The sequence below is a fragment of the Streptococcus sp. 2022WUSS037 genome, assembly GCF_044427225.1.
GTDB lineage: Bacteria > Bacillota > Bacilli > Lactobacillales > Streptococcaceae > Streptococcus.
This window is the reverse complement of the sequence record NZ_JAOTGJ010000004.1, coordinates 1-57,671: the sequence shown is the minus strand read 5'-3', so window position 1 is coordinate 57,671 and position 57,671 is coordinate 1. Positions and strand designations below refer to the sequence as shown.

The 57,671-nt window shown below is 41.1% G+C and carries 50 protein-coding genes and 1 pseudogene (1 of these 51 running past the window's edge); 5 read left to right on the top strand and 46 right to left on the bottom strand.

The annotated features are described in order from the left end of the window. From ODU55_RS03115 to nth, 13 genes are all read right to left on the bottom strand, one after another. Nucleotides 1-3,232 carry the 5' portion of a ZmpA/ZmpB/ZmpC family metallo-endopeptidase gene (locus tag ODU55_RS03115; RefSeq protein WP_398581837.1) on the bottom strand. The gene continues 3,584 nt to the left of window position 1, outside the view, so 3,232 of the gene's 6,816 nt are visible here — the first part of the coding sequence; its start codon is at nt 3,230-3,232; its stop codon lies off the left edge, out of view. Between the two features lie 280 nt (nt 3,233-3,512). After that, entirely contained in the window at nt 3,513-5,468 is a 1,956-nt protein-coding gene (locus ODU55_RS03110) for a fructose-specific PTS transporter subunit EIIC (RefSeq protein ID WP_398581836.1), read from the bottom strand. After that, on the bottom strand, nt 5,465-6,376 hold the full coding sequence (gene pfkB, locus ODU55_RS03105) for a 1-phosphofructokinase (RefSeq protein WP_398581835.1): 912 nt from the start codon (nt 6,374-6,376) through the stop codon (nt 5,465-5,467). The genes ODU55_RS03110 and pfkB overlap by 4 nt, the downstream gene beginning before the upstream one ends. After that, complete coding sequence (locus ODU55_RS03100; protein ID WP_398581834.1) at nt 6,373-7,122, bottom strand: DeoR/GlpR family DNA-binding transcription regulator; 750 nt, start codon at nt 7,120-7,122, stop codon at nt 6,373-6,375. Before ODU55_RS03100 ends, pfkB begins: the two co-directional genes overlap by 4 nt. A 114-nt stretch (nt 7,123-7,236) precedes the next feature. Further along, nucleotides 7,237-8,304 (bottom strand): pyridoxal phosphate-dependent aminotransferase, encoded by a 1,068-nt coding sequence (locus ODU55_RS03095; RefSeq protein ID WP_398581833.1) that lies wholly within the window; start codon nt 8,302-8,304, stop codon nt 7,237-7,239. A 30-nt stretch (nt 8,305-8,334) separates the two neighbouring features. Then, complete coding sequence (trmD, locus tag ODU55_RS03090) at nt 8,335-9,060, bottom strand: tRNA (guanosine(37)-N1)-methyltransferase TrmD (RefSeq protein ID WP_398581832.1); 726 nt, start codon at nt 9,058-9,060, stop codon at nt 8,335-8,337. Continuing rightward, nucleotides 9,050-9,568: a ribosome maturation factor RimM gene (gene rimM, locus ODU55_RS03085; protein WP_024378675.1), complete on the bottom strand. Its 519-nt coding sequence runs from the start codon at nt 9,566-9,568 to the stop codon at nt 9,050-9,052. The genes trmD and rimM overlap by 11 nt, the downstream gene beginning before the upstream one ends. A gap of 109 nt (nt 9,569-9,677) precedes the next feature. Next, nucleotides 9,678-10,700 (bottom strand): DUF6287 domain-containing protein, encoded by a 1,023-nt coding sequence (locus ODU55_RS03080; protein ID WP_105107050.1) that lies wholly within the window; start codon nt 10,698-10,700, stop codon nt 9,678-9,680. A 190-nt stretch (nt 10,701-10,890) separates the two neighbouring features. Next, the gene (locus ODU55_RS03075; protein ID WP_398581831.1) at nt 10,891-11,157 is read right to left on the bottom strand and encodes a hypothetical protein; all 267 of its coding nucleotides are present in this window, start codon (nt 11,155-11,157) and stop codon (nt 10,891-10,893) included. A 702-nt stretch (nt 11,158-11,859) separates the two neighbouring features. Further along, on the bottom strand, nt 11,860-12,174 hold the full coding sequence (locus ODU55_RS03070) for a DUF5301 domain-containing protein (RefSeq protein ID WP_398581830.1): 315 nt from the start codon (nt 12,172-12,174) through the stop codon (nt 11,860-11,862). Between the two features lie 139 nt (nt 12,175-12,313). Further along, entirely contained in the window at nt 12,314-13,651 is a 1,338-nt protein-coding gene (locus tag ODU55_RS03065; RefSeq protein ID WP_398581829.1) for an MATE family efflux transporter, read from the bottom strand. A gap of 69 nt (nt 13,652-13,720) precedes the next feature. Next, nucleotides 13,721-14,704 carry a GMP reductase gene (gene guaC / locus ODU55_RS03060; RefSeq protein WP_398581828.1) on the bottom strand — a complete coding sequence of 328 codons (984 nt, stop codon included), beginning with the start codon at nt 14,702-14,704 and terminating at the stop codon, nt 13,721-13,723. Between the two features lie 284 nt (nt 14,705-14,988). Further along, on the bottom strand, nt 14,989-15,612 hold the full coding sequence (gene nth, locus ODU55_RS03055) for an endonuclease III (protein ID WP_398581827.1): 624 nt from the start codon (nt 15,610-15,612) through the stop codon (nt 14,989-14,991). Between the two features lie 97 nt (nt 15,613-15,709). On the opposite strand from nth, the gene ODU55_RS03050 reads away from it, so the two are divergent. Then, a complete protein-coding gene (locus ODU55_RS03050; protein ID WP_398581826.1) occupies nt 15,710-16,561 on the top strand; it encodes an NAD(P)H-hydrate dehydratase in 852 nt (283 codons plus the stop codon). A gap of 54 nt (nt 16,562-16,615) precedes the next feature. Here the strand turns inward: ODU55_RS03050 and ODU55_RS03045 are convergent, their stop codons facing one another. Then, nucleotides 16,616-21,373, bottom strand: coding sequence for a S8 family serine peptidase (locus ODU55_RS03045; protein WP_398581825.1), 4,758 nt, complete (start codon nt 21,371-21,373; stop codon nt 16,616-16,618). 685 nt (nt 21,374-22,058) lie between these two features. Between ODU55_RS03045 and ODU55_RS03040 the strand changes: the two are divergent. Further along, nucleotides 22,059-22,391: pseudogene (locus ODU55_RS03040) on the top strand (transposase); the annotation flags it as partial. A gap of 48 nt (nt 22,392-22,439) precedes the next feature. Here the strand turns inward: ODU55_RS03040 and ODU55_RS03035 are convergent. The 8 genes from ODU55_RS03035 to ODU55_RS03000 form a co-directional block, all read right to left on the bottom strand. Further along, on the bottom strand, nt 22,440-23,978 hold the full coding sequence (locus tag ODU55_RS03035; RefSeq protein ID WP_398581824.1) for a ClC family H(+)/Cl(-) exchange transporter: 1,539 nt from the start codon (nt 23,976-23,978) through the stop codon (nt 22,440-22,442). A gap of 113 nt (nt 23,979-24,091) precedes the next feature. After that, nucleotides 24,092-25,162, bottom strand: a complete 1,071-nt coding sequence (locus ODU55_RS03030) for an ABC transporter substrate-binding protein (RefSeq protein WP_398581823.1) — start codon at nt 25,160-25,162, stop codon at nt 24,092-24,094. After that, complete coding sequence (locus tag ODU55_RS03025) at nt 25,162-25,932, bottom strand: ABC transporter permease (RefSeq protein WP_398581822.1); 771 nt, start codon at nt 25,930-25,932, stop codon at nt 25,162-25,164. The genes ODU55_RS03030 and ODU55_RS03025 overlap by 1 nt, the downstream gene beginning before the upstream one ends. Then, on the bottom strand, nt 25,932-26,732 hold the full coding sequence (locus ODU55_RS03020; protein WP_105107123.1) for an ABC transporter permease: 801 nt from the start codon (nt 26,730-26,732) through the stop codon (nt 25,932-25,934). The genes ODU55_RS03025 and ODU55_RS03020 overlap by 1 nt, the downstream gene beginning before the upstream one ends. After that, nucleotides 26,716-27,870 (bottom strand): ABC transporter ATP-binding protein, encoded by a 1,155-nt coding sequence (locus tag ODU55_RS03015; protein WP_398581821.1) that lies wholly within the window; start codon nt 27,868-27,870, stop codon nt 26,716-26,718. Before ODU55_RS03015 ends, ODU55_RS03020 begins: the two co-directional genes overlap by 17 nt. Nucleotides 27,871-28,015: 145 nt before the next feature. After that, nucleotides 28,016-28,921 (bottom strand): UDP-N-acetylmuramate dehydrogenase, encoded by a 906-nt coding sequence (gene murB, locus ODU55_RS03010; RefSeq protein ID WP_398581820.1) that lies wholly within the window; start codon nt 28,919-28,921, stop codon nt 28,016-28,018. Between the two features lie 233 nt (nt 28,922-29,154). Then, complete coding sequence (thrB, locus tag ODU55_RS03005; protein ID WP_029187207.1) at nt 29,155-30,015, bottom strand: homoserine kinase; 861 nt, start codon at nt 30,013-30,015, stop codon at nt 29,155-29,157. Nucleotides 30,016-30,018: 3 nt separating this feature from the next. Then, the gene (locus ODU55_RS03000; protein WP_398581819.1) at nt 30,019-31,305 is read right to left on the bottom strand and encodes a homoserine dehydrogenase; all 1,287 of its coding nucleotides are present in this window, start codon (nt 31,303-31,305) and stop codon (nt 30,019-30,021) included. Between the two features lie 104 nt (nt 31,306-31,409). Here ODU55_RS03000 and ODU55_RS02995 point away from each other — a divergent pair, with 104 nt between their 5' ends. Beyond that, nucleotides 31,410-32,333, top strand: coding sequence for a polysaccharide deacetylase family protein (locus ODU55_RS02995; protein WP_024410099.1), 924 nt, complete (start codon nt 31,410-31,412; stop codon nt 32,331-32,333). Nucleotides 32,334-32,453: 120 nt separating this feature from the next. On the opposite strand, the gene ODU55_RS02990 is transcribed toward ODU55_RS02995, so the two are convergent. From ODU55_RS02990 to ODU55_RS02885, 22 genes are all read right to left on the bottom strand, one after another. Then, nucleotides 32,454-34,262 (bottom strand): ABC transporter ATP-binding protein, encoded by a 1,809-nt coding sequence (locus ODU55_RS02990; protein WP_398581818.1) that lies wholly within the window; start codon nt 34,260-34,262, stop codon nt 32,454-32,456. 8 nt (nt 34,263-34,270) lie between these two features. Further along, nucleotides 34,271-36,007 (bottom strand): ABC transporter ATP-binding protein, encoded by a 1,737-nt coding sequence (locus ODU55_RS02985; protein ID WP_398581817.1) that lies wholly within the window; start codon nt 36,005-36,007, stop codon nt 34,271-34,273. Nucleotides 36,008-36,288: 281 nt separating this feature from the next. Further along, on the bottom strand, nt 36,289-36,531 hold the full coding sequence (locus ODU55_RS02980; protein ID WP_002940680.1) for a KH domain-containing protein: 243 nt from the start codon (nt 36,529-36,531) through the stop codon (nt 36,289-36,291). Nucleotides 36,532-36,552: 21 nt separating this feature from the next. Further along, on the bottom strand, nt 36,553-36,825 hold the full coding sequence (rpsP, locus tag ODU55_RS02975) for a 30S ribosomal protein S16 (protein WP_029180157.1): 273 nt from the start codon (nt 36,823-36,825) through the stop codon (nt 36,553-36,555). Nucleotides 36,826-36,961: 136 nt separating this feature from the next. Next, nucleotides 36,962-37,270 carry a DUF4298 domain-containing protein gene (locus ODU55_RS02970; protein ID WP_398581816.1) on the bottom strand — a complete coding sequence of 103 codons (309 nt, stop codon included), beginning with the start codon at nt 37,268-37,270 and terminating at the stop codon, nt 36,962-36,964. Beyond that, nucleotides 37,270-37,917 (bottom strand): pyroglutamyl-peptidase I, encoded by a 648-nt coding sequence (gene pcp, locus ODU55_RS02965; RefSeq protein ID WP_398581815.1) that lies wholly within the window; start codon nt 37,915-37,917, stop codon nt 37,270-37,272. Before pcp ends, ODU55_RS02970 begins: the two co-directional genes overlap by 1 nt. After that, nucleotides 37,914-38,669, bottom strand: coding sequence for a class I SAM-dependent methyltransferase (locus tag ODU55_RS02960; protein WP_398581876.1), 756 nt, complete (start codon nt 38,667-38,669; stop codon nt 37,914-37,916). The genes pcp and ODU55_RS02960 overlap by 4 nt, the downstream gene beginning before the upstream one ends. A gap of 63 nt (nt 38,670-38,732) precedes the next feature. After that, on the bottom strand, nt 38,733-41,912 hold the full coding sequence (gene carB / locus ODU55_RS02955; RefSeq protein ID WP_398581814.1) for a carbamoyl-phosphate synthase large subunit: 3,180 nt from the start codon (nt 41,910-41,912) through the stop codon (nt 38,733-38,735). Nucleotides 41,913-42,304: 392 nt separating this feature from the next. Continuing rightward, complete coding sequence (locus ODU55_RS02950) at nt 42,305-43,384, bottom strand: carbamoyl phosphate synthase small subunit (RefSeq protein ID WP_398581813.1); 1,080 nt, start codon at nt 43,382-43,384, stop codon at nt 42,305-42,307. A gap of 524 nt (nt 43,385-43,908) precedes the next feature. Beyond that, entirely contained in the window at nt 43,909-44,832 is a 924-nt protein-coding gene (locus ODU55_RS02945) for an aspartate carbamoyltransferase catalytic subunit (protein ID WP_014637995.1), read from the bottom strand. A gap of 55 nt (nt 44,833-44,887) precedes the next feature. Continuing rightward, entirely contained in the window at nt 44,888-45,409 is a 522-nt protein-coding gene (pyrR, locus tag ODU55_RS02940) for a bifunctional pyr operon transcriptional regulator/uracil phosphoribosyltransferase PyrR (RefSeq protein ID WP_024376075.1), read from the bottom strand. 206 nt (nt 45,410-45,615) lie between these two features. Then, nucleotides 45,616-46,263, bottom strand: coding sequence for a Pr6Pr family membrane protein (locus ODU55_RS02935; RefSeq protein WP_398581812.1), 648 nt, complete (start codon nt 46,261-46,263; stop codon nt 45,616-45,618). Nucleotides 46,264-46,311: 48 nt separating this feature from the next. Continuing rightward, entirely contained in the window at nt 46,312-46,650 is a 339-nt protein-coding gene (locus ODU55_RS02930) for a zinc ribbon domain-containing protein YjdM (protein WP_012775074.1), read from the bottom strand. Nucleotides 46,651-46,730: 80 nt separating this feature from the next. Then, entirely contained in the window at nt 46,731-47,624 is an 894-nt protein-coding gene (locus ODU55_RS02925) for an RluA family pseudouridine synthase (RefSeq protein WP_398581811.1), read from the bottom strand. After that, nucleotides 47,608-48,072 (bottom strand): signal peptidase II, encoded by a 465-nt coding sequence (gene lspA, locus ODU55_RS02920; protein ID WP_029180166.1) that lies wholly within the window; start codon nt 48,070-48,072, stop codon nt 47,608-47,610. Before lspA ends, ODU55_RS02925 begins: the two co-directional genes overlap by 17 nt. Further along, a complete protein-coding gene (locus ODU55_RS02915) occupies nt 48,065-48,979 on the bottom strand; it encodes a LysR family transcriptional regulator (protein WP_398579345.1) in 915 nt (304 codons plus the stop codon). The genes lspA and ODU55_RS02915 overlap by 8 nt, the downstream gene beginning before the upstream one ends. A gap of 35 nt (nt 48,980-49,014) precedes the next feature. Then, a complete protein-coding gene (locus ODU55_RS02910; RefSeq protein WP_398581810.1) occupies nt 49,015-49,200 on the bottom strand; it encodes a GNAT family N-acetyltransferase in 186 nt (61 codons plus the stop codon). Nucleotides 49,201-49,498: 298 nt separating this feature from the next. Beyond that, on the bottom strand, nt 49,499-49,792 hold the full coding sequence (rpmA, locus tag ODU55_RS02905; protein ID WP_009909754.1) for a 50S ribosomal protein L27: 294 nt from the start codon (nt 49,790-49,792) through the stop codon (nt 49,499-49,501). Between the two features lie 45 nt (nt 49,793-49,837). Then, entirely contained in the window at nt 49,838-50,152 is a 315-nt protein-coding gene (gene rplU / locus ODU55_RS02900; RefSeq protein WP_002941330.1) for a 50S ribosomal protein L21, read from the bottom strand. A 335-nt stretch (nt 50,153-50,487) separates the two neighbouring features. Beyond that, nucleotides 50,488-51,819, bottom strand: coding sequence for a branched-chain amino acid transport system II carrier protein (gene brnQ / locus ODU55_RS02895; protein ID WP_044764626.1), 1,332 nt, complete (start codon nt 51,817-51,819; stop codon nt 50,488-50,490). A 118-nt stretch (nt 51,820-51,937) separates the two neighbouring features. Further along, a complete protein-coding gene (thiI, locus tag ODU55_RS02890) occupies nt 51,938-53,155 on the bottom strand; it encodes a tRNA uracil 4-sulfurtransferase ThiI (protein WP_398581809.1) in 1,218 nt (405 codons plus the stop codon). Between the two features lies 1 nt (nt 53,156). After that, nucleotides 53,157-54,299 (bottom strand): cysteine desulfurase family protein, encoded by a 1,143-nt coding sequence (locus tag ODU55_RS02885; protein WP_398581808.1) that lies wholly within the window; start codon nt 54,297-54,299, stop codon nt 53,157-53,159. 112 nt (nt 54,300-54,411) lie between these two features. On the opposite strand from ODU55_RS02885, the gene ODU55_RS02880 reads away from it, so the two are divergent. Continuing rightward, complete coding sequence (locus ODU55_RS02880; protein ID WP_398581807.1) at nt 54,412-54,825, top strand: DUF6556 family protein; 414 nt, start codon at nt 54,412-54,414, stop codon at nt 54,823-54,825. Between the two features lie 58 nt (nt 54,826-54,883). Continuing rightward, nucleotides 54,884-55,267 carry a hypothetical protein gene (locus ODU55_RS02875; protein WP_398581806.1) on the top strand — a complete coding sequence of 128 codons (384 nt, stop codon included), beginning with the start codon at nt 54,884-54,886 and terminating at the stop codon, nt 55,265-55,267. Between the two features lie 19 nt (nt 55,268-55,286). On the opposite strand, the gene ODU55_RS02870 is transcribed toward ODU55_RS02875, so the two are convergent. Both ODU55_RS02870 and ltrA read right to left on the bottom strand, forming a co-directional pair. Then, nucleotides 55,287-56,315 (bottom strand): threonine aldolase family protein, encoded by a 1,029-nt coding sequence (locus ODU55_RS02870; RefSeq protein WP_398581805.1) that lies wholly within the window; start codon nt 56,313-56,315, stop codon nt 55,287-55,289. A gap of 82 nt (nt 56,316-56,397) precedes the next feature. Continuing rightward, nucleotides 56,398-57,671, bottom strand: a 1,274-nt coding sequence (ltrA, locus tag ODU55_RS02865) for a group II intron reverse transcriptase/maturase (protein WP_398581804.1), incomplete at its 5' end; no start/stop codon positions are given.

Sequence of the window (57,671 nt, the reverse complement as noted above, 5' to 3'; positions counted from 1 at the left end):
GATTGTTCTGATTAAATTTCACTAATTTTGGATGAATAATGCTCACCTTAATGCCATTGATATCATTCTCAAAGTTGTCGACAGGGAGGTAAATATCTTTATTGTTTACAGTAGCAATTTTAACAAGATAATTTTCTGTAGTAGTTGGAAGATTGCTCAAGGCTGTAACTCTTGTTTTTTCTCCACTTTCATCCACCTGATATAGCTCAATACTCTTGTAGTCTCGTAATTCCAGTAATTTATTTTCTAGTTCAAATTTTTCTGTAGGAAGTTCTTCTTCCGCATCATTACTGCCTAAATTATAGGCAAATCGTGTTTTAACTTTATATTCTGTGTTCAGTAGTAAATCAGTAAATCGAACCTTAGCCAGCTCTTCTTTAGTTAGAATTTCTTTTTCCGTGACTAATTCATCTCCCTTGTGTAGAGATACTATGGCCTTGACAAATGCTGAATCATTATCTGTCAAAGTATAGCTTAGTTCTACAGTCTTATCATCCACATTCTCTTTCAGCATTGCTACATCTAACTCTGGTTTGATTTTAGCAGGTTCTTCTGGCTGTTGTGGTGAATCAGATGAAGAAGCACTTGGGACGGTAGAGTCTGCTGGTTGATTAGGATTAGCTCCTTCTGATGTCGGAGTGACCGGTGTTTCTGAGTCATTTGGAGTGTCGAAAGCTGGTTCGCCTGACGTACTTGATTCAGTTGTTGAATCGGATTGGTCAGAAACAGGACTTTCTTCTGTAGTCGGAGATTCAGGAATATTTGATCCCGTTGAAGATGAAGATTGGCTCGACTCAGACTCTTTTTCCGGTGTTGAAGAAGCTGGAACTTCTGACTCCGCTGGGATTTCAGGTTGCTCTGATACAACTTCTTTCTCTGGCTGTTGTGGTGAATCAGATGAAGAATAACTTGGGACGGTAGAGTCTGCTGGTTGATTAGGATTAACTCCTTCTGATGTCGGAGTGACCGGTGTTTCTGAGTCATTTGGAGTGTCGAAAGCTGGTTCGCCTGACGTACTTGATTCAGGCGTTGAATCGGATTGGTCAGAAACAGGACTTTCTTCTGTAGTTGGAGATTCAGGAACATTTGATTCCGTTGAAGATGAAGATTGACCCGACTCAGATTCTTTTTCTGGTGTTGAAGAAGCTGGTACTTCTGACTCCGCTGGGATTTCAGGTTGCTCTGATACAACTTCTTTCTCTGGCTGTTGTGGTGAATCAGATGAAGAATCACTTGGGACGGTAGAGCCTACTGGTTGATTAGGATTAGCTCCTTCTGATGTCGGAGTGACCGGTGTTTCTGAGTCATTTGGAGTGTCTGAAGCTGGTTCGTCTGATGTACTTGATTCGGGCGTTGAACCAGATTGATTAGAAACAGGACTTTCTACTGTAGTTGGAGCTTCAGGAAAATTTGATTCTGTTGAAGATGAAGATTGACTTGACTCAGATTCTTTTTCCGGTGTTGAAGAGGCTGGTACTTCTGACTCCGCTGGGATTTCAGGTTGCTCTGATACAACTTCTTTCTCTGGCTGTTGTGGTGAATCAGATGAAGAATCACTTGGGACGGTAGAGTTTGCTGGTTGATTAGGATTAGCTCCTTCTGATGCCGAAGTAACTGGTGTTTCTGAGTCATTTGGAGTGTCGGAAGCTGGTTCGCCTGACGTACTTGATTCAGGCGTTGAATCGGATTGGTCAGAAACAGGACTTTCTTCTGTAGTCGGAGCTTCAGGAACATTTGATTCTGTTGAAGATGAAGATTGGCTCGACTCAGCTTCTTTTTCTGGTGTTGAAGAGGCTGGTACTTCTGACTCCGCTGGGATTTCAGGTTGCTCTGATACAACTTCTTTCTCTGGCTGTTGTGGTGAATCAGATGAAGAATCACTTGGGACGGTAGAGTCTGCTGGTTGATTAGGATTAGCTCCTTCTGATGTCGGAGTGACTGGTGTTTCTGAGTCATTTGGAGTATCGGAAGCTGGTTCGCCTGACGTACTTGATTCGGTTGTTGGACCAGATTGGTCAGAAACAGGACTTTCTTCTGTAGTCGGAGATTCAGGAACATTTGATTCCGTTGAAGATGAAGATTGGCTCGACTCAGACTCTTTTTCCGGTGTTAAAGAAGCTGGTTCGTCTGATGTACTTGATTCGGGCATTGAACCAGATTGATTAGAAGCAGGACTTTCTTCTGTAGTCGGAGATTCAGGAATATTTGATTCCGTTGAAGATGAAGATTGACTCGACTCAGATTCTTTTTCCGGTGTTGAAGAAGCTGGAACTTCTGACTCCGCTGGGATTTCAGGTTGCTCTGATACAACTTCTTTCTCTGGCTGTTGTGGTAAATCAGATGAAGAAGCACTTGGGACGGTAGAGTCTGCTGGTTGATTAGGATTAGCTCCTTCTGATGCCGAAGTAACTGGTGTTTCTGAGTCATTTGGAGTGTCGGAAGCTGATTCGCCTGACGTACTTGATTCAGGCGTTGAACCAGATTGATTAGAAGCAGGACTTTCTTCTGTAATTGGAGATTCAAGATTCTCTTCAATGCTAGTCGAACCAGTTTTTTCCAATCGTTTAACGGCTTCATCAACCAAGGTATTTGGTAATGTTAATTCACTCGACGACTTCTGTTCATCGATAACTGCTTCGGTTACTGTGACTGTCTCAGAATTAACATCCCCCTCTAAAATAAAACCTACAAATTCATGCTGATCTATAGAAATCACAGCTTGTGGTAAAACTTCCCCTACGGCAAGGGTAAATTGCTTATCGAAACCAGAGAGGCTACCTGTAGAAATTGCTGCCACCGAAAAACTACCTGTAGCAGTTAAAATAATCAAACTCCTCACAAGTCGCTTTTTCCTATCTTTTGTAAAGGATATACCAATAATCAATAACCCTAAGCCAATAAAGCTACTTGCAAAAGGCAAGGTACTTCCTGTTTGAGGTAAATTGACCTTTGGACGATAGACCATATAGTAAGTATGGGTATTCCCTACCTGCCTTGCTGGAATGGTCGCCTGAATTCGTGCTTTCTCATCCGATGTTAATTCTGAATAAAGAACATATTTATAGGAAATCTGTTCTCTTGCTATATTGGTCTGGGCAAGTACAGGCAATTCTGCACTAAAAACCTCGTTGGGTATAGTATATAAGAGCCCAGTCATACCAATGATAACAGAGGCAACACCTAGATTAAATTTACGAATTGAAAACTTAGTTTGTTTTTCTTTCCAAAACATATAAAGCTCCTTCGTTTGTTTCTTCTTTGTTATAAGTATAGCATATTTTTCTAAAAACCCATCTTTTTGTTATAAAAACATTTCGATAGATATTATTATTTAGAGTTACCTAATTCCTGACAGATGTATTCCCCAGCGCACCCGTTCATCTACCTTGAAACAAGATAGTAACAGAGTTCTATCCTCGGCTTCATTTCCATTTCCTATGCTATTTTTGATTTTCATTGAGTATCATTTCCAAAGCTATCAAAAACCTTGCCCGGAGACAAGGTTTTCATACTTATTTTGATTTACGAAGTGCTCCGTAAAGGACACCTGATACAACCGCACCGATCAAAACATAGGCGAGGTAAAGCAATGGATTAGATGTCAAAGCGATAACGAAGATACCACCGTGAGGAGCCATCAATTGGATGCCTGACAAACCAACCAAGGCACCTGCAAGGGCAGAACCAGCGATAAAGCTTGGGATTGCACGAGCTGGGTCGGCAGCACCAAACGGAATCGCACCTTCAGTGATGAATGAAAGACCCATAACGATGTTTGTCAAACCTGAGTTACGCTCTTCTTGTGTGAATTTGTCTTTGAAAAGAAGGGTTGCAACGAATACTGCCAACGGTGGAACCATACCGCCTGCCATAACTGCTGCCATGGCAACAGAACCACCATCTGCAACAGTTGCTGCAAGTGTACCTGTACCGAAGACATAAGCTGCCTTGTTGACTGGACCACCCATATCGACTGCCATCATACCACCGAGGACAAGGCCGAGGAGAATAGCAGAGCTACCTTCAAGACCTGCAAGGAAGTTGTTCATACCTGTGTTGATTGCTGCCATTGGGATGTTAACGAAGAACATCAAGAAACCAGTGATTGCTGTTCCCAAAAGTGGCAAGAGCAAGATAGCATTCAAACCTTGAAGTGACTTTGGAAGGTTGCGCAAAGCGTTGCGAAGAACGAGCACTACACCACCAGCAAGGAAACCACCAACAAGGGCACCCAAGAAACCAGATGATACACCTGCAAGAGCAAGCGTTTCTTCACCACCAGCTGCGTAAGGAATTTTACCGAACGCAAGACCGCTACTAGCGATTGCACCAGCTACGAAACCTGCAACCAAACCTGGTTTTTCAGCGATTGAGTAAGCAATGTAACCTGCAAGAAGTGGCAACATGAAGCCGAAGGCTGCTCCACCTATCTTCATGAATATAGCTGCGATTTCATGGTATGAACCAAGACTACCAAGGCTGTCTTGCGGCACACCTAGAGCTCCATCAAAGAGGAAGGCAAGGGCAATCAAGATACCGCCACCGATAACGAATGGCAACATTTGAGAAACACCACTCATCAAGTGTTTATAGAAAGCTTTACCGAGGCTTAGTTTTTCTGAAGATTCCACAGTAGCTGCTCCTTCTGTCGCTGTGTATGCAGAGGCTTTTCCGTCCAAGATGATGTTAATCAATTCTTCTGGTTGTTTGATACCAGCTGCAACTGGACGAGATACCAATGGTTTACCATTGAAACGAGGCATATCAACAGCCTTATCTGCTGCAATGATAACACCTGCCGCATTCTTGATGTCTTCAGCAGTTAGTTTGTTTCCAACACCTGAAGCACCGTTGGTTTCAACCTTGATGTCAACACCCATCTCAGCTGCTTGTTTCTTAAGAGCTTCTTCTGCCATGTAAGTGTGGGCAATACCTGTTGTACATGCTGTAACAGCAACGATAAATGGACGGTCACCACTTGGTGATGCAACCACTTCTTCAACTGCCTTATCTGCGGCTTCAGCTGTATCGAAGACTGCAATCACTTCGTCAGGATTTGTTGCCGCACGAAGTCTATCAGCAAATCCAGCTTTCATCAAGTATTTAGACAATTCCGCAAGGGCAGCCAAGTGTGTATCGTTAGCACCTTCTGGAGCTGCAATCATGAAGAACAAGTCTGTTGGTTGACCGTCAAGACTTGCGTAGTCAACACCCTTGTTTGATTTTGCAAAGAGAACAGTCGCTTCTTTGACAGCAGCATTCTTAGCATGTGGCATTGCGATACCGTCACCAAGACCTGTTGTCGTTTGTGCTTCACGGTTCATAATACCTGTTTTGAATACATCAAAATCAGTCACATACCCCTTGTCAACCAAGCTAGTAATCATTTCATCGATAACAGCTTCCTTGCTTGTCGCTTGCAAATCAAGCAACATGACATCTTTTCTCAAAACGTCTTGAATTTTCATAGTGTTTCTACCTCAACTTTTTCATAAGTTTCCTTAATAAATTCGATACTTGCCAAATCATCTGAAAAGGCTGTTGCCGTACCGCAAGCAACTCCCCATTTTAGGGCTTCAATAGGGTCTTGTGAGCGAACGTATTCGCCAGTAAATCCTGCCACCATGGAATCTCCAGCTCCGACAGAATTTTTCACCGTCCCCTTGATTGGTTTAGCAAAGTAAGTAGCTGTTGGAGTGACCAACAAGGCTCCGTCACCTGCCATAGAAATGATAACATTCTGTGCTCCCATATCTAAGATTTTCTTAGCATAGGTCTCGATGTCTGCAATGCCATTCAACTCAACATTGAAGATTGCTTCAAGTTCATGGTTGTTTGGCTTGACCAAGAGTGGTTGGTGAGCAAGTGAATCCAGAAGTGTCTGACCTTCAAAGTCACAGACAACTTGCGCTCCTGCTTTTTTCGCCACTGGAATCAGTCTGTTATAAACTTCATTTCCAATACTTGCTGGTGCAGAACCTGCAAAAACAACGGTGTCTTCTTTGGTCAATCCTGCTAAGACCATTTCTAATTCGGCCAACTGTGTATCTGTCACAATCGGACCCAAACCGTTGATTTCTGTTTCTTGGTCAGCTTTGATTTTCACGTTAATACGTGTATCTTGATCAACCTGAACAAAATCAGTATCAATTCCTTCGGCAATCAATCCATCTTTGATGAACTGACCTGTGAATCCCCCAAGGAAACCCGTTGCTGTATTCGGATAGCCCAAGCGCTTCAAAACACGGCTAACGTTAATTCCCTTACCACCGGCATACTTATCGTCGCTCTCCATACGATTGACACTGCCCGTCTCGACATGTTCTAAACGAACGATATAGTCAATCGCTGGATTGAGCGTAACTGTATAAATCATACCTCGATTACCCTCGTTTTCTCTTTTATGATGTCCAACAAACTGCTCTCCGAAGATTGACATATAATGTTGGCTTTTTCGATTGCTGCAACTTTGGCAAAGGAGAATTGACCGATTTTTGACGCATCTGCTAAAACAAAGCTTTCTTTTGCATTGTCTATGATGGTACGTTTGATGGTCGCTTCTTCGATATCTGGCGTTGTAAAGTAATTTTTATCCACACCATTCATCCCCAGAAATGCCTTATCAAAATTGAGCTGTCGAATTTGTTCCAATGCCATCGCACCAACAGAGGCATCAGTTGACTGCTTGACAATACCACCAATGATGATGGTCTTTACCTTGCGTTCAACTAACTTTACCGCATGATGGATAGAGTTGGTCACGACTGTCAGATTTTCCTGTTGAAGATAATCAATCAGTACCCCTGTGGTTGTGCCTGCATCTAAGAAAATCACATCTCCGTCCAAAATCAGTTGAGCTGCTCGTTCAGCAATCTCTCTTTTTTCTTGAACGTTTTTGACAGATTTTTCTAGAATAGACTCTTCCAGTTGCAAATTGGCGGGTGCTTCTGCTCCACCATGCACTCTTCGAAGTTTGCCTTCATTTTCTAGTTCATCTAAATCCCTACGAACAGTAGATTCAGACGTTGCTAGAATCTCAACTAACTCTTCCAATCGGACGAATTGCTGAGCCTGAATGCGTTCTAAAATGACTTGTTTGCGTTCTGATTTGAGAATATTCAACACCTCCTGCAATCGTTTACAAAATACATTATACACTAAAAAATATCATTGTCAATCATTTTCTAGCAAAATCTTTCAAAAAATGTCAATTTTCTTCGAAAAAAGAACAATCTCTTATGAAATTGTTCCATTTTCTATCACTGTTGTGATCATCTCTTTAACCATAACCATCTCTTCTGGTCTTCCGATAGATAAGCGAATATAGCCTGCCAATTTACCCGTTGGATAGTATTTGAAATTCCAATCCTGTGCCAAGGCTTGCAGATAAAATTCTTCTGTCCACGGTGCTTTAAACGTTACAAAACTAGCCTGACTAGGTAGAACTTGACAGTTATCTAACCCTTGCAAGAATAAGATCATTTCTTCTCGCAAATTCTGAATTACTCCCACTGTTTCTAAAACTTTGTCTGAATAATTCAATGCAACGGCTGCCATTTTCGCAGTCAAGTTTGACAAGCTGAATGGCGGAATGACCTTGTCCAATTCATAAATTAACTCTTCGCTTCCTACCGCAAAGCCAACTCGTAAACCTGCTAGACCGAAGGCCTTTGATAAAGTCCGTAAAACTAAAACATTGTCAAATTGTTGCAGACGACTGATGAAGCTTTCAACATTTGCAAATTCAATATACGCCTCATCTACAACGAGTAGCCCTTTAAAAGAAATAGCCAATTTCTCCAAATCTTCTAGTGAATAAGCTACTGAAGAAGGATTGTTAGGATTGGAGAGCATGATTATCTTTGCCTTCAACTCCTCTGCACGCGCCAACAGGCTCTCCACAGGCAAAACCAAGGTTCCATCTTTTTCAACCAGGTCAACGGCTTCAAACTGGCTACCATGCATGTGATTATAGGTTTCATACATGAAAAAGTCTGGATTAACAGTCAAAAAAGTATCATCTTTTTCCATAAAGGTGGACACAATCATGTGAATAAGGTGATCAGAGCCCACACCTACCGTCACTTGTTTGGGATTCACTCCAAGATAGGCCGCATATTTCTCAATCAGTTCGGAGTAAGTGTTATCACCGTAATAACTCAACTGGCTTACTTCCAAGCTCTCCAAGGTTTTTTGTGGCAAGAATGACCAGTCGATTATGCGATTTTCATTGTTACCTAGGTCAAATTTGGCAATTCTTCCTAATTTGTATGGCTTATAATCATCAAATACTTTGCGTTTCATCATTTCTCCTTCTAGCAAGAAAAACACAGTCTAATCAACTGTGTCTTCTGCTTTGATTTTTTCAAAAATTGCTAATTCTTCAGCTGTAAAATTGTAGTTTTCTAACAAGTCTGGACGACGTTGGTAGGTTTTGCGTAGACTTTCTTCCAAACGCCATTTACGAATATTTTCATGGTGACCGCTCATGAGAACATCTGGTACAACCATACCCCGATATTCATAGGGACGCGTGTATTGCGGATACTCCAATAGTCCAGATGAAAAACTATCATCCGTATGGCTTGCTTCCTTGCCAATAACCTCTGGAATCAGGCGAACGGTAGCATCAATCATAGTCATGGCTGCCAACTCTCCACCTGTCAGAACATAGTCCCCGAGAGAAATCTCATCTGTCACCAAGGTCTTAATCCGCTCATCATAGCCCTCGTAATGACCACAGATAAAAATCAACTGGTCTTCCTGAGCTAATTCTTCAGCATAGGATTGGTTAAACGTTTTACCAGCAGGATCCAGCAAGATAACACGTGGCTTGGTTTGCTCAATGCTATCCATGGTATCAAAAATTGGCTGGGCACGGAGTAGCATTCCTTGGCCACCACCGTATGGCTCATCGTCCACATGGCGAGCTTTTTCAGCTTTTTCACGAAAATTGTGGTAGTTGATTTCTAATAGCCCTTTTTCACGCGCCTTGCCCACGATAGAATGTTCAAGTGGGGCAAACATCTCAGGGAAGAGGGTCAAAATATCAATTCTCATCGTCTAAGCCCTCGAGCAATTCCACATCGACACGATTATTTGGAATATCAATGTTCAAGACAACAGGTGGAATATATGGCAAGAGCAGGTCTTTCTTACCTTTGCGTTTCACCACCCAGACATCATTGGCACCTGGTTGCAAGATTTCCTTGATTTGTCCGATCAACTGGTCATTTTCATAGACATCCAGGCCGATAATTTCATGGTAATAAAACTCACCGTCTTCGAGATCGGTCAAGTTTTCCTCGGCAATTTTCAAACTAAAGCCCTTGTACTTTTCAATATCGTTGATATGGTACATGCCCTTAAATTTGATAATATCAAAGTTCTTAGCCTTACGGTGACTAGCAATTTCCACTTCCATGACAAACTGGTCTTTATCATTAAACAAGGCCAATTTTGCCCCTTTTTTGAAGCGTTCTTCTGCAAAATCGGTCACAGATAAAACACGCATTTCTCCTTGTAAGCCTTGGGTATTAACAATCTTTCCTACGTTAAAATAATTCATAATTTCTCCATTTGATTTTCTATCCTTTTATTTTAACACGACGAAGGTATTTTCTCAATATCGAAACAAAAAAGCAGGAAAAAATCAATCCTACTTTTTAAATATTTCTCTATTGTTTATAATAGACTTCATTCACAAATTCTTCTGCTGATGGAAGAGCTTGACTTATAAATAATCTAACTCTTGAAATATCACTCAAATCAGTTTCACCTGTATTTGGAAACTCAAATGCAACACCTGAAGGAATTACTCTAAAGACTGCACCATGCATTCCAAAATGATAGCCTCCAATTCCAATTCCATTAGCATCTATTTCTTTAAGTTCTATTTTGGCATCTACTTCATTTGTGACATTACCTAATGAATCAATGCTTAATGTTTTACCATTTGCGTTTGACCATGTTCCTGCAATACTTGAGAAGTCGCCCGCCAATAATCCCTGCAAATTAATTGTAGTCGCAGATGTATGTTCTTGCACAGGTGTACCTTTTTCAAATTTTAGCCATGAAAGTGCGCTTAAATCTACAACTGCTGCAGACGAAGGATTGGTTGCTCCTTCTGCCTGTAAGGAAAGTTGACCTACAGCAGAGTCATATCTATAGTTTTTAAAACTACCAGCGGATTCTAAAGAGTAACTTCCGTCTTCAAGTGGCCATAACGTCACTTTTTCACCAATCTCTGGACCTTGCTGACGGAACTGATCAACCAGTCTTATCAATTGTCCGTCATTTCCTACAGTATAAAGGTCAATTAGAACAAATTGAGAATTTGTTGATAGGGCAACTGCTAATTCATCTACTCCATCTTTATCAAAGTCGTTTTGTATATAATATGCTCCAGTATAAACAGTTGGATATTGTTTAAGTCCATAAAGTAGACTACTCACTTCTTCACGATTTAAGGCTGAAAGTTCCAATCCCAAACTAGCTTGATACCGGTCGATAACCTTTTGATAGCTAGAATAATCCACATCTACCATCTTCGTTTCCGACTGACTTGAAGTTGTTGATGTAGTTGAACTCGATGTAGCTTGTGAACTAGATTGGCTACTTGCAGCTGTCTCCTGCTTCACTTCACCCGACTTACAAGCAGTCAAAAGCACAACTGATAAAAGTAATATTATTTTCTTCATTCTTTTATAGTCTCCTAAAATTTAGTGGTTCGTCTACCTACTTAGAGAATCCACATCATCTATTTTATAACAATAAACATATTTGTCAAGGTATCTGATTGGTACACAAACCAATAAATTACTAACATATTTTTTCTACTGGTGTACTTCCAGCGAGAATTAATATACTTATATTTTCATTTCGTGCTATTCAATGTGCATATTTTCTTGCAGCTTCTTGGCTTAAAAACACATGGGCTTGAATATAGTCATAAACTATGTTGTAGATATCATTAAAACTATCAATAGTACCAACAAAACTCTGTTTCTCGTTTATCAAGTCATAAATTGTTATTCTATATTTTAATTGCTCTTCTGCCCATCTCTTCTCCTCATGTGATTTTTTCATTTTAGGGAAAACAAAAAATCTAAAATATATGGCACTACCAAGTAATAAATAAAATAATATTTCAGTCAATTTAGCATCTCCTACAATTTTTTGAAACTTTCATATTGTTCCTGAATTGCTTCTTTATATTTTTTTTATTGTCTTAGTATGGGTAAATACTGATGAGTAAACCTGATAATAAACTAAGTAATAACGTGAAACAAATAGAAAAAGATATACAAATGCGACTGTTTTTACATTCTCAGTGTAATCCCTAGAAATGTTATTTTCATGGATTGTATAATGTTGTTCTCGTGCTAAACTATCTGCAGCTGCATTTTTATACCGTCTTTACTAAAAACCGAGCGACAATATTTAAATATTTTCATTTTATTGTATGGGAATTTAAAAAGTTGGTAGTCTGAGTACCAGAAGAATGTATAAACTGAGAGCATTGAGTAAACAAAAAACAATATCGTCCAAATTTTAATGCCTCCAAAAAGAAAACATATTAATTCAAAAAAATGATTCCAGTAAAACACATCACCAAATTAGTATTTCAACGGTATCTTTGGTGTATCAAAATAATTTTTGAAAAATGTTGTAATTTTTTCCATAAAAAGTCTCCAAAATTTGTAGTAGATAGATTAGCATTTCCTTGTAAAGCTCCTCCTTTAGCGCATATTTTTCACACAGTGCTATCTATCTCTTATATTGTCCTCTCATGCATATTTTTTCAAAGCAAATGTTAAAAAATTAGAATTTTAAAAAGCCGGATTGCTCCGACTTCTTCTAGTCTATTAACTCAGACAGGGACTTCTTGGTTCTGACTATTCGCTCATAAGGAAATTCCAGATAGGTTTTGCCATTTTTCTCATAGAGATAGGCAATCTTCTTATGAGGCTGAAAGGTCAGTTGATAATAATTTTCTACACCGACTGGCTGGTCTTGATTGCTGGTATTGTCGAAGAAATAGGGATAAATTTGGGCAAGCTCTGTCAGAAAATCTTCTGCTCCGCTACCTTCTAAAGATTGTATCTCTTCCCCATCCTGATTACTGATTAAAATCTGGTCAGAATGAGGAAGTCTAATTTCTGTTTTCCTCATGTGAAGATAACCAAACAACAAGCAGATACAAGATAGTATTAACCAGATTAACCACTTCTTTTTCATGATGAAAAGACCTTACCTTTTTGAGTAAATTCTATCAAGCACAGAAAAATATGTCAAGAGAAAAATCAAACATTTAGTGAAGACGAGCTATTTTGATCAAGCGCAAATTAAGAGCTATTCCGCAGACAAAAATCCCTGAAATAAGACCAATCCAATAGGCTTCTGGACCCATTTGGAAAAATCTTTCAAGCAAGAATGCGACGGGGAAAGTCATGGACCAATAGGCAACTAAACCAAGTACAAAGGGAACAGTCGTATCCTTGTAACCACGTAATATCCCCTGAATAGGTGCTGTAAAGGCATCTGCTAACTGGAACATGAGGGCAAAGCTAAGAAAATGCGAGGTCAGACGGATAAATTCTGCGTCATTACCATAAAGGTAGGCAACTTTGGAGCGGAAAAAATATAGGAAAGTGAGTGTTAAGCCTGCAAAACCAAGTGCCACCAGGCGTCCTAGACGGCTGTAGGCTTTCACATCTTGTGGTCGTTTAGCCCCTACTTCATAAGCAATGACAATAGCTAGGGCTGAAGAAACTGAGGCAGGAAAGGCATATAATAATGTCGCAAAGTTCATAGCTGACTGGTGGGCTGCTATAATCTGGGCTGAAAATTTTGCCATGTAGAGCCCTACTACTGCAAAAATTGCAACTTCTGCAAAGACTTGTAAACCGATGGGAAGCCCGATTTTCAGTCCTTCTTTCAGTAAAGTCCCATCAATCGGACTCCACCGCCAAATCTGATAAGATGCAATGGTCTTATTTTTGCACATGACAATGACGATTACTAGTAGTACCGCCCAGTAAGCTAAAGCAGTACCCAATCCAGCTCCAGCTCCGCCTAGGGCCGGGAGGCCCATTTTCCCATAAATCAAGAGATAGTTAAAGAGGCTGTTAAAGGGAACCAGGAGCAGCATGAGGTACATGGAGAGGTGGGTCAAGCCCAAGGCGTCGAAAAAAGAGCGACAGACACTAAAGAGTAAGAGAGGCAGGATGCCAATGGAAATAAAATAGAGGTACTGCCTACCAACTTGAAAAACAGATTCATCAAGTCCAAACTGAGCCAAGGAGGGCACAGCGATAAATAGGACCGAGCACAGGAGTAAAATGGTTAATCCGATGGCTAGATAGACAAACTGATGAAACTCCTGTCGGATTTTCGTCTTCTCTCCTTGTCCTAGATATTGAGCAATGATTGGGACCAATGCAGATACAATCCCTGTTAGAAATGAAAAAAGCGGATTCCAAAGACTTGTTGCCATGGACACACCTGCCAAATCCATAGTACTAAACTGACCAGTCATCATGGTATCGATAAAGGATGCGGAGTAATTAGCGAACTGATAAATTAATATAGGTAAAAAAATCTTAATAAAAAGCCAGAGCTTTTCTTTGTTATTTCTTGTTTGGTACATACTTATTCTCTTTCAATTTTATATAAATATTGTAACAAGAAAAGGACCTGCATTGCAAGTCCTCTTTGACTAGATTGAGTCACCATTCCAGATAGAGTTTTTCACAATAACATAGTCCACATGCTTCAAGCTGGTAATATCACGACCACCTGCATAGGAAATAGAGGATTGCAAGTCCTGTTCCATTTCTACTAGAGTATCTTTCAAATGTCCCTTGGCTGGCAAGAGAATTTTCTTTCCTTCGACGTTTTTGTAAGCACCTTTTTGGTATTCAGAGGCGGACCCGTAGTATTCCTTAAACTGTTTGCCATCCACTTCTACCGTCTTACCTGGGCTTTCAATATGACCGGCAAAGAGGGAGCCTATCATGACCATACTTGCACCAAAGCGGATGGATTTGGCAATATCTCCGTGGGTACGAATTCCACCATCCGCAATAATTGGCTTACGAGCAGCTTTGGAACACCAACGAAGGGCAGCCAGCTGCCAACCGCCAGTACCAAAACCAGTCTTGACCTTGGTGATGCAGACCTTACCAGGACCAATACCAACTTTTGTCGCATCTGCACCAGCATTTTCTAGTTCACGAACTGCTTCAGGCGTGCCGACATTTCCAGCAATAACAAAAGTCTCAGGCAATTCTTTCTTGATATGCTTGATCATCTTAATGACACTATCAGCATGTCCATGCGCAATATCAATGGTAATAAACTCAGGCGCGTCAGCTTTTAAACTAGAAACAAAGTCGTACTCATAATCTTTTACACCAACCGAAATGGAAGCAATCAAGCCTTGGTCGTGCATGCGTTTCACGAAAGGAATACGCCCTTCTTCATCAAAGCGGTGCATGATGTAAAAATAACCATCTTTCGCCAACATCTCTGCCACATCTTCATCAATAATAGTCTGCATATTAGCTGGAACAACTGGTAATTTAAAGCTATATTTCCCAAGAGTCACTGTTGTATCTGCCTCGGAACGGCTATTGATGATACATTTATTTGGAATGAGCTGAATATCTTCGTAGTCAAAAACTGGAGTTTCGTTGAACATGCTTCTACCTCTTTTTCTTAACATTGGAACAGAAAAACAGTTTGTTTTTCGTATTTTTTCCTTATTACAAGATATAGTATAGCTTATTGTTTGTGTTTTGTCAATAAAAAAGAAACCTATCTAGACAATATTCGGATATATCACTTTTGGGACTCGTTTATAAAACATAACATTCGTATAATTCTTTTCTGAGTTACTATTCTTATAAAATTTAAAAAAATGTTCAGCATTTACTCAAACAATTTCACATAAAAACTAAAAAATCTTCAAAAACAGAAGATTTTTTAGTCAAATTCATATAATTGTGGGAATTTTCCGCATTCAGGGTTCTTAGGATGGCAAACCTCACGACCAAAATAAATCATAGCTTGATGAGCAGGGAGCCAGAGTTCAGGAGGTAAGACTTCCATGACTCGTTTCTCTGTTTCCAGGGGTGTAGCCGATTTTTTGACAATATCGTGGTGTTTACAAATCCGTCCCACGTGGGTATCAACTGCGAAGGCAGGAATGCCAAATCCAACACTCAACACTACATTAGCCGTTTTTCTACCAACTCCAGCCAAGGCTTCTAATTCCTCACGAGTCTGCGGTACAATGCCATTATGCCGTTCCAATAACTGCTGGGCGCATTCTTTCAAAAATTTGGCTTTATTTCGATACAAACCCAAACGAGAAATATAAGGCTCAATATCCTTCACTTCTGCTGCCGCCATGGCTTGGGGCGTTGGGAAAGCGGCGAACAAACCAGGTGTTGCCTTATTCACCGCAGCGTCTGTAGTTTGAGCAGATAAGAGCACTGCACATACCAACTCAAAGTGATTTCGAAAGTCCAAACTAGGCTTAGCATCAGGGTATAGAGCGATGATTTCTTCAATAACTTTTCTTGCACGTTTTTTTGATAATACCATGAATTCATTATAGCATGAAAACTTGGATTTATCTAAAATCTGGATTGTCATAAACCTCATTCCTCGTGATATAATAAGAAGAAAAGGGGGAATAAGTATGGACTTACAAGAACTCTGTAGAAAGGTTATTCAAGCAAGACCACGCAATAGCCATAAGGGAAGCTATGGTCGAGTCTTGCTGATTGGTGGACTGTATCCTTATGGTGGAGCGATTATCATGGCCGCACTAGCAACCGTCAACAGTGGAGCAGGCTTGGTATCTGTTGCTACTGAAAAAGACAACATACCAGCCTTACATAGTCATCTGCCTGAAGCCATGGCATTTTCATTTGACGATCAAGCCTTGCTGATAAGTAGCTTAGAAAATACTGACTTGGTATTGATTGGTCCAGGTTTGGGGGAAAATAGCAGAGCTGAACAGTTATTGGACTTTGTTTTTGAACATTTATCTGACCAGCAGATTTTAGTTCTTGACGGCTCAGCCCTTACCTTAGTCGCAAAGCAAAACAGGAAGAACTTCCCGTGTAAACGAGTCATCCTGACACCCCACCAGAAAGAATGGGAACGGTTATCAGCCATTCCGGTTGCTGACCAAACAAGCCAAAGAAATCTTGAAGCCTTGCATTCTTTTCAAGAAAATACAATCCTTGTAGCTAAAAGTTCCGCTACTCAAATCCTAAAAACCCAGCCAAACCAAGTCACCCCAATAGGAGCTGGTGGTCCCTACCAAGCAACAGGAGGTATGGGAGATACTCTTGCAGGTATGATTGCAGGATTTGCTGTACAATTTCCCCATGTTCAACTATATGAAAGAATCCTTGTAGCAACCTACCTCCACTCCTATATTGCCGACCAACTGGCTCAAGATTATTATCTTGTAAAGCCAACTGATGTCTCAAGAAACATCCAAAAGACAATGCTTCAATTTCAAACACAAACAACCGCCTAATCAATGATTAAGCGGTTTTATTATTTAGCAAACTTGTGATAAAGCTAGTGTTGGTTATACTTCTTCCTTATGACGTCGTTTGCTTACTAACAGAGTCCCTAGCCCAATAATGACACCAAGAACAAGATAGTATTTCGTATCATTTTCTCCAGTATTTGGTAGTTGAGTCACCTGTTTTTCTTGATTAGGACTAGATAGACTAGCTTGCAAAGTGACTGGACGAGGTAAAGTTGGTTGAGGGTTTGGCTTTTGACCTATCGGTACATACCCTGAATTCCCAGTATCTTTTACAGGAGGTGCCTGTACATCAACTTTTTCTGAGTCTATAGGTGGAGGCGTTACAGTGCCTTCATCTTTTTTGTCAGTGGCAGTATTTGCTGGCTCCTTGGCATCATTTGTTGAAGTAGCAACACCATCCAGTTCTGCCTGAGCGCTTGTCAGAAGGGCTAGAGCTTGATCGACACTTGCTTGGCTTGCAGATTCATCAGCTAGAATCGTTTTCGCTGCTTCAACTGCCTGATCATAAGCTTGTTTCACGTTCTCAGATGCATTGAGATACTTAGCATCTGTCGCTTTTAATACAGAAGAAACGGATACTGCGCTACGAAGGGCTGAAATATCAGTCTTTTGACCATCTAAGTTGGCTTTCGCTGCTAACAAGTCAGCCAACGCTTGGTTGACAACTGCCTGTGTTACATTCTCTTGGTTCAATACAAGTTGTGCTGAACGAATAGCTGTATCATAGGCAATTTGTTTGGTATTTTCAGCATTGTAATAAATAAAGTTTGCCTGAGTCGGTGTGTAGTTTGATACTTCAGCAATTAGTTTTTCTTTATCGGTAGCCTGACCATTTAGCTGTTCTCTCGCCGCCACAAGACTGGCAAGTGCTGAATCTACTTGTACCTGATTGTGTTTATTGGCATATACTGCATTGGCATCTTCTAATGCTTTAGCATAGGCAGTTTGAAGTTCTGGACTAGCATTGTAATAACGCGCTGTTTCTTCAAGTCCCGCAAGTTCAGCAATAAGTTCTTTCAAAGCAACTTTATTAATCAAGGTTAATTTCTTAACATTTGACTGGTTTGCAAGTACTGCTACGTCTAATTCTTCCAAAAATTCATAGCCTTCTGGGAGGGTTGGAAGGATAGTGTAGGTACCAACTGGTACAAATTTACCATAATCAGTCTTAGAATATTTAGCATTTGGTAGCTGAATAGTCTGGCCATCAGCGGTTACCAGTTGGATGGTTGAACCAGAAGGTAGTAATGCATCAATATCTACCAGCAAGTTTGCCTTATCTTTCAAAGTCACATAGAAATTCACCTCGGCAGTGCTATTTTCTTCAGAAATCGTCACGACTGCTTTTGTTTCACCTGCTAGGCTTGACCACTCTGTATCATATAGGAATAAATCAAAGGTGTAAGTACCAAATGGTAGCTTAAGAACGCTAGTATCGCCGGCATATCGTGGTAATTCTGCAACAATCTTGCCTGTTTCATCGGTGACTGAGTAAGAGAAAAGTATTGGTACAGGACTATTTGTGTCTTTATCAAGAATATTGACAGTTACCAATCCTTTTTCATTGCCAATACTAATCAGATTCTCTACTTTTTCATAGCTGATATTACCAGCATAATCCTCCACTGTGTAGTAGAATTTTGAAATATCTGCAAGATCAAGAGGCAATGTAAAGGAGCCATCGTCGTTTTGTGCCACAAATACCTTGTTATCAGAAACGGTTACATCACCATTTTCTAATAAGGAAGGAATAGTTGTCGTACCATTGGCATCTGCTACAAGATAGAATACTTGCTCGCGATATAGACCAGACTCTCCTTTTTCAATGGCTGGACGAGGGTTAAATGTAAAGTTTGTTTCATCATAGGTAGCTGTGGTGATAACTGGTGATTCTCTATCGATGATAACGTCGAAAATCATGGTTTGTACTGCTGCACCTGGAACTTCAGATGAGTAGGTCAAAACGTATTGATACTTACCATCTGCTAAAGCATTTCCGTCACTATCTGTTCCATTCCATTCAGTAGGATAAATAATGCTTGATTTTGGATTTTTAGGATCACCACTATAGAAGTTCTTATTGCCTGACTGTGGTTGACTTTCCCAAAGTGGATTTGTTCGCTCAGTATCATCTGCAGCATAGACGCTTGCGACTAAATCCATATAATTTCTCAAGAAGACACCTTTGAAAGCGAGCGAATCTTGGTTGTCATCCCCATTTGGCGAGATAGCTAAATGAGGCTTACCAGACTCATCAAGCTCTAAAACAAAGTATCCTGCTTCATTTTTAAATGTACCTAGAGTCTTGATAGCAAAGTCAGATCGTTTGTCTGTAGAATAGATTAATTCCGTACTTCCTGTAACAAGACCTGTGTAGTGATGGCTGATGTCAACAGTATCTGGTTGTGCTGTAACAGGTTCAAAGTAGAAGCCCCCCTTACCATCGGCAATAAGATTGTAAATCGGCTCTTCTAGAACGGCTAGATTTTGGAATTCCCCACGGAAACCAACGTATGGAATGCTGACAATATCACCGCCATCGACTACATCTGTAAATCGAACAAAACCTTCAAGATAGTAACCGTTTTTCATTAAACCTGTCAATTCTTCTGCAAAGCTTGATGCATCGACATTAATTGTAACAGTTGTACTTGAATTGGCTTGCACAGTCACCTTACCGCCAGGAATCTCTGCTAATAGACGCGGAGCCAAGGTGAGCAATCCATTTTGGACAGTATCCGTTGTTAATTGCGTTGAGTAGTTTAAAGTCTTATCTTCGTTTGTAATGTTATGAAGTGTGACCGTAAAGCTGAATGTATCCTCAACATTTCCCAAGGTAATGCTGCCATAACCGTCTTCGCCAGTCAAATATAAACCTGTAGAAATAGCTGCCGCAGTATCGATGATACCTGCACCTTGTTGGCGTGGGGAAGTGTAGGCTGTTGTTTCTTTGTTCACATGTGCTTTAGCAGTAGACATAAGCAAGTGTTTTACTAAGGCTTCGATTTCTTGAGGGGACTTAGTAGGGTAAGTTGCCTGTAAATACTGTTTTACTAGTACGGCTGCTCCTGCTACGTGTGGTGAAGCCATACTTGTTCCCTGCATGTTGGCATAGTCATTATCATTGATGGCTGCATAAATAGCACCACCTGGAGCAGCTAAGTCTGGTTTTAACTCGCCATCCGCTGATAGACCCCAACTTGAAAAATCTGAAAGAAGACCTGCTTCTGGGTTAGGGCGAATATCTGTTTCGTTATTGAACGCAATCTTATATGAGTTAGCTGCCAAAGCTTCACCAAATTCCAATGGAATGAAGACAGATGGAATTGCAATAGCTGTATCATCAAGTTGCATGCTTACATTGGCTTCACCTGGACGACTATTGAAAATGACCACCCCTACTGCACCTGCAGCTGTTGCATTGGCTATTTTTTCTGAGAAAGTAATCGTTCCTCGTTTGATGAGTGCAAGTTTTCCAGTCAAATCTAGACCATCAAAATCCGAAGCTTGACCGATTCCCGCATAGACATATTCATATTCTTTCCCGATTTCAAATGGTACGGGACTTTTCTCTGGATTATCAAACGAACTCTTACCGTAATTCAAATCAGCATTGTTTTCTAAGCCAATGATATTAATTACTTTACTACCAACCGTTGTATTATTGTAAGAAGCGACAGAAATTGCATCGCGAGCTGTTGAAGGAGCACCGACCAAGCCATAATCTGGATAATCGGCTGACGGATTAGAATGACCTGAACCAAATGTTCCATCATTACCAGCTGCAATAACAACAGAAACCCCTGCACGACGAGCAGCCTCGATTGCTGCAGTCACATTTTCATTCATGTTAACAACAGAGCCGTTAGCTCCTCCCAGACTGAGGTTGATGCTATCTGCACCCAATTTTACAGCATCTTCAATCGCCTTTACGTACAATGCTGCGCCTGTTGTAGCTTTGAGGTCTGAGAATACACGCATAAACATGACTTGCGCTTCAGGAGCTACACCATACATTAATTGTCCAGCAACTGGTTGTGTCGGATTTCCTGTGGCAATACTTGTTACGTGCATACCGTGTGAACGTTTGTCTTCTTCTTTCAAGACAGTATTCACATCAACATAGTTATAACCAAATACAACCTTATCGTTAAACCATTCACCGTAGGTAATTCCTGCAGCTTCTTTAGCTGCTTCTATCTCTTTTTCTGATTTATATTTTGCAGTTGAGAGGTCTGAAATATGCAATACATCGTGGTCAACATCAAGACCGGAATCTATGATTGCAACTACTGTTCCTTCGCCCTTGTAACCACTATCCCAAACTTTAGGTACTGTAATGATCGTATTACTATCAATGTTTTGTGGTTTCGCTTCTTCCTGATTAGTAATAGCAGTAGTCTCATCTGCTACGGAAAGCTTCTCCTCTTCTTCTACTTTTTTCTCTGAAATAGCTGGAGTTTCTACAGCTGGTTGAGTCGCTTCTACTTCTGTATTTGTAGTGTTTTCAAGAGCTTCTGAGCCATGTGTTTCCTCTTCATTACCTGTAGTGGTTACATCAGTTTGGGTAGCCTCCACAGAAGTGTCAACTAACTCCTCGACAACGGGACTTTCTGAGGTTGATTCGCTGACGATTGCGTCAGGAACAGTTGTTTCCACCTTAGTCTCTACAAGGCTTGTCAATTCATCTGCAGCTACCGATGGTGCACCTGCAAACAAAAAAACTGCACCCAAAAGAACAGACACCGTTCCAATTTTATACTTCCGAAGTGAGAAAGTTTCTTTCTTTTTCATAACTTTTCCTCCCAGTTTTTCTCCTTCATTATTGGCAAAACCAATAAATAAATTAAAACACAAAATCATCAGTATTGCAAGTATATTCTGAAAATTCAGTTATTTATTCAAACTATAACTAGGTGTCAATAATATCTATAACCATAGATACAGATAATATAGTCAAGTGAATTAGAAACGGGACATGTCTAAGTTTGTCAATTTGAGAACTCTAAAGTTATTTTAGGAGTGGGTTATTAACACTATAACTTAAAGTTGTCCTTTTCCTAATTCAAACCACTATACACACTAAAAAGGGAGTGAGCAAGACATTCATGGTAGCTCCATCCTTACCCACAGAATAATGAGAATGAGCATAAAGCCCTCACTAAGATTATATACCTAGTGAGGGCCATGCGGTTGGTACATTATTGATGTTAATTATGGTGACAAAACTGCTCCAGCCTACTGATAAGAACCACAATATACACTCAAGAATATGACTAATACTCAATGAAAATCAAAAACAGACTAGGCGACGCAGATGCAGATAGAACTGAAGTTCATCAAATCAAGTCAACAACGTCTGATTTTGATTTTCAAAGAGTATAAAATTCAGTAGATAGGCTCTCTAACTTACAAGAAGGAAGGAATTGTCATAGATAATCATGTGTAGATCAAGTCGACATTGTCGTTTGTATTCCCCTCAACTTGTCCAAAGTGTTACTTAGCTACATTGGATATAACGACTAAAGGTCTACGTGCTTACCACGATTTTCTCAGTCAATTTCATGTGGAAGCTGTTGGTATGGAAAACACAGGTGTCTATTGGCGACCTGTCTGGCATGCACTATGTGATGACTTCGAGCTAATACTTGCTCAACCAGCCCACATGAAGACCATTACAGGTCAGAAAACTGACAAGAAAGACGCTTACTGGATTGCCAAATGAATGCGGATTGGTCTGCTTCCTCGGAGTTTCGTTCCCGATGAAATCATTCCTGAATTGAGAGAGTTGACCAGACAACAGAAACATTATAATATTGGGACTTTTCTCATCTCTTTGTTAAGACAATCTAAAAAAATGCTAATCTCCCTCAAATATCCTACGAACGGTATGAATTTGAGAGATTGGAACTGCAACGAGCAAGGAATCACCCATAGAAAGTTGGCTATTTCCTTTCACAATCCTTGACTTACCATAATGAATTTGACTGGTGATCAAGCATGAATCCGGTAAACGTAACTCGCTAACAAATCTTCTGTCCAATGTTTCGTTGACAACAACCTCTATTAAGGTCATGTGTTCTTGCTGTTCTACTTCTTCTGGCAGAATTTTTTCCAACATTGCTTCATAGACTGGCGCGCCACCTAAGAGGTCCATCATCACATAGGAACTCAAAGCTACCAACCCGATGACCATCAATTGGTTCAAACTTCCAACCATTTCAGTTACTAAAATAATAGCAGTTAGAGGTGCTTTGGAAATCGCTGCGAAAAAGCCTGCCATTCCCAATACAATAAACAATAGCATCTGCTCCTGACTGATGAAACCAATATCAAGGAAGAACCGTGCGACAAAAAGCCCAAGGAGACTTCCTAAGGTTAATATGGGCAAAAAGATGCCCCCTGGTAGACCAGAACCATAGGAAATCATGCTCCATACAAATCGAATTAAAATTAAGATTGCCAATGTCAGTAGTCCTTGTTCCAAATATGGGAGCTCTAAAATCAAATGATGCCCGCCACCCAACAGATTAGGGAAAAAATAACCAATCGGTATAATGAACAAAAAGGCAAATACACTGTAGTATGGAACTGGGAGAGGAATGATTTTTGAGAGGAGGGTATAGAAACCTTGTATATTGAGGATAACAACTTCATACACATATCCAGCAAGTCCAAGGAAAACTCCAAGTAAGATATAGATCCAATATTGGTCAAGAGATAATAGCTGCAAATCCTCTGGCATGTGCAAAACAGGTGTCAATCCAAAAACATGTAAGGAAATAAAGTTCGCAGTGATACTAGCTGCTAAGGCTGAGACCCAAACCAGACGCGAAAACTGATGATAGACTTCCTCTACAACAAATAAAAGACCTGCTATTGGTGCATTGAAAGCTGCTGCCAAACCTGCCGCAGCGCCACTAGCAATCAAACTCCTTCTTTCCATTTCACTGGATTTAAGAAGAACTGATACACCTTTAGCCGTTACAGCTCCTAGTTGAATGCTGGGACCTTCACGCCCCAGCATTAGGCCAGATGCAATGGATAAAACACCGCCGATAAATTTTTTCCAAAGGACTGACCACCAGTTTAAATCCATAATTCCTTTTAGTTCTGCCTCCACCTGAGGTATACCTGAACCTTTTGCATTTGGCTCGTCTTTGATTAACTTGCCAATAAGTAAAGCTATGACCAGATAAAGCCCTCCAATAAGAAGTAAATAGATTGCATTATCTGTTGCCAGAGAATAGAGGTGTGTAAAGACAGAAAATAGTTTTTCAATGGCTAAGCGAAATGCAACGACCACTAACCCAGCGACAATGCCAACTAAACTACCACGCAGAACCGAATAGAGGATTGATTGAGAAATAAAACTAACTTCTTTCCGGTGATTTTCCATTGGGATTTCCCTTCCTTTCTATAGTATGTATGACCAAAAAATAGGAGCAATAAGTACTTAGTAAAGAACCTCACTCCCATTCTTTTATTTATATTGCTACCTGTCCAATCAGACTATTTCCGATACATCTTGAATTGGAGATAGAGGTCATTATACATTCCAAGCATCTCTGGTCCAAGATTATCATAAACTTCCATCTTCTTCATCGTTTCTTCTGAAGGATAGAAGGATTCGTCGTTCTGAGTCTCCTCATCCAGCATAGCCTTGGCTGCAGGAATTGGTGTTGAATAGCCAACATATTCTGCATTGCGAAGCGCATTTTCAGGACGAAGCATAAAACTCATAAAGGCGTAAGCTCCATCAATATTTTTTGCTGTTTTTGGAATGACCATATTATCGAACCAAAGGTTAGAACCTTTTGATGGTACAACATAGCGCAGATTTTCATTTCCATCTAACATTTCACTGGCTTCTCCAGAGAAGGATACTGCGATAGCTGCCGCATCTTGTATCATGTAGCCCTTGATTTCATCAGCTACGATAGCCTTAACATTTGGTGTCAAATTGTAAAGATGTTCAGCAGCTTCTTCAATCTCTGCAGGATTTTTAGAGTTCAAGCTGTAACCCAAAGATTGCAAGCCAAATCCCATGACCTCACGAACACCATCGATCAACATGATATTATCACGGTACTCCTCTGACCACAAATCTTCCCATTCTTTAGGAGGGTTTTCAACCATGGTTTCATTGTAAACAATGCCCAAGGTCCCCCAGAAGTATGGAATAGAATAGTCATTATTCTTATCAAAGCTCAAGCCCATAAATTGCGGATCAATATTCTCTAAACCTTTAATTTTTGATTTATCAAGTTTAATGAGCATATTTTCTTCCGTCATTTTGGAAATCATATACTCGGACGGAATGGTCAAATCGTAGGTTGTGCCACCCTGCTTAATCTTTGTGTACATGGATTCGTTGGAATCGAAGGTCTGGTAATCCACCTGAATACCTGTTTCAGCCGTAAATTCTTCCAGCAATTCTGGATCAATGTAATCTCCCCAGTTATAGATAACCAACTTATCCGTCGTTCCTTGAGTTGAATCAGCTTCTAATTTTGAACTAATACCCCATAAAACCAGTACAATAGCTATAACTCCTACAAAAAATGAATACAATCGTTTCATTAGTTGGCCTCCTTTTCACGTGAGATGAAATAATAACCCACTACCAATAAGATAGAGAAAAGGAAAACAAGAGTTGACAAGGCATTTATTTCCAAGGAAATCCCTTGACGTGCCCGTGAATAAATCTCAACAGATAGATTTGAGTAACCATTGCCCGTTACAAAGAAGGTCACAGCAAAGTCATCCAAGGAATAGGTAAAGGCCATGAAGTAGCCAGCAATGATAGCTGGTGTTAGGTATGGCAACATGATTTCTTTCAGCATTTGTGGCTGAGTTGCCCCCAAATCATAAGCTGCTGAAATCATATCCGCATTCATTTCCTTCAGACGAGGCAAGACCATCAATACTACGATTGGAATAGAAAAAGCAATATGACTGAGCAATACTGAGACAAAGCCAAGCTGGAAACCAATCATGGTAAAGAGAATCAAGAAACTTGCCCCGATCATAACGTCTGGTGCTACCATCAAGATATTATTGACAGACAGCAAGGCATTTTGGAAACGAGGTTTCGCTTGATAAATATAGATGGCACCAAACGTTCCAATAATGGTTGCAATCAAAGAACTCAAGAAGGCCAACAAGAAGGTTTGAGCCAGAATCAGCATTAGTCGGCTATCGCCAAACATAGATGAAAAATGCTCCAAGGTAAAGCCTGTAAAGCCATTCATATCTCCACCTTCATTGAAAGCATAGAAAATGAGATAAAAAATGGGCAAGTAAAGAAGGAGGAAGGCAACTGTTAAGTAGATATTTGCAAATTTCTTCATTATTTCTTCCTCTCTTTCGTCATCCACATAATCAAGAGCATGGCCAAAATCAAGACCACACCTATGGTTGAACCCATTCCCCAGTTTTGTGTGGTGAGGAAATGTTGCTCGATAGCTGTACCCAGTGTAATGACTCGGTTACCACCAATCAAACGGGTCAACATAAAGAGGCTCAAACTTGGAATGAAAACCGCCTGAACACCAGAACGGACCCCATTCATAGAAAGAGGAAAAATAACTTTTGTAAAGGTCTGCCAAGAAGTTGCCCCCAAATCACGACTAGCATTGATGAGATTTTTATCCAAATCATCTAGGGCATTAAAGATCGGCAAAATCATAAACGGAATCTCGATATAGGCTGCAACAGCAATGAAAGAGAAATCCGTGAAGAGAATTTGCTGGGCACCAAGACCAATAAATTCCAAGAACTGGTTGATAGAACCATGTTGACCAAAAATACCAATAAAGGCATAGGCTTTCAGCAAAAGATTGACCCAGGTTGGCAAGATAATCAACATGAGCCAAAGCTGTTTATGCTTGAGCTTGGTCAAGAAATAGGCAGTCGGATAGGATACCAAAAGAGTCACCAATGTGATAATACCTGCGTAAAAAATGGAGTTAAAACTCATCCGCAGATAGGTCATATTGGGCGAATTAAAGTAGGTTTGATAATTAGCCAAAGTGAAATTGCCATGAATATCAAAGAAAGATTTGAAGATAATCAAGGCAACTGGAGCGAGTACAAAGAGAAAGACCCATAGGGCATAGGGAATTGCAAAAAGCCTAGAGGTTTTCTTCATTGCGTTCCTCCTCGATGGCGTTAATCAAGCCATCTTCTACTTCTTCCACTTCCACATACTCTTCAATACGGGCATCAAATTCTTCCTCTGTTTCATTGAGACGCATGATATGAATGTCTTCTGGTTCAAAATCCAGACCAATCACTTCTCCCACGATGGCCTTACGGGTTGAATGAATCATCCATTCATTGCCCAAATCATCATAGGCAATGATTTCATAGTGGACACCACGGAAGAGCTGAGTATCGACTTTTACCTGCAATTTGCCTTCTTCTGGAAGGGTAATCTGCAAGTCTTCGGGACGGATGACCACTTCAACTTCTTCGTTTGGTCGCATACCACCATCGACAGCTTCAAAGCGTTTGCCATTAAACTCAACCAAGTAATCTTCTATCATGCGACCTGGAAGAATGTTTGATTCACCAATAAAGGTCGCAACAAAATGGTTGATTGGCTCGTCGTAAATGTCCACTGGCGTCCCAGATTGAACAATCTCGCCTTCGTTCATGACAAAAATCCAGTCACTCATGGCCAGAGCTTCTTCTTGGTCATGGGTAACGAAGACGAAGGTAATTCCTAGACGTTGTTGCAATTCACGCAGTTCGTACTGCATTTCTGTTCTTAGTTTCAAGTCCAGGGCAGAAAGTGGTTCATCTAACAAGACAACGCGAGGCTCATTGATGATGGCACGAGCAATAGCGACACGTTGGCGTTGACCACCAGACAATTTCTGAATGGAACGATTTTCATAACCAGAGAGTCGGACCATTTGTAAGGCTTCTGTCACACGGCGTTCGATTTCAGCCTTGTCAACCTTTCTTAATTTAAGAGGAAAAGCCACATTTTCAAAGACAGTCATATGTGGGAAAAGGGCATAGGACTGGAAAACAGTATGGACATCCCGTTTATTAGTCGGAACATCATTAATCCGTTGACCATCCAGATAAATATCGCCTGAACTCGCATCCAATAAACCAGCAATAATGTTCAAAATCGTTGATTTACCTGAACCAGAAGCTCCTAATAGGGTATAAAATTTCCCTTCTTCCAATTCAAAACTAATATCCTTTAATACAGTTGTTCCACTGTCTTCAAATACTTTAGAAACATTCTTAAATTCAATAATTGGCTTTTTCAATTCTCATAAATTCCTTCTTTTTTGTAAGAGCCTAATGGCTAGAGTTTAGTCTTTCAGTTTGCTTTTAGTGCTAGGCAACGAGCTGCAGACAGTACTGAAGTACGGCAAAGCGAGTTAACGACGTAATAAAAGATAAACTGAAAGACTATGTATCAGATGGGTCACCGATAATACGCACCTCTCTCTCCAGAGTAATTCCTGAAGATTTTTCAACGACTTCAATCACATGGGCAATCAAATTTTCATAGTCCAATGCCGTTCCATCAGCAACATTGACCATAAAGCCAGCGTGTTTTTCAGAAACTTCGACTCCACCGATTCGATAACCTTTTAAACCCGCATCCATAATCAACTGTCCTGCGAAGTGACCAAGTGGACGTTTGAAGACTGAACCACAAGATGGATATTCCAAAGGCTGCTTGAGCTTGCGTAAATGTGTCAAACGAGCCATTTCTTGTTGAATAACCGTATGATTTCCTGGCTTGAGGGCAAATTTTGCAGACAAAACAATCGCACCGTTTTCCTGCAAAATAGAAGAACGGTAGCCAAATCGTAACTCACGATTGTCCAATGTTTCGACATAACCTGCTGGAGTCAAAATCTGCGCTGAAACTAGAATGTGTGCTACTTCACCTCCGTAAGCACCTGCATTCATATAGACAGCACCACCAATGCTTCCCGGAATACCACAAGCAAATTCAAAACCTGATAAAGAATGGAAAAGTGCGACTTTTGTCGTTTCAATCAGATTGGCACCTGCTTCTGCTTCAATGGTGTATCCTGATACAGTAACGGAGTTAAGTTTATCCATACGGATAACAAAACCACGAATACCGCCATCGCGGACAATGATATTACTTGAATTTCCTAACACTTGCCATGGAATACCTTCGCGTTTAGCAAATTCTACTATACGAACAATCTCGTAACGATTCCGCGGAAAAGCTAGATAATCAACAGCTCCTCCTACTTTTGTATAGGTATATTCTTTTAAAGGCTCATCGAATCGAATATCGATGCCTTCTAATTCAAGTCTAATTTTATCTTTCATAACCTTCTCATTTCAATTTAAGATATACAGGATTTATTATACCAAAAATTACAGGAGAAAACGAATAAAATTCAACAAAAATACTTTCACAAGCCAAATTAATTTGCCCCAATATTTTGAAATGGAGAATGGAATGCACAAAAAAGGAGCTCCCTTCCTACCGCGTATAGTAGCGATGGCGAACTCCAATAAAATAAACATTTTTAGTTTTGCAAATGATAGCTTCTCACTATCTATACAATAGCAATCCCCTTGGTATCAACTTGAAGGCGGTGGACAGTTCCGTCTAGATTTAGTTCCTCTAATGCTAGAACAATAGCCTCTTCCTTATCTTTTGGAGCCAATACCATAACAGTTGGTCCAGCACCTGAAAGATAGGTTGCATAGGCACCTAACTCTTGTCCGGTTTGCTTAATAGGGCAGAATTCCTTAACCAACAATTGACGGAATGGTTCATGGAACATATCTGATTGGATAGCTTGACCAGCCTTTTCCAGATCACCTGCCATCAAACTGGCAACAGCAACGTTAGCAATGGCACTAGCAGCCACTGCTTTCTTGTACCCCATCTGAGAAGGTAGTACACCTCGGCTTTCAACCGTACGCAGTGGGTAGTTTGGAATAAAGGCAACAAAACTTGCTTCTGGGAATTCTGTTACAACTGCCTGTACTTTCTTATTAACATAGCTAGAGATGACTAAATTACCGAAAATTGCTGGAGCTACATTATCAGGATGACCTTCAATTTCTGTAGCTTTGAGCAATTTTTCATCCGCTGTCATGTTCAAACCTGCTAATTGATTAGCCAATTCGATACCAGCTACGATAACGGAACTGGATGAGCCCAAACCACGTGCCAATGGAATGTCACTGGTCATCTTGATCCGATGTGGTTGCAAATTTTTAGCCACTTTTAGTGCAGTCTTAATCAAAAGATTGTTTTTGTCAGAAGGTACATGATCGAGATTGTGTTCAATGACCCAATCCTCTGTTTGTTCCAAAACTTCAATAGTCAAGTATTTTGAAAGGGCAACACCAACAGAGTCAAAACCAGGACCAATATTGGCTGATGTTGCTGGAATAATGATTTTCATATCTTATTCTCCCAACACCTTGAAGGTATTCAAGACTGTAAAGTCTGTTTCTTGAGCCAATTTAGCTGTTACATTTTCCAATTGTGTCTTGCTCATTTCATGGGTCACAATGACTAAGCGAGCAGTTTCGCCATCCGCAGCTTGTTGCAGAATTTGCTTAAAGGAGATTTCTTCAGAATTGAAGATTTCTGCTAAACGAAGCATTTTTCCATTTTTATCAGGCGCATCAATTGAGAAATAATATTCGCTCTTCACATCGCTTGGGGCTGCCAATTGAAGTGGGCGGCTATATTCGTTAAATGCTTTGCCGATAGTATTGTCTTTCAAGCGACGAACGATACGGATAATGTCAGCCGTTACACTTGTTGCTGTTGGCTTCTGACCTGCACCTGGTCCATAGTACATAGACTGACCGATACCGATAGATTCGACAAATACAGCATTCATTACACCATTGACGCTAGCAAGTGGATGATTTTTCGGTAGGAAGGTTGGAGATACTTCGGCAGCAATACCAGAGGTGGTTTCTTGAATATCGCCCACAAGTTTGATGACATAGCCCAATTCTTGAGCTACTGCTACATCTTCTGGCGTGATGTTTGAAATTCCCTTGTGAGCCACATGTTCAAAATCAACAGTCATTCCGAATGCAAATTGACTGAGGATAACTGCCTTGTATGCCGCATCAATACCTTCAACATCATTTGTAGGGTCAGATTCTGCATAGCCAAGTTCCTGCGCTGTTTGAAGAGCTTTTTCGTAAGTCCAGCCTTCATCAACCATCTTAGTCAACATGAAGTTTGAAGTACCATTCAATACACCGAGGATACGAGTCACCTTATCAGCAGCCAAAGAGTTGACCAAGGTACGCAAGATTGGAATACCACCTGCAACTGCAGCTTCATAATAAAGCGCAAGACCTTTCTCTTCAGCCAAGGCACGCAATTCGCTACCATGAACAGCAAGTAAATCCTTATTGGCTGTTACAATATGCTTGCCTGCTTCCAAGGCACGTGTAATAAAGGTTTTAGCAGGTTCAATACGCCCCATCAATTCAACGACAATTGCAATCTCGTCGTCAGCCAAAATGTCATCAATATTTGTCACAAAATTATAGTTATGGCCTGCAGCCAAGAGACGGTCTTTTTCTGCTTCATCCTTGACCAAAACCTTCGCAACTTCAATACTATCATGCGCGGCTTTCTCTATTTTTTCCTGGTTTTCTTCTAATAAAAATGGCACACCACTTGCAACAGTACCAAATCCTAATAATCCTATCTTAACTACCATGTGCTCTCCTTTAAAATGTATTTCTCCCATTATAACAAATATTCTGACTATTTGGCAAAAAATTTGATATAATTGTTTTAATATATGATTATGGAGATAAGATAATGAAACATTCAAGAAGAGCCCGTCGAAGCCGCACACAAAAGAAACAACTTGTGCCAATGCTACTTGGTATCGCATTGTTAGTAGTGACTCTACTATCTATTTTTCTAATCTTTCTAAAACAGCCATCTAAGCAGCAAAGTGATTCCAAAGCTTCAACAGTAGAGACAACAGCCAGTTCGAGTGTTATGACTTCAGAAAGTAGTGAAGTAAAAACAGAAATCATTTGGGAACAGCAAACTGAACCTATCAAACTTCCAATCCTCATGTATCATGCCATTCACGTAATGGCTCCCGAGGAAGAAGCTAATGCGAATCTTATCGTAGATCCAACGACTTTCGAAAGTCATCTAAAAGCATTGCAAGATGCAGGTTACTATACTTTATCACCTGAAGAGGCTTATAAGGTATTGACAGAAAATGTCCTTCCTGCTGGCAAAAAGGTTGTCTGGCTGACCTTTGACGATAGCCTCTGGGATTTTTATAGTTATGCCTACCCATTGCTTAAGCAATATCAAATGAAGGCAACCAACAATGTCATTACAGGGTTTACTGAATATGGACAAGCAGGGCACCTTACTCTTGATCAAATCAAGGAAATGCAGACCGTAGGGCTCTCCTTCCAAGGGCATACCGTCAACCATCCTGATTTAGAGTATAGTTCTATTGAGGATCAAACAAATGAACTTACTTCCTCTAAAGCCTATCTTGACAGCCAATTAAATCAGGAAACCATCGCTATCGCCTACCCTGGTGGACGCTATTCAGCCGACACCGTAGCCTTAACCGAACAAGCTGGCTACAAATTAGGGGTCACAACCAACAACGGCTTGGCTTCTGCTAGTGACGGCCTGCTAACCCTCAATCGTGTCCGCATCCTCCCAACCACTACTGCTGAGGGACTATTATCCGAAATTTCCTATTAATTTTTACAAACTTGTATATGAGAAAACTCCCTGTCACTGACAAGGGAGTTCGTTTTATGTATACTCAATGAAAATCAAAATCAGGCTAGGCGACGAAGATGCAGATAGAACTGAAGTTCATCAAATCGAGTCAACAACGTCTGCTTTTGATTTTCGAAGAGTATTAGATTGACTAAACTGACTTTGATAAAGATTATAGTAGAAACCTTTGTCTGCCAAAAGACTTTCGTGGTTACCTTGTTCGATAATCTGTCCATCTTTCAAGACCAAAATCTTATCAGCTTCCTGAATGGTAGATAAGCGATGAGCGATGACGAAACTTGTCCGCCCTTTCATCAATCGTTTCATGGCCTTTTGAATCAAGAGTTCCAACCGGGTATCAACTGAAGAAGTCGCTTCGTCAAGAATCAGAATAGCAGGATCCGCTAGCAAAGCACGCGCAATGGTCAAGAGCTGTTTCTGACCTTGGGAAATATTGCTGGATTCCTGGTTCATTTCCATATTGTAACCACCAGGAAGGGTGCGGATAAAGTGGTCGACATTGGCAGCTTTGGCTGCCTCCACAATTTCCTCATCCGTCGCATCCAGACGTCCAAATCGCAAGTTTTCCTTGATGGTCCCTTCATAGAGCCAAGCATCCTGCAAGACCATACCAAATTGACTACGGTAGGATTGACGAGAAATATTCCGAATGTCCTGACCATCCACCTTGATAGCACCAGATGTGACATCATAGAAACGCATGAGAAGGTTGATGAGGGTTGTCTTACCAGCCCCTGTTGGTCCAACGATAGCCACCATTTCACCTGGTTTCACATCAAGAGTAAAATTACGGATAAGTGGCTTGTCTTCTGAATAGCCGAATTCGACCTGTTCAAAGCTGACTTGTCCGGTCAGACTAGCTGTCAACTCCAGCGCATTGGCGTCTTCTTCGTCAAGCTCATCTAAAACTGAAAAGATGCGTTCAAGGGAAGATTTGGCAGACTGCAACTGGGGTGCCAACTGGGTCAAGGTTTGGACAGGCTGAGAAATCTGCCAGACGTATTGGACGAAGGCCTGCATATTACCCACCGTCAATGTACCTGCAAGGACTTTCAGACCAGATAGCAGAGCCACGACGACATAGGCAATGTTCGATAAGCCGTGTACCAGGGGCATGAGCAAGCCTGACATAAAACTAGCCTTGAAACCAACATCCTGCAAGTCAGCAGTTATCTGGCGAAATTCTTGCGTGGACAATTCTTCACGGCCGTAGAGTTTGAGAACGTTAAAACCTGTCAGATTTTCTTGGACAAAACCGTTCAATCGACCGAGGGCATCAGCCTGTTGCTTGAAATAAGGCTGGGATTTGCCCATGACAAACTTGGAACCAAAATAGGTCACAGGAACCAAGGTCACGACCACAAGAGCCAGGGATACATCCAACCAGAAACACATGAAAATGGCTAGAGAGAGAGTCAGAACGGCATTGACTAACTGAAGGAAACTTTGTTGCAGAGCATTTGAAACGGTTTCCACATCGCTTGTAAAACGACCCAGCAAGTCACCATATTGGTGCTTGTCAAAATAAGAAACAGGAATCTTGTTAATCTTGTGGCTCAAGTCCTGACGCAAATCCTTGGTCGCCCCCTGCACTGCCTTGGTCATAAAAAAGTTAGAACCATAGGCACCGATTTCATAGAGAAGGGCACGGAGGGCATAGATAGCAAGCATGATGGCAATGTAGGAATAGTTAATCTGCGCTCCTTCTACTCCGTTTGCCATATCTAACAGATTCTTGGTCAATTCTGTGATGATAAGCCCCAGTACAAAGGGTTCCAAGGCATTCATAACTGCACTGATGGTCTTTAGAAAAACAGCTAAAAATACAGAAGATTTATAACGACGCAAATAGTCCCAAACACGGGTAAATACTGATCTATTCTTCATAATTCCTCCTATTCTTCTGTCAAGGATTGACGGTTAAGCTGGGAGTTGGCAATTTCACGGTAAATCTCATTGCTTTCCATCAATTCATTGTGAGTACCACGACCAACGATTTCACCCTCGTTCAGCACGATAATCTGGTCAGCATCCATAATGGTTCCGACACGTTGAGCTACAATCAGCACCGTCGCATGTTCCGTTACTTCCTTCAAACGAGCTCTCAAAATGGCATCTGTCTTATAGTCCAAGGCAGAGAAAGAATCATCAAAAATATAAATGTCTGGCTGTTTGACAATGGCACGGGCAATAGACAAACGTTGCTTTTGCCCTCCTGACAGGTTGCTTCCACCTTCTGCTAGATGGGTGTCGAATTTCTCTTCCTTACTCTCGATAAATTCCTTAGCTTGAGCAACATCCGTCGCATCATGAAGTTCGGCAAGACTAGCATCCATCTTACCGTACTTGAGGTTTTCTGCGATAGTTCCGGTAAATAGCAGAGCTTTCTGAGGTATAAAGCCAATCTTGCTGCGGAGTGCCTTTAAATTGTAGCGTCTGACATCCACACCGTCCACCAAGATACGACCAAGGGTCACATCATAGAAACGTGGAATTAACTGCACCAAAGAAGACTTACCAGAACCAGTCGAACCAATAAAGGCAATGGTTTCCCCAGGCTTAGCCTGAAATGAAATATTGTGGAGAACAGGCGATTCCGTTTCACCAGGATAGGCAAAGGTTACATTTTCAAATTCCAAATAACCACGAGTATCTGTTTCAGTAATCCCATCTTCATTCTTAGAAATGGAAATCGGCATGTCCAAGACTTCCTGAATCCGTTGGCTCGATACTGACATACGTGGATACATGTTAAACAAGTTGGCAAAGAGCAAGAATGAGAAAAGCGCGTGGAAACTATATTCGATAAAGGCTACCAAATCACCGATTTGCAGACTGCCTGTTTTCAAGGGCTCCAAAGCGAACCAGACAATGGCCACAATCATGGCAATGATAATCTGCACAAAAAGAGGCTCTGTCAGACCAGTCAGGTTAAAAAGTTTTTTAGATGTTTCAGTATATTCTTCATTGACTGTCGCAAAACGCTCTTCCTGAAATTCTTCCCGAGTAAATGCCCGAATGACACGTAAGCCCATGAGATTTTCACGAACATATTGGTTAATGATATCCAAACGTTTCTGTTGTTTTTCTGATAAGGGACGAGTTTTGGTTGCCACATAGAAAATAACAAAAACCAGAAAAGGCATGGCTATTGCAACTGTCCAAGCTAGACTCGGACTGGTTACCAAGGTCATAATGACAGAGGCAATCATCATCAAGGGTGTAATAATACCTAGTTTTAACACCATTTCAGAGAATTGCATGAGAACAAAAGCATCATTTGTCATACGAGCAACTAGAGAAGAAACACCAATCTGTTCATATTCATGGTGTGAATAGTCCTGAATTTTCTCATACAAATCATTTCGAATATCTTTTACAATGTTGGTTGTCAACTGACCAGCCGCATAGGCAAGCGTTATTCTTCCAATAATTCCAAGCAGGACAATCAAGCCCATCATTCCCGCCCAATAATAGAGCTGACCAACATCATTTTTTGTAATTCCTTGGTCAATCATTCTCGCCAAAAATGTCGGTAACCCTAAGTTTACCACTACAAATAAGAAGGCCCCCAACAAGTCCAAGGCAATCCACTTAGGATATTTTTTCAAATAGGTCCAAATCAGATTCATCTTTTCACCCTTTCTATATGTTCATACTCAATGAAAATCAAAAATAGACCAACTCTAAAGGTTCGTGAAACCTTTGGAGCTTGGTGATAGAGCGAACATCTTTGTTTCTCTGAACGGATAGAAACCTGTTACTATTTTATTTCAAGGTAACAGGATGAAAACCTCCACTGGAGCTTTTCTCTCATCAAATCAAGTCAACAAGGTCTGCATTTGATTTTCGAAAAGTATAAAAAGGGGCATAGCCCCTTTGTCTAAGTTAAAAGCCACCAAATGGTGACTTTCTATTCTTTCTCGTCGATCACTAAACGAACTTTTTTATCACTTGTTGGAACAGAGTAAACAATCGTTCTGATTGCAGAAATTGTGCGTCCTTTTTTCCCAATGATACGGCCAATATCAGATTTATCCAAATCCAAATGATATTCTAAAAATTCCGGTGTATCAACAATTTTAATTGTCAAGCTATCAGGCTGTGAAATCAAAGGTTTCACAATCGCAATAATGAGATTTTCAATCATGTCCATAAGTGTACTCGCTTACTGTTCTTATTTAGAGAATTTTTGCTCGTGGAATTTCTTCATCACGCCAGCGTTTGAAAGAAGGCTACGAACTGTATCAGATGGTTGCGCACCTTTTGCCAACCACTCAAGTACACGCTCTTCTTTAAGAGTTACTGAGTTTTCAGCCAAAAGTGGGTTGTAAGTACCAACTGTTTCGATGAAACGACCATCACGTGGTGCACGTGAGTCTGCAACGTTAATACGGTAGAAAGGTTTCTTTTTAGAACCCATACGAGTCAAACGGATTTTAACTGCCATTTTTAAATGTTCTCTTTTCTTTATATTTTTATTCGGTGAAATAGCAGAGCTATTTAGCACATGTTCTATTATAACACACTTTGACCAACTGTCAAGAAAAAAACTTGACAGATTTTTAAAAATTTTACCAAAAATTTTATTGCTCGAGCATATCTGCTAGTTCTCTCAGTTGACTTGCTAGATTTGTACGGTCAAACAGTAAATTATAGACTCCATCTTCACTCAATACTCCGCAAGGAATACCATTGAACTCCCCCTTATTAGATAAATCAAGATCTTCTATATAGATCTGGCTCTGGTAATAATCTAATAACTGTAAATAAGCCGATTGTTCCTGATTGAGTTGAGTCACACTATCGGAAAGGGACTTGTTCAGCTCTAGATGCCTGTTAAATATTTTTTCCATTTCCTCTACACGTTTTCTTGCTTCCATAATATTTTTCATTAGTGTGTACTACCACCACCCTTTTTTATATCCGCTTTATCCCTATATTCAACGATTGCACCTATGGCTACTTCAACTCCTCTTACAATATCGTTCAAAGACATGGAAGCCAGTCCTGGCTTGTCGACAACCTGCTCTGGCAAGAAGGGAATATGGAGAAAACCGGCCTTAGTCTTTGGAAATTGTTTCTCCGCCAAGTAAAGAGCTTGATACATGAGATGGTTGCAGACAAAGGTCCCAGCAGTATTAGAAACAGAAGCTGGAAGCCCAATCTTATGAATAGCTTCAACCATTGCTTTGATGGGTAAGGTGGAGAAATAAGCAGGCTGACCATCTTCTCGGATCGTTCTATCAATCGGCTGTTGCCCTTCATTGTCTGGAATGCGTGCATCATCTTGGTTAATGGCTATACGCTCAGGAGTTAAATCAACTCGCCCACCAGCCTGACCAATACATAGTACCGCATCAGGTAAATGTTCTGCCATTTTCTCCTCTAAAACATCCGCAGCCTTGTCAAAAACAGTCGGAATCTCTACAAGAATAATCTCTGCACCAGCAATGGTCTTGGGCAGAGATTTAATTGTTTCCAAGGCTGGATTGATAGCCTCGCCACCAAAAGGATCAAAACCTGTTACGATGATTTTCATATTAACTCCTCCAAAATGATTTCTCCGTAGTGAAATTTTTGATTGGGTCTGACATGACGTTTAAAGCCAAATTCTTCAAAGACCTGATCTCGAAAATGAGCCTTTATAATCAATTTCTTCCTAGCTACTCGTTTAGCCTCAGATACAATTTCCTCCGTTAAACGACTTCTATCAGCCAAACCAGACAAACCAGAAAGATTTTGTGATTCCTTGATTTCTTCTGAAAACATGGGATCAAAGTAAATGACATCAACAGACTTATCTATTTGCTCTTTCAAATAAGTCAAACTATCTGTCCAAATTGTCTGGATAGATTTCATGGCTCGATTGACCTCTTGCAGCCCACTATCAAAATCCTGTAAACCCCGACTCACAATAAAGTGCACTAGCTTAGAACTTTCCAAGGCTGTCACCCGATGACCAGCACTTGCTAACACAATGCTATCAGATCCCAAGCCCATAGTACAGTCTATTATTGATTGTTTTTCTTTTCCAAGCAATCCTAAAAGCGGATCTCTTCCAGACTTAATCCGCAACATGGCAGTATCTGGATGGAAAAATAAAACCTGCCCGCCCCTCTGCTCTAGTATCAATTTATCCTTATAAAGAACCAAGACGGTCTCGTAGGTACCCAACATTTTTCCAACCGACTGCTTCTTTCTTTCCTTGTATTCAATTCCCAGTTCACTGGCAATCCGTCTAGCCCTATAGACCAGTCCCTCATCCATCCCAAGACTAGTTGTTACAATCATTTTCATACTCTTCAGTATATCAAAAAATCAGGACGAACTCAAAGCTCATCCTGATAGTATCTTCTATATAGCCTGTGTCATGAAGCTACGGCTCTCCAGCACTTTGACCATAGCTTCTGCTGTATCGAGGGCCGTAAAGAGCGGAATTCCTCCTTCAATAGCAGAGCTTCGAATGACTTGACCGTCACCATCTGCCACCCGTTTTTTACCAACCGTATTGATAATAGCTTGAACCTTACCTGCACGAACAAGACTTGGAATATCTTGACAAGCTGCGTCGCCTAATTTGCCAACAGTTGTTACAGCAAGTCCATTTTCTGTTAGAAAGGCAGCTGTTCCTGCCGTAGCCAGTAGGCCATAACCAAGTTCATGGAAACGTTGAGCCAGACCAAGTGCTTCTTCCTTGTCTTCATCCGCAATGGTAAAGACTACATTACCAAACTCAGACAGGTGTTGGTAGCTTGCTTCAAAAGCCTTATACAGTGCTTTCTCCAATGTCAAGTCCGACCCCATAATTTCACCAGTTGACTTCATCTCTGGTCCTAACAAACTGTCAACTTTAGCCAATTTTGTAAATGAGAATACTGGTGCTTTAACGTGCACCTGATTGCTCTCAGGATAAAGACCATCTTGGTAACCCAGTTCCGCGAGGCTTTGCCCCAAAATCAATTTGGTTGCAACCTGAGCCATTGGAATGTCTGTGACTTTGGACAAGAATGGCACCGTACGACTAGCACGAGGATTGACCTCAATGACATAGACTGTCTCATCTTTGATGACAAACTGGATATTCATCATACCAATACAGTTGAGACCGATTGCTAAACGTTTGGTGTAGTCTGCAATGGTCGCCTGCACCTCTTTAGACAAGGTTTGTGGCGGATAAACTGCCATCGAGTCACCTGAATGAACCCCTGCGCGTTCGATATGCTCCATAATACCTGGAATCAAAACATCCTTACCGTCTGATATGGCATCCACTTCACACTCACGACCGACGATGTAAGAATCCACCAAAACTGGGTGCTCTGGCGAAGCCTTGACCGCCGTTCTCATATAAGAACGTAAGTCCTCTTCATTTTCGACAATTTCCATAGCACGACCGCCCAAAACATAAGAGGGGCGAACAAGTACCGGAAAACCAATTTTGCGGGCTGCTTCTAGTGCTTCCTCTTCGTTGGTTGCGGTTTGGCCTGGTGGCTGTGGAATCCCTAGGTCTTTCAGGGCTTTTTCAAATAAATCCCTGTCTTCAGCTCTATCCAAATCCGCTACTTGCGTACCCAAGATTGGAATACCTGCTTTTGCCAATGGCTCTGCCAAATTGATGGCCGTCTGGCCACCGAACTGAACGATAACCCCTTTGGGTTTCTCAAGGTCAATCACATTCAAGACATCTTCCAAGGTCAACGGCTCGAAGTAAAGCTTGTCCGAAATCGAAAAGTCAGTTGACACTGTTTCAGGGTTTGAGTTCATAATGATAGCTTCGTAGCCAGCCGCCTGAATGGCCTTGACCGAATGCACCGTCGCATAGTCAAACTCCACACCCTGACCGATACGGATTGGGCCGGAACCCAGCACCAAAACAGATTCTTTTTCCGAGCGGATGGACTCATTTTCCCACTCATAAGTTGAATAGAAATATGGCGTTGAACTTTCGAATTCGGCCGCACAAGTGTCCACCATCTTGTAAACAGGGACAATCTTGTGCTCTGTCCGCAGTTGACGAATATAGGATTCTGTCCGTCCCCAGAGTTCCGCAATCTTGCGGTCTGCAAAACCGTATTTCTTAGCTTTTTTCAATAAGTCGATATTATCGTGATTGATTGCCAATTCCTGCTCAATTTCTAAGATATGAAGCAGCTTATCAAGGAAGAAAAGATCAATCTTCGTCAATTGAGCCAGTTCTTCTACTGTATAGCCACGTCGAAGGGCTTCTGAAAGATAGAATAGACGATCATCCTGTGCCTTGACAATCTTTTCAACCAATTGGTCATCTGTCACTTGGCTGAGTTCAGGCATTTCATTGTGATAGACTCCGATTTCCAAAGAACGGCAGGCCTTGAGCAAACTTTCTTCGATATTACGACCAATGGCCATGACCTCACCAGTTGCCTTCATCTGCGTTCCAAGGCGGCGCTCCCCTTTTTCAAACTTATCAAATGGAAAACGAGGAATCTTTGCCACAACGTAGTCAAGTGCAGGTTCAAACATAGCATAGGTTGTTCCTGTAACAGGGTTCACCATTTCATCCAAGGTCAATCCAACCGCAATTTTTGCTGCCAATTTGGCAATAGGATAACCTGTCGCTTTGGATGCCAAGGCAGAGGAACGAGATACACGTGGGTTCACTTCGATGACATAATATTTGAAACTATGTGGATCCAGTGCCAACTGCACATTACAACCGCCTTCGATTTTCAAGGCACGGATGATGCTGAGACTGGCATCACGCAGCATCTGGTTTTCAATATCCGAAAGCGTCTGCGTTGGGGCAAATACGATAGAATCTCCTGTATGAATTCCCACAGGGTCAAAGTTTTCCATGTTACATACGACCAAGGCATTGTCAGCCGCATCGCGCATCACTTCGTATTCAATTTCTTTGAAACCAGCAATCGAACGCTCAATCAAACACTGGGTCACTGGTGACAATTTTAGACCATTTTCTGCTATTTCACGCAGTTCTTCTTCATTGGCACACATACCACCGCCAGTACCACCCAACGTGAAGGCTGGACGAACAATGACAGGATAGCCAATTTCAGCAGCAAATTCCAAAGCTTCTTCAACTGTCGTTACAATCGTTGACTCAGGAATAGGCTGATTGAGGTCTTCCATGAGTTGTTTGAAGAGGTCGCGGTCCTCTGCCTGATCTATTGCAGACAGTTTAGTTCCCAACAACTCAACTCCAAGCTCATCTAAAATACCAGCCTTAGACAATTCCATGGCCATGTTGAGACCAGTCTGACCACCCAGGGTTGGCAAGAGAGCATCTGGACGCTCCTTCCGTAAAATCCGTGTGACAAATTCAAGCGTAATCGGCTCAATATAAACCTTGTCTGCTATTTCCTTATCTGTCATGATAGTCGCAGGGTTTGAATTGACCAAGACGACACTGTAGCCTTCTTCCTTCAAAGCCAAACAAGCCTGAGTCCCCGCATAATCAAACTCCGCAGCCTGACCGATAATAATCGGACCAGACCCAATCACCATAATTTTCTTAATATCCGTACGTTTTGGCATAATGTATGATACAAAGCCCGTTAAGAGGACAAAGCGAAAATAGGAAACGCGACGCTGATGCTTCAAGCATCAAGACGACGTTTATCTTTTTCGCACAGTCCTTAGGGCGTGTTCGAATAGGAAACTCGAACCTGTATCTTCTCCTTTCTATTTGTCAACTCACAGGTTGACATTAAATAAGATAAGTCCGACGTTTGAAAACTAAAGTCGATATTACTTTAGTTTTCAAACTAGTGCAAGGGATAGCCTGACCTCCATGGAGGCAGGCGTAGGGAAATGAGTTGCTTGCAACCATTAACCTGTCCCTTGCTTGCCTTTCTATTTTCTATCTCTCCGGATAGAATTAAATAATAGACCGACGCAGTAAGGTTTAACTCGATATCAGTTAAACCTTACTGCCCTTTTTTAAACGAATCCATCAAATCCATAAATTCATCAAAAAGGTAGCTGGCATCGTGTGGACCGGGTGCTGCATCCGGGTGGAATTGAACAGAGAAACCTGGATAGTACTTGTGGCGTACCCCTTCTACTGATTTGTCATTGATTTCTTCATGAGTAATCATTAAACATTCAGGTAAATCTTCACGAGCCACTGCATAACCGTGGTTCTGACTGGTAAAATCCACTCGACCTGTCGCAATTTCACGAACAGCATGGTTGAAACCACGGTGACCAAACTTCATTTTATAAGTCATTGCCCCATTTGCTTTAGCAAAGAGTTGGTGCCCCATACAGATACCAAAAATTGGAATTTTCCCAAGAATGCCCCGAATCATGTCCAAAGCTTCTGGAACATCATCTGGGTTACCAGGACCGTTTGATAGCATAACACCATCAGGATGGAGAGCAAGAATTTCTTCAGCAGTAGTATCATAAGGGACAACTGTCACATTGCAATCACGCTTGGCTAACTCTCTAAGAATAGAATGTTTCAATCCAAAATCAACCAAAACAACACTACGTCCAACTCCAGGTGCAGGATAGGCTGTTTTTGTCGATACTTGCTGGATGTTGTTGGTTGGCAAAACAGTCGCTCTCAACTGGTCTGTCAAATGCTCAACAGAATCACCAACATTTGCCAATGTCGCCTTCATGGTCCCGTGCTGACGAATAATTTTTGTCAAGGCGCGTGTGTCAATTCCAGAAATTGCTGGAATTTTCTTAGCCTTTAAAAATTCATCCAAAGTCATCTGGTTACGCCAGTTACTTGCTCGACGAGCCCACTCACTAACAACCACTCCCTTACAAGTCGGTTTGATCGATTCGTAATCATCACGGTTAATCCCGTAATTACCTACCAAGGGATAAGTAAAGGTTAAAATCTGACCATTGTAAGACTGGTCCGTGATGGATTCCTGATAACCTGTCATCCCAGTTGAGAAAACCAACTCACCAGTCACATCAATATCAGCACCGAAGGCCTCCCCTTCAAAAATAGTGCCATCTTCTAAAATCAAACGTCTTTTTGACATAATAATAAGATATTAAGGGCGTTAAGCGGACACAGTCAAAATAGGAGTTTGACCAAGAACGCTTGCGTTCGAGGAAAAACTATCTTTTTGACCCAGTCCGTAGCCCGAATTCAGTTACAAATCCGAGCAACAGAACACCCCTTCTCCTTTCTATTTTCTATCTCTCCGGATAGAATTAAATAATAGTCCGACGCCGTAAGGTTTAGCTCGATATTAGTTAAACCTTACGGCTAGTGTCAGAGGTAGCAAAGGTCCAATAGGACTTTGCGTAGAAGGACACATGCCTTCCATGTAGTCCGACTTACTCTAACCGACGTGAGAAAATGGATTCGATAATAATCCATTTTCGAGCTAGTGCAAGGAATAGCCTGACCTCCATAGAGGCAGGCGTAGGGAAATGAGTTGCTCGCAACCATTGACCTGTTCCTTGCCTTTCTATTCGTCGCCTCTCTGAGCGACATTAAATAAGATAAGTCTAACAAATTTCTAACTGCTCAGTTCTAAGGTACCTGAACAGCTTACTTTTAAGCCTTGCCATTGACAATTGCTTCCAAAATCGCCATTCGGACAAATACACCATTTTGCATTTGACGGACAATACGTGATTTTGGCGCCTCTACCAATTGATCATCAATCTCAACATCTCGGTTAACAGGGGCCGGATGCATAACAATTGCAGTATCTTTCAAGCGTTTGTAACGCTCCTCTGTTAAACCATGCAAACGGTTATAAGTTTCTTTAGAAAAACCACCATCACCATCATGGCGCTCGTGTTGTACACGGAGCAACATCAGTACATCTACCGTTTCCACAATATCATCAATATTCAAATGCTGACCATAGACATCAAATTCCTCTGCGTACCATTCCTCCGGTCCAGCAAAGAAAATCTCAGCTCCCAGACGCTTCAAAATTTGCATATTGGACTTAGCAACCCGTGAGTGTGTAATATCACCTGCAATGGCAATTTTCAAGCCTTCAAAAGTTCCAAATTCTTCATAAATAGTCATCAAGTCAAGCAAGGATTGACTTGGATGTTGACCTGAACCATCACCACCATTGACAATTGAAGTCTGAATGGTAGGACTATCGATCAATTGCTTGTAATAATCCACTTCCGAGTGACGAATCACGCAGATGTCTACCCCAAGTGCCGACATGGTCAAAATGGTATCATACAAGGTTTCACCCTTATTGACTGAGCTGGTACGAGCATCAAAGTCAATCATTCCCATATCCAAACGAAGCTCTGCCATTTCAAAAGACTTATGCGTCCGAGTTGAATCCTCAAAGAAAAGGTTAGAAGCATAGTACTTCCGATCCAACTCTACCTTTTCACCGCGTTTAAAAGCAATACCACGTTGAATGAGTCCCAATACTTCTTCATTTGAGAGGGTCTCCATTGTAACTAAGTGTTTGAGTGAAACTTTACCATTTGTAATTGTCATGACGATACCTGCCTTTATGATATAGATGTAGAATATTGAGTTGAAAAATAAACGACTAAGCTCCCTCGACTAGGAGGACAGAATCCTGACCATCGATTTCAGCCATGTGAACGATGATTTCTTCCGAACGACTAGTCGGAATGTTCTTCCCAACATAGTCCGCTCGAATAGGTAGTTCTCTGTGACCACGGTCAACTAAAACAGCTAGACTAACGCGAGCAGGTCGCCCCAAGGACACTATGTTGTCAATAGCAGCACGAATAGTTCGTCCTGTATAGAGCACATCATCTACCAAAATAACATCACGGTCATTCACATCAGCAGTCATGCTTGTCGTATCTTCTTCGACTTTTACATCATCACGGAAAGGTTTGGTATCCAATTCACCCAGTGGAACATCAATACCCTCTAATTGCTTCAGCCTTTCCTGAATACGTTTAGCAATGAACACCCCACGGGTTTTAATACCCGCCAGAACAATATTTTCCAAATTCTTGTTCCGCTCGATAATTTCATAAGTGATACGGGTAATAGCCCGTTTCATGGTCATATCGTCAACGATTTCTTTTGTCTTCATAAAGACCTCCAAAAAATATAGAAAAAAGTCCCCTTTACACAAGGAGACTATGAAAATATAGGCTAGCATTTAAAGACTAACCTGCTTAACACGTTGCTCCTTGTCTGCCTCTCTGGACAGGTTTTAAAGGATTTATTAAGCAGAGTATAGCATAAAATCTCAGCCTTGACAATTTTTTTCTGAAAAAATATAGAAATTATCGGATTTTACTGAGAATTTTTTCCAAAAGACAATGAAGTCTTAAGGTTTATGGATTTTAGTCCCGCCAATAGAAAACCGCAGACTAGATAGGCGACAAAGATGACTCCAGCATAAGTCAAAACATAGGTCCAACCATACTTAGGGACATTGAGAAAGAAATAAGCAAAAGGACTGTCCTTAGCATCTGGGATTGGAATTTTTATGAAAAGACCATTCACTAGACCAAAAATCATGTAGAGAATAGGCAAAAGCGTCCACCAAATCGGGTCAAACCACTTGTACTGTCGTTGTCGGTCCACAAGCAAGGTATCTAGCAGGAAATAAAGGGGAACAATGTAATGACAAAGCAGATTTTCCACGCGCCAAAAGTCATCTACCAACGGCGCTAACATGAAATGATAAACCACACAGGTAATCATGATGGACATGGTCACTGCTGCCTTGATCCGAAGAAAACGTGACGTTTGTAAATCCACACTTTTACTCATGGCATAGACCATATAGACAGCAAACAGAGATACCAATAAATTAGATTGCACCGTATAATACATGAGCATCCCGATACCGTATTTAATGATTTCTAAGGCGGTACCTGTGATGGCTAAAATGGCTAACAGGCATCTACTGTAAAACAAAATACTTTGATGTTTCATAATATCCTTTCAAAAACGACAAAAGACTGGATTGACCAGTCCTTTTTATTAGATTTTCTTAACAAATTCAGATTTCAGCTTCATCGCACCGAAACCATCGATTTTACAATCAATATTGTGATCGCCTTCAACAATACGGATACCTTTAACACGTGTACCTTGTTTAAGGTCCTTAGGCGCACCTTTCACTTTCAAATCTTTGATAAGCGTCACAGTATCGCCGTCCGCCAAACGATTACCGTTAGCATCAATTGCAACAGGTCCACTTTCTTCCTCAGCTACATCTGCTGGGTTCCACTCGTAAGCACACTCAGGGCAAACCAAGAGGGCACCGTCTTCATAGACATATTCAGAATTACATTTTGGACAATTTGGTAAAGTTTCCATTCTTACTCTCCTTAACATTTTTCATGTTCTAGTATAGCATTTGTTGAAAAAATGGGCAAGATGATAAGGTTTTCATACTATTATTCAGCCTTGCGCAGTTTTTCAAGTGTCTCCTGAAAAATAGCTGGCGCTTCTGCCGTAAATTCAACAACCTCACCAGTTCTCGGATGGGTAAATCCAAGCGTTCTGGCATGAAGAAATTGACCATGCCCTTTTAGTGTTTTTCTTGGGCCGTAAGCCTCATCCCCCGCAACCGGATGACCAATATAAGCCATGTGGACACGAATTTGGTGTGTTCGACCAGTTTCCAAGGTCAATTCCACCAAAGTATAATCACCAAATCTTTCCAAAACTTGGAATCGTGTGACTGCTTCTTTCCCTTTGGCAGTCACCGCTTGTTTTTTGCGGTCTTTTTCAGAACGACCAATCGGGGCCTCAATCATGCCACGGTCATTTGGCAGATTACCGTGTACAATGGCCAGGTACCTACGAAGGGATTTTTTCTCTTTTAATTCAGCTGCAAGTTTTGTATGTGCTTCATCATTTTTGGCAATCATGAGCAAGCCAGAGGTATCCTTGTCAATCCGATGGACAATACCTGGTCGCAAAGCACCATTGATGCCTGACAAATCCTTCACATGATACAAAAGGGCATTGACCAGCGTTCCCGATGTGTGACCAGCTGACGGATGAACAACCATTCCCTGTGGCTTGTTGACTACCGCAACATCCTCATCCTGATAGACAATTTCTAAAGGAATATCCTCGGCTACATAGTCGATTTCTTCCACTTCTGGCACCTGATAGGAAATCACATCCCCAGCCTGCACACTGTATTTTGCTTTTTTGGGCAGACCATTGACCAAGACCTGACCATTCTTAATCTGTTCATTAGCAACTGAACGGGACAAATCTGTCAGATCCGCCAAGGCCTTATCCAAGCGAAGACCACCAATCTCAACTCTTACTTCCATTACTCTCTTCTTTCATAATACAAATAAATAAAATACCTACACCAACTGTCAGACAAATATCTGCTACATTAAATACAGGGAAACTAATAAAATCCAAGTGAAACATGTCCACCACATATCCCAATCTAAGACGATCAATAAAATTCCCAAGAGCACCAGCAATCATCAAAGACAGACTGAATAAAGTCCAGATATTGCCCTTGATCTGTTTGATATAGTACCACACTAGGCCTGTCACGGCAACAATTGTCATTATCGTGAAAAACCACTGCTGATTTTGTAAAATCGACCAGGCCGCACCATAATTTCTTAGATAAGCTAAGCTCATCAATCCTGGTATAAATTCCGTTACCCTATCTAATTCAACATTGGCAACTGTCCAAGCTTTTACAAGCTGGTCCAGACCAATTAATACTACCATCAAAAATGGAAATCCAATTTTACGCATTTTCATCCTTCTTCTTATCAAAATATGCCTGCATGGTTTCAATAAAGTCTTTGGCACAAGAACTAAGTTCATCATTGGCTCGTTTAACGTAGACCATGCGATTGTCTACCTTTCCTTTGAGAGGAATTACTGTAATGCCATTGACACTCTCATCATCAAGATAGCCCGAACCAGTTGCATAGGCATCCGTACGCTCCAAAATTCCATTCAAAGTAGCACGGTCTGTCACATCAAACACAACCGAGGAATCCGACGTATCAATCAAGTTCTCGGAATAATAGAGATAAGCCTCTTTTTCTTGAGTGAACCGTACGGTAGGTAGACCTACCAAATCTGCTGGCTCAATCTCAGCTTTCTTTGTCAAAGGATGATCTTCACGAAGGTAGATATGCGTCTGAAATGCAGACAAATCTACAGCTTGCAAGTGAAGTTTATCCAATTTCTGCATGATTCCTTTTGTATTTCTCTCGTTCAAATAAATAATACCAAGCTCGCTATAACCTTGAGCAACCTCATCTAAAATCTGTACTGTAGTCGATTCAAAAATGCGAAAATGAGGGTACTGCGGGTGGCTACGAGAGAACTCCGTAATCAATGGAGGAAGAAAATCATAATGCTGACTTGAGATTGAAAAAGTCTTCTCACCTTCTTCAGGTTGCAAATAGAGATGCTCAAACTGATCAAATCCCTTAACTAAAGCCTGAGCTTTCTCATAGAATTCCATCCCTTTTGGTGTCAAAAAAGTTCCGGAACTAGTTCGGCTAAAAATTTGAAAACCTAACTCTTTTTCCAAATCACGAATGGAAATAGACAAACTAGGCTGGGAAACGTACATTTTCTCTGCTGCCTCACGAAAAGTCCCGCTATTGGCAATGGCTACAACGTAGCGTAATTGTTGAATATTCATACCTGATACCTCTTAAAACTGCTTTTTCCATTATATCAAAAAACGCAAGAATTTGCTGAACTCTTGCGTTTTCGCAAATAGACTATTCTTCTCTTATATAACTTCCAGGTTCCTAATTTCTCTTCTTCAACTGCAATTTGAAAGGATTTGGAATTTCTGTTCGCCAAATCATCGATGGCTAATTTTACTAAGTTGGAACCTATCCCACTTCCTCTGGACATTTCATCTACTCCTGAACGTAGAACTTATAGGAAGCGCAACAGTGCAGAAGGCAAAATATTTTTATCCTATAGAGATGATATTGCCGTCTCGAATCACTTCTATCGTACACTTTTAAAAATATCAAAATCAAATTACAAAAAAAAGACTCTCCGAAAACAACTCGGAAAGCCTATTGTTTGCTATCTCTAGCTCAACTCTCTCTTTTATTTCAAGGAGAGTTGTTAAAAAGGTTCCCCGAACCTTTGCCTTTCATTTAATTCAAAAAGGCAAGAAAAAATGGTCCACTGGACCATTTTTTTACTTAGCGATTGGGTAAACAGATACTTGTTTCTTATCGCGACCTTTACGTTCGAAGCGTACAACGCCTTCTACTTTAGCGTAAAGAGTGTCATCTCCACCACGACCTACGTTAGCTCCTGGGTAGATTTTTGTACCACGTTGGCGGTAAAGGATTGAACCACCTGATACAGTTTGGCCGTCAGCAGCTTTCGCACCAAGGCGTTTCGCTTGTGAGTCACGACCGTTTGACGTTGAACCTCCACCTTTTTTGTGGGCCATAAATTGCAAGTTAGCAAGATTCAAGTTTAACATATGTTATTCCTCCGAATTTCTGTAATGATTGCTTCAAGCTACGCCTTAAGCGTTGATAGCGTTGATAACAACTTTTGTGTAAGGTTGACGGTGACCTTGTTTGCGGTGGCTACCTTTTTTAGGTTTGTACTTGAAGGTAACAACTTTTTTCTGTTTACCTTGTTTTTCAACAGTACCAACAACAGTAGCACCTGCTACAAGTGGAGTACCCACAACAGTTTTCTCACCACCAACAAGAACTACTTCTTCGAAAGTAACTTCTTGACCTGCTTCAACGTTCAATTTCTCAACGTAGATAGCTTGACCGACTTCAACTTTAACTTGTTTGCCGCCAGTTTTAATGATTGCGTATGTGCTCATTATGCACCTCCTATGATTTTTGGGTCTTGCCCGAATTTGATGTGAAGACTCGCCTAGTACCGTGGGACGAACCACTTTATCTTGCTCAATAAAAATTAAGTTCAGACTTGCTTCAATAGTCTAAGGATAGACTATTGAAGGTTGGAAATATAACGAACATAGTTCGTGTCGTCGCGGACGCAGGTAGAACTTAGGTTCACCAAGTTAAGTCAACGACGTTTGAGCTTAATTTTTGCAGAGCAACGGCATTCGTGCGGTTGCACAGGAAATGTGCATAGTCAACACTCCTATTATAACAAAAACACCTGCAAATGCAAGTGTTTTGTATCATTTTCTTACATTTCGAAAACTTCGCTCTCCTGCTTGTTTGGTAAGAACAGAGAGAGGACGATTCCGACAAGAGCTGGTAATAACCATGCTAATGATTGTCCGGCCAATGGCAGAGCTGAGATGATTTTTGAAACAGCAGTCCAGTTGAATTGTCCTGCTAACACTTCTACCAATGACAAAGCTGTCACTACTCCCACAGTCAATTGCATACCATAAGTAGAAAGTGGTACAAATTTATTGACAATGGTAATCAAGATGATACAGATGGTAATTGGATACAGAATCAAAAGAACTGGGATAGAGAAAGCAATAATCTTGCTCAAGCCGAGGTTAGCAATTCCAAAACCAATCAAGGTAAAGAGCGTTGCATAAACCTTATAGTTAAAGCGAGAAAAGCGTTCTGCAAAAAATTCTCCACTGGAAACGATGAGGCCAACTGTCGTTGTAAAACACGTTACGATAACCATAGCGGCTAAGAAAATTTGAGCACTTGGTCCAAAAATAGCTTGAGTTGCTTGAGATAAAACGTAAACGCCTTTGTGGATTTCCTTAGACGCCAAGACATCAGCAGGTACCGGGAAATGATTTCCAAGAAATGCCAAACCGACATATAGTGCTGAGAAAGCTAAAGCTACAACAAAACCAACTGACCAAATGGTAGATACATATTCCTTTTTGCTTGAGAAACCAAGTTGTTTTAAGGTATTCACCGCTACAACACTAAAGGCAATTGAGGCAAGGGCATCAAGGGTGTTGTATCCTTCAATAAATCCTGTACCAAAAGCCCGCCCAGCTGAGTAAGCATCGGCTGCAGGAAGTGGATTTGTAGAACCATATTTAACAATACCTAGCACCACTAAAATCACAATCAAAATCGCAAAAACAGGGGTTAAAATACGTCCGATACTATTTAAGATTTGAGATGGATTGAGGGCAATCAGATAAGCTGCCACAAAGTAAAGAGCTGTAAAGCCAAATAACCAGAGACCCAGATTCGCATCGCCCAACAAGGGTGCAATACCAATTTCAAAGGACGTTGTAGCTGTACGCGGAATAGCAAAGAAAGGACCGATAGCCAAATACAAGGCAACAAGATAAATCGTTGCAAAAGTCGGTGAAATCTTGCGAGAAATCTCATGTACATAACCTTTGGGGTTTAAGGTACCGACAATCAAAGCAATGACTGCAATACCGACACCCGATACAACAAATCCTAAAATAGCTGGCCAGAAATTCTCACCAGATAAGACACCAAGTGCAGGTGGGAAAATCAAGTTTCCTGCACCAAAAAACATACCAAACAGGAGTAATCCTGTTAGGGCTCCTTTTTTCATAATAACTCCTTTGTTTTTTTCTGAAGTCTTATTATATCATACAAATTCAATTTTTCCGAACGATTCGAACTAAAAAATCCAGCAATAACTGGATTTAAATGTATATCAAAACAATTGAATTCTACAGTAAGTCTTCAATCAAACTATCCACTTCGTCTTTCACTTCCTCTTTCGGTGTAATTTCCGTTACGATAATCCCTGCCACAGCTCGTTCCACCAAGCCCTCTACATCCATACGAGCTTCGTATTGCTCGACATTTTTGATTTTAGGGTTTGTTTTTGGACGGTCAGGGGCAAAGATGGTACAGCAATCCTCAAATGGCTGAATGGAAATATCAAAGGTATCAATTTCTTGAGCAATATCAATGATTTCCAACTTGTCCATAGTGACGACTGGACGGATAACAGGTGTATTTGTCACCGCATTGATAGCCTGCATGGATTCCAAGGTCTGACTTGCCACTTGTCCTAGACTTTCACCGTTAATAATAACCATGGCACCACGTTCTTCACGAACTCGGTCTGTAATCCGCATCATGAAGCGACGTGTCAAGGTCATCAAATAAGCTTCAGGTGCCTTATCCTTGATTTCTTCCTGAATTTCTGTAAACGGCACTTCGATAAAGGTGATATTACCTCCAAAGGCAGTCAATTTACGAGTCAAATCATGGGCTTTTTTAAGAGCACCTGGGCTAGTATAAGGCGGACTTGCAAAGTGTAGGGCTTCGATTTCTACACCACGTTTAAGTGCCAAATAGCCCGCAACAGGCGAATCAATACCACCTGATAGCATGAGCATTCCCTTGCCAGATGTACCAACTGGAAGACCGCCTGCTCCCTTGATTTCTTCATGGGAAATATAAGCAGCGTCAGGACGAATCTCCACTCGCAAGGTAATATCTGGTGACTTCATTTGCACTTGCACATTTGGAATAGCTGTAAAAACCGCATCTCCAAGGACTTGGTTCAGGTCACGACTGTCCAATTCAAAACTGTGGTCGCTACGACGTGCCGCGATTTTGAAAGTCATCCCTTCCTTGTAAATGGACTGCATAATCTCCACAACCGCCTCTTTCAAGGCTGGAACAGACTTTTCAATCTTATAAGACGGTGCAAAATTTTGGATCCCAAAAATCTTCTTCAATGAAGCTGAAACTTCCTGATAATCCGCCCCATTCAAATAGACATGACCACGGTCACGGTCAAAATAAACGGTCACTTCTGGGTAAACAGAAAGGACATGCTTGATATTATTGCGGAGTTTGTTAACAAACCGCATCTTGTTTTTCCCTTTAGTTGACAATTCGCCATAGCGAATCATAATTTCTGAATAGTTCATACTACCTTACTTTCTGTGTGTTTTGATAAATTTGTTTGAAAATCGTGAGGAATTGTTCGATTTGCCCCATATCGTTGTCATCGTCCAAGCTGATACGGACGGCAGTTTGAGCCAACTTCTGCGGAACACCCATAGCAATCAGTGTTCCAGCTGGTTTTCCAGCCTTGGACGAGCAGGCTGAGGTTGTCGAAATGTAAATCTGGTGGTCTTCAAAGGCGTGGACAATGACCTCGCCTCGGATGCTCTTAATCCCGAACGTCACAATGCTTGGCACAAAGTCCTCTGTCCCAGAAAAGACAGTCACATCAGCGTACTTGCTCAATTCATCCACCAGGATTTGCTTCATGGCTGCCAGTCGCTTCTGGCTATCTGCTGCCTTATCCAAAGTCAAGCGGAGCGCCTTAGCTGTCGCGGCGATACCAGCCACATTTTCAGTTGTTGAGCGTTTGTCGCTTTCCTGTCCTCCTCCTGTCAATAGCGGAGCGATTTTCTTGCCTAACTTAACATAGACGAAACCTACTCCTCTGACAGAATGGAATTTGTGACCTGAAAAACTAGCAAAATCAACTCGGTCTGTCAGATACACTTCCGTTGGCACCTTGCCGATAGCCTGCACCGCATCCACATGGAAGGAAATGGTTGGCTTATCTGCTAAAAGCTGGGAAATTTCCTGAATGGGCTGAATAGCACCAATTTCATTGTTGACGGCCATGATAGAAACCAGTGTGGTATCTGGACGAATCAAGCTTTCTAAGGCTGAAACATCCACAAAACCTTGGACATTGACCGGAGCTAAATCCACCTCAAAACCTTGCGTTTTGAGCCAAAGTGCCGACTCTTTTACCGCTGGATGCTCAATAGCTGACACGATGATGTGCTTGCCCAGGTGTGCCTTTTCAAATGCCACTCCCTTGATGACCCAGTTGTCACCTTCCGTACCACCTGAGGTGAAAAAGATTTCCTTGCTATCTTTTCCTAACAAGTCTGCAATTTGCTTACGGGATGCTTCTAAAATACGGGTTGCTTGACTGCCTAGACTATGGAGGCTAGAGGGATTTCCCCAGATTTTTGTCGCCACTTCCGTATAGGTCTTGAGAACTTCTGGATAGACCTGTGTCGTTGCTGCATTATCAAAATAGATCATTTTTTATATTCCTTTTATTGCAATAGTCCTATTTTATCATGTTTTCATGCCTTTCGGCAATCTTTAAGATAGTTTTAAACTTCCTATCTTAAACTAAAGGTGGAGGTACATCATGAATACACGTAAGAATACAAATAAAAAACCGGCTGGTTTAACTAATTTTCAAAAATATTTAACATTTATAGGTTCAATTTTAGGAATAATTACTGCTTGCATTACAATCTATACTTTTACTGCTAAAACAACCGCATTCTCAACATCTCCAAGTACTACCATTTCATCATCCAGTGCCACCAGCCCCAGCCAATCATCAACCGGCAATCCGTTAACAGAAGAACAAGATTCAACAAGTTCAAGCTCCGAAACAACATCCTCAACCCAAACCGAGACCAGCTCTTCAGTAGAGTCTACTGCCTCTTCCTCGTCTACAGAAATGTCTGCTACCCAAGCTTCGGAGACAATGACAGAAATCAGCACTAATACAGAGGTAACTAGTGGAGCATCCGAAACGACTTCTAATCAATAGCATATAAATATTTGTTTTGCTTTCTTGGATTTGATATACTAATTTCAGGAGGTGCAAGATGAAATACTTTATTCTCAGAATACCTATTTTAGTTTGGCTATTACTGTTTTCATTCATTGAAATCTTCCTGCTAGCAACATTGTTACCAGCACCGTTTAACACTAATTCACTTCTTCCTATAGTTATCTTAGCCAGCTGTGCAGTAAGGGTATCTAATGAAGTCAAAGAGAGAGATGGACAATACACGCCATTCAAACATCTATGGTGGGCGGTATTTGCTTGGATTATCTTGGGTATCCTTTTCGGATTGACTGTCCAGGCACCCCTTTCAAAACACCTTGTCTTCATCATCAAAGCAATTATAGGTGGAATAGGCTACCGACTTATTGAAGGCTATACCGTTTATCGCTATCATTATCTACAGACGAAAAAGAAAGGTTGACCCTTTCTTTTTTAGTTTTCTACAGTATTTTTCTTAATTCATCCAAATCTTCTTGACTGGTTGACCAGCTAGTCGCAAAGCGAATAACACTGTGGCTGTCGTCATATTTTTCCCAGAAACCATAGGCAATTCCAGCTTCAGTCAGTCTAGCTAATTCTTCATTTCTGACGATGACAAACTGCTGATTGGTTGGTGATTTGAGATAGAAGCGATAACCTTTTTCTTGCAAAATCTCCTTGAGCTGCTCTGCCATTGCGATAGCATGACGCCCCAATTCAAAATACAAATCATCAGTAAATAAGCAATCAAACTGGACACCTGTCACTCTTCCTTTTGCCAACAAGGCACCATGGTGTTTGACGATCGATACGAAATTCTTAGGCTGGTTGCTCTTGGTGAAGACCAGAGCTTCTCCCAACAAGGCACCGAGTTTGGTCCCTCCGATATAAAAAACATCGGTCAGCTCTGCAATTGTCGGCAAATCAAGATCCGTATCACGAGCCGCAAGACCATAACCCAAGCGAGCTCCATCTAAAAAAAGTGGGATGTTATGATGGCGACAAACTGTTGACAAGGCTTCTAACTCTGACTTGCTATAAAGTGTACCATACTCCGTCGGATGCGAAATATAAACCATTCCGGGGTGAACCATATGAGCATGATTGGCATCTGCGTAAAAGTCTTTAATGTAGCTATCCACGTCATTCGCTGTAATTTTTCCATCTTTATGCGACAAAGTCATTACTTTATGTCCCGTGAATTCAATCGCTCCTGCTTCGTGGGTAGAAATGTGACCTGTATCTGCTGCAATGACCCCCTCATAAGAAGCCAACATAGAAGAGATGACAATTTGATTGGTCTGCGTACCACCTGTCAAAAATGTGATTTGTGCATGAGGACAGTCCATAGCAAGTCTGATTTTTTCGATAGCAGATTCAGTATATTTATCAGTGCCATATCCAGATAAACCTTCTTGGTTGCTTGCAACTAAGGCTTCTAGCAAGGCAGGGTGGGCACCTTTATTATCATCATTTTCAAAATGTAACATGATTTTCTCCTAAATGAATCGAGTAGGGACTAATTTCTAGTCCCTCTCACACCACCGTGCGTGCCGTTCGGCACACGGCGGTTCAACTAACTTTTAACGCATGTCGTTTTAGATAATAATCTAGGCAAGAAACCAGTCCACGTTTAGCGAGGACTGGTTTTGATATGGCACGTTTCAGTACAGACCTCTGAGCCACTAATTGATAATGGTCTCCCCAGCCAGATACTTTATCCGCTATCCACTTCGGCACTCCTAATTTAAGAAGTCCCCATAATCGCCTAGATTTCTTCTTCCATTGTTTCCAGATAATAACTCTTATTCGAGTTCTTAGTCGTTCATCAATGCTTTCCATGACTGATTTCATGTTCGTCATAGAAAAGTAGTTTATCCAACCTCGTATGACCCAGTTTAGTCGCTCAATTCGGCTGTCTAAGTCAATACTCCACTTACGGGGCGTTAGTTTCTTGAGTTTTCTCTTGAAACTCTGTACGCTATCCTGATGCGGACGACTTTTCCAACCCCCCGATGATTTCCAGAACCCAAATCCTAGGTACTTCAATTTGCTCGGTCTCACAATCTTGGTCTTGGTCATATTGACTTTCAAACCTAATCGTTTTTCAATATAACGACTAATTGAATGCATCACACGTTTAGCCGCCGCCTCACTACCAACTGTGATGACGCAGTCATCTGCGTAGCGAACAAAGCGAAGTCCGCGATTTTCCAACTCTTTATCTAGCTCATTAAGCATGATATTGGACAGGAGCGGTGATAGGTTTCCTCCCTGTGGCGTTCCAACTAGTGTTTTATACCGTTGTCCGTTGATGACTACACCTGAATGAAGGTACTTACGAATTAAGGATTCTGTATCCCCATCTTGGATAATGTTATGAACAAGTGACATCAGTCTATCTTGAGGAACGGTATCGAAGAACTTCTCCAGGTCTATGTCCACTATCCACTCATAACCGTCATTAAGGTATTCTAATAACTGGATAATAGCTTGTTCGCATGACCGATTGGGTCTGAATCCGTAGCTCTTATCAGAGAAATAGGGTTCACAGATAGGGCTGAGGATTTGGACAATGGCTTGTTGTATCATTCTATCCATGACCGTTGGGATACCTAGCTGACGAACTCCGCCGTTAGGTTTGGGAATTTCAACTCGTAAGACTGGCTGTGGCTTGTACTTTCTCTGCTTTATGAGTTCTTTAGTTGAACGCCAGTGTTTGCGGAGATAGTCATCTATTTCGTCAATAGTTACGCCGTCAATTCCTGCTGAACCTTTATTGGCTCTAACTTGATTGTAAGCGTCCAACATATTTGAACGGGATAGGATATTATCTAATAACTGTG

What these genes read in the sequence shown, in the direction of transcription:
- ODU55_RS03110 (WP_398581836.1), bottom strand. Translation starts at nt 5,468, where the DNA reads ATGAAAATTCAAGACGTTTTGAGAAAAGATGTCATGTTGCTTGATTTG.
- ODU55_RS03070 (WP_398581830.1), bottom strand. Translation starts at nt 12,174, where the DNA reads ATGAGGAAAACAGAAATTAGACTTCCTCATTCTGACCAGATTTTAATC.
- thiI (WP_398581809.1), bottom strand. Translation starts at nt 53,155, where the DNA reads ATGAACTATTCAGAAATTATGATTCGCTATGGCGAATTGTCAACTAAA.
- nth (WP_398581827.1), bottom strand. Translation starts at nt 15,612, where the DNA reads ATGGTATTATCAAAAAAACGTGCAAGAAAAGTTATTGAAGAAATCATC.
- ODU55_RS03000 (WP_398581819.1), bottom strand. Translation starts at nt 31,305, where the DNA reads ATGGTAGTTAAGATAGGATTATTAGGATTTGGTACTGTTGCAAGTGGT.
- ODU55_RS03035 (WP_398581824.1), bottom strand. Translation starts at nt 23,978, where the DNA reads ATGGAAAATCACCGGAAAGAAGTTAGTTTTATTTCTCAATCAATCCTC.
- ODU55_RS02985 (WP_398581817.1), bottom strand. Translation starts at nt 36,007, where the DNA reads ATGAATCTGATTTGGACCTATTTGAAAAAATATCCTAAGTGGATTGCC.
- ODU55_RS02925 (WP_398581811.1), bottom strand. Translation starts at nt 47,624, where the DNA reads ATGGAAGTAAGAGTTGAGATTGGTGGTCTTCGCTTGGATAAGGCCTTG.
- rpsP (WP_029180157.1), bottom strand. Translation starts at nt 36,825, where the DNA reads ATGGCAGTTAAAATCCGTTTGACTCGTATGGGTTCTAAAAAGAAACCT.
- guaC (WP_398581828.1), bottom strand. Translation starts at nt 14,704, where the DNA reads ATGTTCAACGAAACTCCAGTTTTTGACTACGAAGATATTCAGCTCATT.
- pfkB (WP_398581835.1), bottom strand. Translation starts at nt 6,376, where the DNA reads ATGATTTATACAGTTACGCTCAATCCAGCGATTGACTATATCGTTCGT.
- ODU55_RS03095 (WP_398581833.1), bottom strand. Translation starts at nt 8,304, where the DNA reads ATGAAACGCAAAGTATTTGATGATTATAAGCCATACAAATTAGGAAGA.
- ODU55_RS03045 (WP_398581825.1), bottom strand. Translation starts at nt 21,373, where the DNA reads ATGAAAAAGAAAGAAACTTTCTCACTTCGGAAGTATAAAATTGGAACG.
- ODU55_RS02915 (WP_398579345.1), bottom strand. Translation starts at nt 48,979, where the DNA reads ATGAATATTCAACAATTACGCTACGTTGTAGCCATTGCCAATAGCGGG.
- ODU55_RS02990 (WP_398581818.1), bottom strand. Translation starts at nt 34,262, where the DNA reads ATGAAGAATAGATCAGTATTTACCCGTGTTTGGGACTATTTGCGTCGT.
- ODU55_RS02885 (WP_398581808.1), bottom strand. Translation starts at nt 54,299, where the DNA reads ATGATCTATTTTGATAATGCAGCAACGACACAGGTCTATCCAGAAGTT.
- ODU55_RS02960 (WP_398581876.1), bottom strand. Translation starts at nt 38,669, where the DNA reads ATGATTGTAACAACTAGTCTTGGGATGGATGAGGGACTGGTCTATAGG.
- ODU55_RS02935 (WP_398581812.1), bottom strand. Translation starts at nt 46,263, where the DNA reads ATGAAACATCAAAGTATTTTGTTTTACAGTAGATGCCTGTTAGCCATT.
- ODU55_RS02875 (WP_398581806.1), top strand. Translation starts at nt 54,884, where the DNA reads ATGAAATACTTTATTCTCAGAATACCTATTTTAGTTTGGCTATTACTG.
- carB (WP_398581814.1), bottom strand. Translation starts at nt 41,912, where the DNA reads ATGCCAAAACGTACGGATATTAAGAAAATTATGGTGATTGGGTCTGGT.
- ODU55_RS02930 (WP_012775074.1), bottom strand. Translation starts at nt 46,650, where the DNA reads ATGGAAACTTTACCAAATTGTCCAAAATGTAATTCTGAATATGTCTAT.
- ODU55_RS03020 (WP_105107123.1), bottom strand. Translation starts at nt 26,732, where the DNA reads ATGAAGAAAACCTCTAGGCTTTTTGCAATTCCCTATGCCCTATGGGTC.
- ODU55_RS02970 (WP_398581816.1), bottom strand. Translation starts at nt 37,270, where the DNA reads ATGAAAAATATTATGGAAGCAAGAAAACGTGTAGAGGAAATGGAAAAA.
- pcp (WP_398581815.1), bottom strand. Translation starts at nt 37,917, where the DNA reads ATGAAAATCATCGTAACAGGTTTTGATCCTTTTGGTGGCGAGGCTATC.
- ODU55_RS03080 (WP_105107050.1), bottom strand. Translation starts at nt 10,700, where the DNA reads ATGAAGAAAATAATATTACTTTTATCAGTTGTGCTTTTGACTGCTTGT.
- ODU55_RS03065 (WP_398581829.1), bottom strand. Translation starts at nt 13,651, where the DNA reads ATGTACCAAACAAGAAATAACAAAGAAAAGCTCTGGCTTTTTATTAAG.
- ODU55_RS03025 (WP_398581822.1), bottom strand. Translation starts at nt 25,932, where the DNA reads ATGAAGAAATTTGCAAATATCTACTTAACAGTTGCCTTCCTCCTTCTT.
- ODU55_RS02980 (WP_002940680.1), bottom strand. Translation starts at nt 36,531, where the DNA reads ATGGACATGATTGAAAATCTCATTATTGCGATTGTGAAACCTTTGATT.
- ODU55_RS02950 (WP_398581813.1), bottom strand. Translation starts at nt 43,384, where the DNA reads ATGTCAAAAAGACGTTTGATTTTAGAAGATGGCACTATTTTTGAAGGG.
- lspA (WP_029180166.1), bottom strand. Translation starts at nt 48,072, where the DNA reads ATGCGTAAAATTGGATTTCCATTTTTGATGGTAGTATTAATTGGTCTG.
- ODU55_RS02910 (WP_398581810.1), bottom strand. Translation starts at nt 49,200, where the DNA reads ATGTCCAGAGGAAGTGGGATAGGTTCCAACTTAGTAAAATTAGCCATC.
- ODU55_RS03050 (WP_398581826.1), top strand. Translation starts at nt 15,710, where the DNA reads ATGGACTTACAAGAACTCTGTAGAAAGGTTATTCAAGCAAGACCACGC.
- ODU55_RS02945 (WP_014637995.1), bottom strand. Translation starts at nt 44,832, where the DNA reads ATGACAATTACAAATGGTAAAGTTTCACTCAAACACTTAGTTACAATG.
- ODU55_RS03030 (WP_398581823.1), bottom strand. Translation starts at nt 25,162, where the DNA reads ATGAAACGATTGTATTCATTTTTTGTAGGAGTTATAGCTATTGTACTG.
- trmD (WP_398581832.1), bottom strand. Translation starts at nt 9,060, where the DNA reads ATGAGAATTGATATTTTGACCCTCTTCCCTGAGATGTTTGCCCCACTT.
- rpmA (WP_009909754.1), bottom strand. Translation starts at nt 49,792, where the DNA reads ATGTTAAACTTGAATCTTGCTAACTTGCAATTTATGGCCCACAAAAAA.
- murB (WP_398581820.1), bottom strand. Translation starts at nt 28,921, where the DNA reads ATGAAAGATAAAATTAGACTTGAATTAGAAGGCATCGATATTCGATTC.
- ODU55_RS02995 (WP_024410099.1), top strand. Translation starts at nt 31,410, where the DNA reads ATGAAACATTCAAGAAGAGCCCGTCGAAGCCGCACACAAAAGAAACAA.
- ODU55_RS02880 (WP_398581807.1), top strand. Translation starts at nt 54,412, where the DNA reads ATGAATACACGTAAGAATACAAATAAAAAACCGGCTGGTTTAACTAAT.
- rimM (WP_024378675.1), bottom strand. Translation starts at nt 9,568, where the DNA reads ATGAATTATTTTAACGTAGGAAAGATTGTTAATACCCAAGGCTTACAA.
- thrB (WP_029187207.1), bottom strand. Translation starts at nt 30,015, where the DNA reads ATGAAAATCATTATTCCAGCAACATCAGCCAATATTGGTCCTGGTTTT.
- pyrR (WP_024376075.1), bottom strand. Translation starts at nt 45,409, where the DNA reads ATGAAGACAAAAGAAATCGTTGACGATATGACCATGAAACGGGCTATT.
- rplU (WP_002941330.1), bottom strand. Translation starts at nt 50,152, where the DNA reads ATGAGCACATACGCAATCATTAAAACTGGCGGCAAACAAGTTAAAGTT.
- ODU55_RS02870 (WP_398581805.1), bottom strand. Translation starts at nt 56,315, where the DNA reads ATGTTACATTTTGAAAATGATGATAATAAAGGTGCCCACCCTGCCTTG.